Annotated in this window: 43 protein-coding genes and 2 pseudogenes (1 of these 45 running past the window's edge); 25 read left to right on the top strand and 20 right to left on the bottom strand. The window is 71.4% G+C overall.

Features of this window, described 5'->3' with window-relative positions; genetic code table 11:
* Positions 1 to 433: 433 nt before the first annotated feature.
* Both ADK57_RS07090 and ptsP read left to right on the top strand, forming a co-directional pair.
* Complete coding sequence (locus ADK57_RS07090; RefSeq protein ID WP_053748494.1) at positions 434 to 883, top strand: PTS sugar transporter subunit IIA; 450 nt, start codon at positions 434 to 436, stop codon at positions 881 to 883.
* A gap of 79 nt (positions 884 to 962) precedes the next feature.
* Complete coding sequence (gene ptsP / locus ADK57_RS07095) at positions 963 to 2,633, top strand: phosphoenolpyruvate--protein phosphotransferase (protein WP_053748495.1); 1,671 nt, start codon at positions 963 to 965, stop codon at positions 2,631 to 2,633.
* 67 nt (positions 2,634 to 2,700) lie between these two features.
* On the opposite strand, the gene ADK57_RS07100 is transcribed toward ptsP, so the two are convergent.
* From ADK57_RS07100 to ADK57_RS07110, 3 genes are all read right to left on the bottom strand, one after another.
* Positions 2,701 to 3,594, bottom strand: coding sequence for a hypothetical protein (locus ADK57_RS07100; RefSeq protein WP_053748496.1), 894 nt, complete (start codon positions 3,592 to 3,594; stop codon positions 2,701 to 2,703).
* Positions 3,595 to 3,702: 108 nt separating this feature from the next.
* Positions 3,703 to 3,945, bottom strand: a complete 243-nt coding sequence (locus tag ADK57_RS07105) for a hypothetical protein (RefSeq protein WP_053748497.1) — start codon at positions 3,943 to 3,945, stop codon at positions 3,703 to 3,705.
* Between the two features lie 115 nt (positions 3,946 to 4,060).
* Positions 4,061 to 6,028, bottom strand: coding sequence for an acetoacetate--CoA ligase (locus ADK57_RS07110; protein ID WP_053748498.1), 1,968 nt, complete (start codon positions 6,026 to 6,028; stop codon positions 4,061 to 4,063).
* Between the two features lie 212 nt (positions 6,029 to 6,240).
* Between ADK57_RS07110 and ADK57_RS07115 the strand changes: the two genes are divergently transcribed.
* On the top strand, positions 6,241 to 8,607 hold the full coding sequence (locus ADK57_RS07115) for a glycoside hydrolase family 31 protein (protein WP_053748499.1): 2,367 nt from the start codon (positions 6,241 to 6,243) through the stop codon (positions 8,605 to 8,607).
* A gap of 2 nt (positions 8,608 to 8,609) precedes the next feature.
* On the opposite strand, the gene ADK57_RS07120 is transcribed toward ADK57_RS07115, so the two are convergent.
* Entirely contained in the window at positions 8,610 to 9,146 is a 537-nt protein-coding gene (locus ADK57_RS07120; RefSeq protein WP_053748500.1) for an NUDIX domain-containing protein, read from the bottom strand.
* 68 nt (positions 9,147 to 9,214) lie between these two features.
* Positions 9,215 to 10,024, bottom strand: coding sequence for a M15 family metallopeptidase (locus ADK57_RS07125; protein WP_053748501.1), 810 nt, complete (start codon positions 10,022 to 10,024; stop codon positions 9,215 to 9,217).
* A 192-nt stretch (positions 10,025 to 10,216) separates the two neighbouring features.
* Here ADK57_RS07125 and ADK57_RS07130 point away from each other — a divergent pair, with 192 nt between their 5' ends.
* The 5 genes from ADK57_RS07130 (at position 10,217) to glpK (ending at position 16,475) form a co-directional block, all read left to right on the top strand.
* A complete protein-coding gene (locus ADK57_RS07130) occupies positions 10,217 to 10,642 on the top strand; it encodes a Zn-ribbon domain-containing OB-fold protein (RefSeq protein WP_053748502.1) in 426 nt (141 codons plus the stop codon).
* Complete coding sequence (locus ADK57_RS07135) at positions 10,639 to 11,829, top strand: lipid-transfer protein (RefSeq protein WP_053748690.1); 1,191 nt, start codon at positions 10,639 to 10,641, stop codon at positions 11,827 to 11,829. The genes ADK57_RS07130 and ADK57_RS07135 overlap by 4 nt, the downstream gene beginning before the upstream one ends.
* A gap of 147 nt (positions 11,830 to 11,976) precedes the next feature.
* Positions 11,977 to 13,602, top strand: coding sequence for a GGDEF domain-containing protein (locus tag ADK57_RS07140; RefSeq protein ID WP_053748503.1), 1,626 nt, complete (start codon positions 11,977 to 11,979; stop codon positions 13,600 to 13,602).
* 549 nt (positions 13,603 to 14,151) lie between these two features.
* On the top strand, positions 14,152 to 14,901 hold the full coding sequence (locus ADK57_RS07145; protein ID WP_053748504.1) for an MIP/aquaporin family protein: 750 nt from the start codon (positions 14,152 to 14,154) through the stop codon (positions 14,899 to 14,901).
* Between the two features lie 53 nt (positions 14,902 to 14,954).
* Positions 14,955 to 16,475, top strand: coding sequence for a glycerol kinase GlpK (glpK, locus tag ADK57_RS07150; RefSeq protein WP_053748505.1), 1,521 nt, complete (start codon positions 14,955 to 14,957; stop codon positions 16,473 to 16,475).
* Positions 16,476 to 16,578: 103 nt separating this feature from the next.
* On the opposite strand, the gene ADK57_RS07155 is transcribed toward glpK, so the two are convergent.
* A complete protein-coding gene (locus ADK57_RS07155; RefSeq protein WP_053748506.1) occupies positions 16,579 to 17,184 on the bottom strand; it encodes a GTP-binding protein in 606 nt (201 codons plus the stop codon).
* Positions 17,165 to 20,806: a hydantoinase B/oxoprolinase family protein gene (locus ADK57_RS07160; protein ID WP_053748507.1), complete on the bottom strand. Its 3,642-nt coding sequence runs from the start codon at positions 20,804 to 20,806 to the stop codon at positions 17,165 to 17,167. Before ADK57_RS07160 ends, ADK57_RS07155 begins: the two co-directional genes overlap by 20 nt.
* Before the next feature lie 270 nt (positions 20,807 to 21,076).
* Here ADK57_RS07160 and ADK57_RS07165 point away from each other — a divergent pair.
* Positions 21,077 to 21,706: pseudogene (locus ADK57_RS07165) on the top strand (3-hydroxyacyl-CoA dehydrogenase NAD-binding domain-containing protein); the annotation flags it as partial.
* A gap of 29 nt (positions 21,707 to 21,735) precedes the next feature.
* Positions 21,736 to 22,199 (top strand): annotated as a pseudogene (locus ADK57_RS47035) (thioesterase family protein).
* On the opposite strand, the gene ADK57_RS07175 reads toward ADK57_RS47035, so the two are convergent.
* The 3 genes from ADK57_RS07175 to ADK57_RS07185 are packed head-to-tail and all read right to left on the bottom strand — an operon-like array spanning position 22,186 to position 25,877.
* Positions 22,186 to 22,581 carry a DUF742 domain-containing protein gene (locus ADK57_RS07175; protein ID WP_053748509.1) on the bottom strand — a complete coding sequence of 132 codons (396 nt, stop codon included), beginning with the start codon at positions 22,579 to 22,581 and terminating at the stop codon, positions 22,186 to 22,188. The pseudogene ADK57_RS47035 and the gene ADK57_RS07175 overlap by 14 nt on opposite strands.
* A gap of 9 nt (positions 22,582 to 22,590) precedes the next feature.
* Positions 22,591 to 23,028: a roadblock/LC7 domain-containing protein gene (locus tag ADK57_RS07180; protein WP_053748510.1), complete on the bottom strand. Its 438-nt coding sequence runs from the start codon at positions 23,026 to 23,028 to the stop codon at positions 22,591 to 22,593.
* Positions 23,025 to 25,877, bottom strand: coding sequence for a nitrate- and nitrite sensing domain-containing protein (locus tag ADK57_RS07185; protein ID WP_053748511.1), 2,853 nt, complete (start codon positions 25,875 to 25,877; stop codon positions 23,025 to 23,027). The genes ADK57_RS07180 and ADK57_RS07185 overlap by 4 nt, the downstream gene beginning before the upstream one ends.
* Before the next feature lie 420 nt (positions 25,878 to 26,297).
* Between ADK57_RS07185 and ADK57_RS07190 the strand changes: the two genes are divergently transcribed.
* A complete protein-coding gene (locus ADK57_RS07190; protein ID WP_053748691.1) occupies positions 26,298 to 26,870 on the top strand; it encodes a hypothetical protein in 573 nt (190 codons plus the stop codon).
* Between the two features lie 54 nt (positions 26,871 to 26,924).
* On the opposite strand, the gene ADK57_RS07195 is transcribed toward ADK57_RS07190, so the two are convergent.
* On the bottom strand, positions 26,925 to 28,109 hold the full coding sequence (locus tag ADK57_RS07195; RefSeq protein WP_199830496.1) for an NAD(P)/FAD-dependent oxidoreductase: 1,185 nt from the start codon (positions 28,107 to 28,109) through the stop codon (positions 26,925 to 26,927).
* On the bottom strand, positions 28,106 to 28,429 hold the full coding sequence (locus ADK57_RS07200; RefSeq protein WP_053748512.1) for a bifunctional 3-phenylpropionate/cinnamic acid dioxygenase ferredoxin subunit: 324 nt from the start codon (positions 28,427 to 28,429) through the stop codon (positions 28,106 to 28,108). Before ADK57_RS07200 ends, ADK57_RS07195 begins: the two co-directional genes overlap by 4 nt.
* A gap of 359 nt (positions 28,430 to 28,788) precedes the next feature.
* On the opposite strand from ADK57_RS07200, the gene ADK57_RS07205 reads away from it, so the two are divergent.
* From ADK57_RS07205 to ADK57_RS07245, 9 genes are all read left to right on the top strand, one after another.
* Complete coding sequence (locus tag ADK57_RS07205; protein ID WP_199830497.1) at positions 28,789 to 29,616, top strand: IclR family transcriptional regulator; 828 nt, start codon at positions 28,789 to 28,791, stop codon at positions 29,614 to 29,616.
* A gap of 212 nt (positions 29,617 to 29,828) precedes the next feature.
* Positions 29,829 to 30,914, top strand: coding sequence for an S-(hydroxymethyl)mycothiol dehydrogenase (locus tag ADK57_RS07210; RefSeq protein ID WP_053748513.1), 1,086 nt, complete (start codon positions 29,829 to 29,831; stop codon positions 30,912 to 30,914).
* Positions 30,911 to 31,324, top strand: a complete 414-nt coding sequence (locus tag ADK57_RS07215) for an MBL fold metallo-hydrolase (protein WP_053748514.1) — start codon at positions 30,911 to 30,913, stop codon at positions 31,322 to 31,324. The genes ADK57_RS07210 and ADK57_RS07215 overlap by 4 nt, the downstream gene beginning before the upstream one ends.
* A 145-nt stretch (positions 31,325 to 31,469) precedes the next feature.
* Positions 31,470 to 33,926, top strand: a complete 2,457-nt coding sequence (locus ADK57_RS07220) for a GcvT family protein (protein WP_053748515.1) — start codon at positions 31,470 to 31,472, stop codon at positions 33,924 to 33,926.
* A 44-nt stretch (positions 33,927 to 33,970) separates the two neighbouring features.
* Complete coding sequence (gene solA, locus ADK57_RS07225; RefSeq protein ID WP_053748516.1) at positions 33,971 to 35,125, top strand: N-methyl-L-tryptophan oxidase; 1,155 nt, start codon at positions 33,971 to 33,973, stop codon at positions 35,123 to 35,125.
* An 11-nt stretch (positions 35,126 to 35,136) separates the two neighbouring features.
* On the top strand, positions 35,137 to 36,300 hold the full coding sequence (locus tag ADK57_RS07230; RefSeq protein WP_053748517.1) for an aromatic ring-hydroxylating oxygenase subunit alpha: 1,164 nt from the start codon (positions 35,137 to 35,139) through the stop codon (positions 36,298 to 36,300).
* On the top strand, positions 36,293 to 37,759 hold the full coding sequence (locus tag ADK57_RS07235) for an aldehyde dehydrogenase family protein (RefSeq protein ID WP_053748518.1): 1,467 nt from the start codon (positions 36,293 to 36,295) through the stop codon (positions 37,757 to 37,759). The genes ADK57_RS07230 and ADK57_RS07235 overlap by 8 nt, the downstream gene beginning before the upstream one ends.
* Before the next feature lie 105 nt (positions 37,760 to 37,864).
* Positions 37,865 to 39,427 (top strand): APC family permease, encoded by a 1,563-nt coding sequence (locus ADK57_RS07240; RefSeq protein ID WP_053748519.1) that lies wholly within the window; start codon positions 37,865 to 37,867, stop codon positions 39,425 to 39,427.
* 16 nt (positions 39,428 to 39,443) lie between these two features.
* Positions 39,444 to 40,994 (top strand): GMC family oxidoreductase, encoded by a 1,551-nt coding sequence (locus ADK57_RS07245; protein WP_053748520.1) that lies wholly within the window; start codon positions 39,444 to 39,446, stop codon positions 40,992 to 40,994.
* 67 nt (positions 40,995 to 41,061) lie between these two features.
* Here the strand turns inward: ADK57_RS07245 and ADK57_RS07250 are convergent, their stop codons facing one another.
* The 4 genes from ADK57_RS07250 to ADK57_RS07265 form a co-directional block, all read right to left on the bottom strand.
* The gene (locus tag ADK57_RS07250; protein ID WP_053748521.1) at positions 41,062 to 45,684 is read right to left on the bottom strand and encodes a hypothetical protein; all 4,623 of its coding nucleotides are present in this window, start codon (positions 45,682 to 45,684) and stop codon (positions 41,062 to 41,064) included.
* A gap of 34 nt (positions 45,685 to 45,718) precedes the next feature.
* The gene (locus ADK57_RS07255; protein ID WP_053748522.1) at positions 45,719 to 46,609 is read right to left on the bottom strand and encodes a hypothetical protein; all 891 of its coding nucleotides are present in this window, start codon (positions 46,607 to 46,609) and stop codon (positions 45,719 to 45,721) included.
* Positions 46,610 to 46,712: 103 nt separating this feature from the next.
* Positions 46,713 to 48,239 carry a hypothetical protein gene (locus ADK57_RS07260; RefSeq protein ID WP_053748523.1) on the bottom strand — a complete coding sequence of 509 codons (1,527 nt, stop codon included), beginning with the start codon at positions 48,237 to 48,239 and terminating at the stop codon, positions 46,713 to 46,715.
* Between the two features lie 79 nt (positions 48,240 to 48,318).
* Entirely contained in the window at positions 48,319 to 49,026 is a 708-nt protein-coding gene (locus ADK57_RS07265) for a GntR family transcriptional regulator (RefSeq protein ID WP_053748524.1), read from the bottom strand.
* 170 nt (positions 49,027 to 49,196) lie between these two features.
* Here ADK57_RS07265 and ADK57_RS07270 point away from each other — a divergent pair, with 170 nt between their 5' ends.
* The 5 genes from ADK57_RS07270 to ADK57_RS07290 are packed head-to-tail and all read left to right on the top strand — an operon-like array spanning position 49,197 to position 53,611.
* Entirely contained in the window at positions 49,197 to 50,498 is a 1,302-nt protein-coding gene (locus ADK57_RS07270) for an MFS transporter (protein ID WP_053748525.1), read from the top strand.
* A 20-nt stretch (positions 50,499 to 50,518) separates the two neighbouring features.
* Positions 50,519 to 51,340, top strand: a complete 822-nt coding sequence (locus ADK57_RS07275) for a putative hydro-lyase (RefSeq protein WP_053748694.1) — start codon at positions 50,519 to 50,521, stop codon at positions 51,338 to 51,340.
* 20 nt (positions 51,341 to 51,360) lie between these two features.
* Positions 51,361 to 52,119, top strand: a complete 759-nt coding sequence (locus ADK57_RS07280; protein WP_053748526.1) for a LamB/YcsF family protein — start codon at positions 51,361 to 51,363, stop codon at positions 52,117 to 52,119.
* Positions 52,116 to 52,745, top strand: coding sequence for a 5-oxoprolinase subunit PxpB (gene pxpB, locus ADK57_RS07285; RefSeq protein WP_053748527.1), 630 nt, complete (start codon positions 52,116 to 52,118; stop codon positions 52,743 to 52,745). The genes ADK57_RS07280 and pxpB overlap by 4 nt, the downstream gene beginning before the upstream one ends.
* The gene (locus ADK57_RS07290) at positions 52,742 to 53,611 is read left to right on the top strand and encodes a biotin-dependent carboxyltransferase family protein (RefSeq protein ID WP_053748528.1); all 870 of its coding nucleotides are present in this window, start codon (positions 52,742 to 52,744) and stop codon (positions 53,609 to 53,611) included. Before pxpB ends, ADK57_RS07290 begins: the two co-directional genes overlap by 4 nt.
* 4 nt (positions 53,612 to 53,615) lie before the next feature.
* Here ADK57_RS07290 and ADK57_RS07295 read toward each other — a convergent pair whose 3' ends face one another.
* From ADK57_RS07295 to ADK57_RS07310, 4 genes are all read right to left on the bottom strand, one after another.
* Positions 53,616 to 54,476, bottom strand: a complete 861-nt coding sequence (locus tag ADK57_RS07295) for an SGNH/GDSL hydrolase family protein (protein WP_053748529.1) — start codon at positions 54,474 to 54,476, stop codon at positions 53,616 to 53,618.
* Positions 54,473 to 55,636 (bottom strand): glycosyltransferase, encoded by a 1,164-nt coding sequence (locus tag ADK57_RS07300; protein WP_053748530.1) that lies wholly within the window; start codon positions 55,634 to 55,636, stop codon positions 54,473 to 54,475. Before ADK57_RS07300 ends, ADK57_RS07295 begins: the two co-directional genes overlap by 4 nt.
* Positions 55,633 to 56,766, bottom strand: coding sequence for a glycosyltransferase family 4 protein (locus tag ADK57_RS07305; protein WP_053748531.1), 1,134 nt, complete (start codon positions 56,764 to 56,766; stop codon positions 55,633 to 55,635). Before ADK57_RS07305 ends, ADK57_RS07300 begins: the two co-directional genes overlap by 4 nt.
* 231 nt (positions 56,767 to 56,997) lie before the next feature.
* Positions 56,998 to 57,671 carry the end of a hypothetical protein gene (locus tag ADK57_RS07310; protein ID WP_053748532.1) on the bottom strand. 745 nt of this gene lie beyond the right edge of the window, so the window shows 674 of its 1,419 coding nt (coding positions 746-1,419); its start codon lies off the right edge, out of view — the gene reads right to left on this strand; it ends in the stop codon at positions 56,998 to 57,000.

Below are 57,671 nucleotides of genomic sequence, written 5' to 3' on the forward strand. Positions count from 1 at the left end.
CAGACGGGGTATCAACATATCTGGCGTTGACTTTTGGCACGCTGTTGAGTTCTCAAGGAACGGACGCTTCCTTCGTACTCACCCTCTCGGGCTTTCCTCTGGGCGCTTCCCTTCGGTGTTCCAAACTCTATCAGTGTTTTTCCGGCCCTCTGACCACCGTCCTGCAGGCATGCAGAAGGTGACCCCGAGATAGGATCTGACAAGTTGGGTGCTGCCAGGCAAGGACGCCGTGCGTCGCTCAGCCCCAAGCAGGAGTACGACTGTACACGGGGCCGCGAGACGGGTGCAAATCGATTGAGGTTGTGGTCTAGACCACTTATGCGTAAGCTCCCTGCAGAACCGTTACTACATGTGACATACCCTGCTGAAACAGTGCGCCGTCCGGGACAGGCAGCGACGGCCCATAAGAATCTCCACCCCTGGGAGGCTTCCCATGACCACCGTGACGTCCCCGCTTGCCGGACGCGCCATCGGACTGGCAGCAGTGCCCGATCCGGTCTTCTCCGGGGCCATGGTCGGCCCGGGCACGGCCATCGACCCCGTGCGTGAGCCTTCCGAGGCTGTCGCGCCCGTGGACGGAGTCATCGTCTCGCTGCATCCGCACGCCTTTGTCGTCGTCGACGAGACGGGACACGGTGTACTCACCCACCTCGGCATCGACACCGTGCAACTCAACGGCCAAGGCTTCGAGCTGCTCGTGAACAAGGGCGACACCGTCACACGCGGTCAGAGCGTGGTGCGCTGGGACCCGGCCGCTGTCGAGGCCGCCGGCAAGTCTCCGGTCTGCCCGGTCGTGGCACTGGAGGCCACCGCCGAGGCACTCGGCGAGCTCCGTGAGGACGGCGACGTGAAGTCGGGCGACAGTCTCTTCGTCTGGAAGTGACGTCGGCGCCGTCGTACGACGGCAAGTAGGGACAACCACCGCGGCGGCGGGACCCGCCGCACTATCGGAGACGGGTGAGATGGAGACAACCCTGCGAGGCGTCGGCGTGAGCCATGGTGTGGCGATCGGCGAGGTTCGGCACATGGGAACGGCGGTGCTGGAACCGCCTGCCAAGCAGATCCCGGTGGAGGACGCGGAGCGCGAACAGGGGCGCGCCCGCAAGGCCGTGGAGGCTGTGGCGGCCGACCTGATGGCACGCGGCAATCTGGCCGGAGGCGAAGCCCAGGCGGTACTTGAGGCGCAGGCCATGATGGCCCAAGACCCCGAACTGATGGCGGACGTGGAGCGACGCATCGCCGTCGGGAGCACGGCCGAGCGTGCGGTGTACGACGCCTTCGCCGCGTACCGGGCCCTGCTCGCCGGGGCCGGCGAGTACCTGGCCGGTCGGGTGGCCGACCTCGATGACGTGCGGAACCGTATCGTCGCCCGCTTGCTCGGGGTGCCGATGCCCGGTGTCCCGGACAGCGACGAGCCGTATGTCCTAATTGCTCGGGACCTTGCGCCGGCCGACACCGCTCTTCTGGACCCGACCCTGGTCCTCGGTTTCGTCACCGAGGAGGGCGGGCCGACCAGCCACAGCGCGATTCTGGCTCGTGCGCTCGGGGTGCCTGCCGTGGTGGCACTGCCCGGCGCGGGTGAACTGGCCGAGGGCACGGTGATCGCCGTGGACGGGAGCACCGGCGAGATCTTCGTGAACCCCACAGATGAGAGGAAGACGCGGCTGACGGCCGAGGCCGCCGAACGCAAGGCCGCGCTGGCCGCTTCGACGGGGCCGGGTGTCACCTCCGACGGTCACAAGGTGCCGCTGCTGGCCAATGTCGGTGGTCCGGCCGACGTGCCGGCGGCCGTCGAGGCCGGGGCCGAGGGTGTCGGTCTGTTCCGTACCGAGTTCCTGTTCCTCGACGACAGCAAGAACGCTCCGTCGGAGGAGAAGCAGGTCGACGCCTACCGACAGGTTCTCGAGGCGTTCCCCGAGGGTCGTGTCGTGGTGCGTGTGCTGGACGCGGGCGCGGACAAGCCGCTGGACTTCCTCACACCCGCCGACGAGCCGAACCCGGCGTTGGGCGTGCGGGGTCTGCGGACGCTGCTCGACCACCCTCAGGTGCTGCGCACACAGCTGACCGCGCTGGCCAAGGCTGCCGAGGGGCTGCCGGTCTACCTCGAGGTCATGGCTCCGATGGTGGCGGACCGTGCCGATGCGAAGGCCTTCGCCGACGCATGCCGTGAGGCGGGGTTGCAGGCGAAGTTCGGGGCGATGGTGGAGATTCCGTCGGCCGCGCTGCGGGCGCGCTCGATTCTGCAGGAGGTCGAGTTCCTGTCCCTGGGGACCAACGACCTCGCGCAGTACACCTTCGCCGCGGACCGTCAGGTGGGTGCGGTGTCCCGTCTGCAGGATCCGTGGCAGCCCGCGCTGCTCGACCTGGTCGCGCTGTCCGCAGAGGCGGCGAAGGCCGAGGGCAAGAGCTGTGGTGTCTGCGGCGAGGCCGCGTCCGACCCGCTGCTCGCATGTGTGCTGACCGGTCTCGGTGTCACCTCTCTCTCCATGGGTGCTGCGTCGATCCCTTATGTCCGGGGGACCCTGGCGAAGTACACGCTGGCGCAGTGTGAGCGGGCGGCGGCGGCCGCTCGTGCTGCGGACAGTGCCGAGGAGGCGCGCAGCGCGGCTCAGGCGGTGCTGTCCGGCGAATAGTGGCCGGACCCGCCGACTGTCGGCCGGGAGGGGCGCTCCACCTGCGGGTGGGGCGCCCCTCACGCGTTCAGTGGTGGTGTCCCGGCGTCTGCCCCGCGTCGCCGAGGTCGGGCGGCGCGCAATAGTCGACGTCCGATTCCGGGGAGATGAGGTCTCCGGAAGCGATGTCGGTGCAGTAGGCGTCGAAGACCTCTCCCGCGGTGAGGGGTTCGAGGCCATCTCCGCGCATGCGCCAGCCGTAGATGCGGTCCGGGGTACCGGGAGCGCTGGTGCGCATGACGAGACCGCCGGGACTCTGGGTGGCGAGGCCGAGGGCCAGGACGGTGGTGAATTCGAGGGCTTCGGCCTCGTCGAGGTGGGTGGCTCCGTCGGTGTCTTCCTCTGTGCGGAGCACGGACAGGAGCGTTTCCGGAGTTCCCGTGACGCTGCAGACGAGGTGTCGGTCTCCCCGCTGGGCTGTCTCCAGGATGCGGACAAGGAGGTGGGAGGCTCGGACGAAGGCCGCGCGGCCGATGTCCTCGCCGCAGGAGGCACAGGCACCGAGGCGGGCCAGCAGGGTGCTCGCGTACTCCCACGTGGCCTGCCGGACGGCTTCGTCCACCAGGGCCGGTACCAGGTCGGCCAAGGGCTGGCCGTCGTAGGGGATGGTCGGGCCCGTTGTCGCAAGTTCCGCTGTGAAGCGTGTGCGGCTCGACTGGATGTCCGGGTCGAGCCCCGCGTCCGTGCAGTACTCGGCGTACTCCTGTGGGTCGAAGAGGGCGACCGTGGTGTGGCTGCCCTGGGCGGCCCGGGTTTTGAGGAGGTCTTCGACCTGTCGTAGATAGGCTGTGTGATCGTCGAAGGTGAAGCTTCGGTAGCGCCGCATGGCGCGGAAGTCGTGCTCGTCGGTCAGCAGTCCGATGGTGCCGGCGATTTCGCGGCGCAGGACGCGTCGCATGGTCTGGTGGTCGGTGTGCGCCATGGTTCCCCCTGTGTGCAGTCGATCAATGCTCACTCACAGTAATCGGCGGCACTGACAACGGCCTCCGGGCTCGGCCGTCACGGACGAGCCGGCGCTGGGCCAGGCAGGTCACAGCGATGGTGGTGCCGGAGGCGGTCCAGCCGATCGGACCCGCGGCGATGGCCACGGTGACGGCGAGTGTCCGAGGGTGACGGAGAGTTCCCAGGAGATCCTGGCGTGCAGCATCTCGGCCAGGGTGAAGGCGGCGGAGAGCGGGACGAGAAGCTTGCGGGCTGCCGCCGTGATGGTGCCGAAGCTGGCCAGGGGGACCTGGAGGGCGACCACCATCACCTTGTTGAGGACGAGCAGCACGGGTGCGAGCCCGTGTGGTGCGTCGAGGACGCGGTGTGGCCGGCCTCGGACTTCGCCGTCGTACTGGTGAGTCCGAGGCCACCTACGGGGGTTGGCCGGCCCTCCGGGGCTGCGGTCAGGCGCGTTTGCGGGCCAGGGCCTCGTAGAAGTGGAGCAGGTCGAGGTTGTCGATGGAGCCCGGGTTGACGGCCTTCTCCAAGGGGGTGCCCTGGAGCAGGCGCTTCACGGGCACCTCGATGCGCTTACCGGTGAGGGTGTGCGGGATGCCGGGCACCTCGATGACCTCGTCGGGGATGTGGCGGGGAGAGAGTTGTTCGCGGATGACCTGCTTGATGCGGTTCAGGAGGGCTTCGTCCAGGACGGCTCCCGGGATCAGATGCACGAAGAGGGGCATCCAGTAGCCGCCGTCGGGCTGTTCGATGCCGATGACGAGCGATTCCTTGATCTCGGGGAGGCGTTCGACGGCTTCGTAGATGTCGGCCGAACCCATGCGTACGCCCTGGCGGTTGAGCGTCGAGTCGGAGCGGCCGTGGATGACGACCGAGCCGCGCGAGGTGACGGTGATCCAGTCTCCGTGGCGCCACACTCCGGGGTAGGTGTCGAAGTAGCTGTCGTGGTAGCGGCTGCCGTCCGGGTCGTTCCAGAAGTGGATCGGCATGGACGGCATGGGGTTGGTGACGACGAGCTCGCCGACCTCGTCGACCAGGGGCTTTCCGCTCGGGTCCCAGGACTGCAGGTCGGTGCCCAGCCCGGGGGCCTGGAGCTCGCCGATGTACACGGGGAGGGTCGGTACGGCTCCCGCGAAACAGGAGCAGACGTCCGTACCGCCGCTGACTGAGGCGATCCACAGGTCATCGCGGACCTCGTCGTGGAGCCAGCGGAATCCGTCGGGCGGCAGGGGCGAGCCGGTGGTGGCGACGCATCGCACCTTGGAGAGGTCGTGGTCACGGCCGGGGCGCACGCCGGCCTTGCGGCAGGCCATGACGTACGCGGCCGAGGTGCCGTAGAGCGTGGCTTGGGTGCGTTCGGCGACCCGCCACTGGGCGCCTGTGTCGGGATAGCCCGGGCTGCCGTCGTAGAGCACGATCGTGGTGCCCGTGAGGAGGCCGGAGACGAGGAAGTTCCACATCATCCAGCCGGTGGACGTGTACCAGAAGAAGCGGTCCTCGGGGCCCAGGTCGCAGTGCAGGCCGAGCTGCTTGAGGTGTTCCACGAGGATGCCGCCCTGGGACTGGACGATGGCCTTGGGCAGGCCGGTCGTGCCCGAGGAGTAGAGCACCCACAGGGGGTGGTCGAAGGGCACCTGCTCGAAGACGGGGTCCGTGTCGGCGGACGTCAGGTCCGACCACTCCAGCGCGCCTTCGGGAGCCCGGGTGCCGAGGAGAGGGATGTGGACGACGGCGCGCAGGGTGGGCAGTTCGCCCCGCAGTTCGGCGACCGTGTCGCGGCGGTCGTGTTCCTTGCCGCCGTAGCGGTAGCCGTCGACGGTGAACAGGACCACCGGTTCCACCTGCTGGAAGCGGTCAAGGACGCTGCGGGCGCCGAAGTCGGGAGCACAGGACGTCCAGACCCCACCCACGGCGGCCGTGGCCAGGAGGGCGACGACGGCCTGCGGGATGTTGGGGAGGTAGCCGCTGACGCGGTCTCCGGGGCGTACGCCGAGGGCGCGCAGCTCGGCGGCCAGGGAGCCGACCTGGCGGCGCAGCTCGGACCAGGTGACCGGGCGCGGGTCGTGGGTCTCGTCGACGTGGAGAAGGGCCGGTTCGTCCGCGCGGGTCTCGGCGGCGCGCAGGGCGTGCTGGGCGTAGTTCAGGGTCGCCCCGGCGAACCACTGGGCACCGGGCATCGAGCGGTCGCCGAGCACGCGCGCGCAGGGGGTCGAGAAGCGTACGTCGAACCACTCCGTGACGGCTTTCCAGAACGTGTCCAGTTCGTCGACCGACCAGCGGTGCAGTGCGGGGTAGCCGCCGTCGGAAGGGGCACCGTGGTGCTCGGCTGCCCAGGCCTGGAATCTGGTGACCTGTGCCTGGGCGATGCGTTCCGGATCGGGCTGCCAGAGCGGCTGGGGGTTCACGGTCGACATGGGGCGGCTCCCGGACTGTGCGCGTCGTGTGCGTCCTCCGCGCACGGGCTGGGTGTGCGCGTGACGCGGCTGACATGGACGATGCCATGTGATCAACTCCTGCACCAGGGCGTGCCCCACATAGTCCGTGTCGTGAAGATGTGGTCCCAGCACGGGTGAACGGCAGTTGAACGACACGCAATCGTGGGCCAGTCAGTGGCAGGCTGAGCAGCATGGACGGTCGTGACCTGGTGCGTTCGGTGAAGGCGATCGGTTCGGCGGGGGCGGCCCAAGGGTTGCGTACCGTACGGGCCGCATGGCGCAGGAGGCGTACCGACGCCTCCGGGCTGCCGCCGCGGGGGGCCGAGCGGGCACGAGTGCCCGGGCCGGTGCGGGACGCGGAGCCCGGGCCCGGGGGTGGTGTCGTCCGGTTCAACCGCTCCGCACTGCGGATCACCGTCGCCTTGAACGGGGCTGTGTTCTGGGGTTGGGACGGGGTCGGTCCTGAGCCGTCGTACGGGCTCGCGAACCCCTGCCCCGAGCCGGACCCGCGGGCGGTGCTGGAGCCGGACAAGGACGGCGGCTGGCGGGTCGTGGCCGAGCGGGTGACGGTCATCGTCTCGCGGCACGGGGCGGTCGAGGTACGTACGCCCGGAGGGGTGACGCTGCGCCGGGATCTGCCGCCCCGGTGGTGGGAGCCGGTCGGCGGCGGCCCGGCGCGGTGGATGCAGCGCTCGGAGGTGACCGCCGACGCGCGGTTCTTCGGGCTCGGTGGGCGCGCTTGCGGACCCCGGCTGCGCGACGGGACGTACCGGCTGTGGAACACCGATCCCGGCCACCCCTTCGGCCCCGGCGACGACCCGCTGTACGTCACGATGCCGGTGCAGCTGGTCGTGGCCGACGCGGCCACGCATCTGGCGTTCCACGACACCTCGTGGGACGGCACGGTCACCCTTCGGGAGGGCGAGGAGGGCGCCGGGTCCGGACACGACCGGGCAGGCACGTGCGAGCTGAGGATGGATGGCGGGCCGCTGCGCTGCTGGGTGATGGTGGGGACCCCCGCGCGCGTGCTGCTCGCCTGGGCCTCGCTCACCGGGGCACCGGCGCTGCCGCCGGCTTGGGCGCTCGGTCACCATCACGCGCGGTGGGGCTTCGGCAGTGAGCAGGAGGTGCGGCGGATAGTTTCGGGCTACCAGGAGCGGGGGCTGCCCCTCGATGTGGTCCACCTGGACATCGATCACTACGACGCACACCAGGTGTTCACCGTCGATCAGGATCGCTTCCCCAAGTTGCCGGTGCTGGCCGAGGAGTTGCGGCGGGACGGGATCCGGCTGGTGTCGATCGTCGACCCCGCGGTCAAGGCCGAACCGGGCAACGCCGTGTTCGACGCCGGGGTGGACGGGAATGCGTTCGTGCGGGACGCGGCCGGCCGGCTCGTGCGCGGCGTCGTGTGGCCCGGAGAAACCGTCCATCCAGACTTCACGCACGCGCGCGTGCGTGAGTGGTGGGGGCGCCTCTACGCGGAGCGACTCGCACAGGGATTCTCGGGCTTCTGGCACGACATGAACGAACCCACCTCGTTCGCCGCCTTCGGGGAGTCGACGCTGCCGCGGTCGGCCAGGCACTCGCTGGAGGGACGGGGCGGGGACCATCGCGAGGCGCACAACGTGTACGCGCTGTGCATGGCCCGGGCGGCGTACGAGGGACTGCGCGAGCTGGCTCCTCAGGAGCGCCCTTTCATCTTCTCGCGCTCCGGCTGGGCGGGGATGCAACGCTACGGCGGGACATGGTCCGGCGACGTCGCCACGGGCTGGCCGGGGCTGCGGGCGTCGCTGTCCCTGGTCATGGGGCTGGGGCTGTGCGGGGTGCCGTATTCGGGGCCGGATGTGGGCGGCTACGACGGAAGTCCGTCGCCCGAGCTGTTTCTGCGGTGGTTCCAACTGGGCGCGTATCTGCCGCTCTTCCGCACGCACGCGAGCCTTCGGGCCGGGCGCAGGGAGCCCTGGGAGTTCGGTGCCGACGTACTGGAGCACGCGCGCGTGGCGCTCGTCGAACGCCGACGACTGCTGCCGTACTTCGTGACACTGGCGCACCTGGCCCGGCGTACCGGGGCGCCCTATGTGCGGCCGCTGTGGTGGTCGGCGCCCGAGGACCGCGCGCTGCGTGACTGCGAGGACGCGTTTCTGCTGGGCGACTGCCTGCTGGTGGCGCCGGTGCTCGATCCGGGCGCGGACCGGCGTGCGGTGCAGTTGCCCCGGGGGCGCTGGTACGACACGGCGACGGGGCAGGCCTACGAGGGGCCGGCTCAGGTCCTCGTGGACGCTCCCCTGTCACGGATCCCGGTACTCGTGCGGGCGGGCGCCGTCATCCCGGTGCGCGGTGACGACGGCGGTCTGGAACTGGAGGTCTGGGCGCCAGCCCGGGGACGCGTCGGGGGCGGGCTGGTGGTGCCGGACGCGGGCGACGGCTGGGACGAGCCTGAGATCGAGCGCTACGTCGCCCGCTGGGAGGGCTCGCGAGTGGTCGTCGAGCGGGAGGGTGAGGGCGGCGTGAGCGAGCCGCCTCACCCGGTGCGCATACGGGGACTGGAGACGGACTGAGGTCAGACGTACCGGCCCTCGAACCAGGCCCGCGCAGCCAGCGTGTGCAGGGGGAAGGCGAGCTCCTCGGGCCTGCGCAGGAGGTGCCAGCCCTCCGTCTCGTCCGTGGCCGCGGAGGTCGGGAGGCCGTCGACCGGGCGCTCCGGCAGGACCCCGAACAGCAGGAGGTGCCCGTCGGGGGAGCTCAGCGCGTCGACGAGCCGTACGTCGCGGCTCGCCGCGTCGATGCCGGTTTCCTCCTTGAGCTCACGGACGAGGGCCTGCCGCCAGTCCTCGCGGTCGTCGATGTAGCCGCCGGGCAACGCGATGCCTCCGCGCGCGGGAGCGATGGTTCGCGTGATGACCACCAGGGCGGTGCCCTGCGTGTCGTACACGGGCTGGAGGGCCACCGCGACGGGGAGCGGATTGCGGTAGGCGACGGTGGTACAGGCCGGACAGGTGCGGGGCCAGCCGGAGACGCCCTCTCCGTAGGGAGCTCCACAGGTCGAACAGTGGGAGCCGGGCGCGGAGTTGGGTATGGAGTGCTGAGTTTCGGACACGCGGCGGACTGTATCCGATCAGCGGAAGGGCGTCTTCCGGAGGTGCCCCGGTAGCTGTGGGCCGGGGCTCAGTGGCTGTTGGTCAGCGACTTCGCGGACACCGGGAAGTCGAAGTAGGTGTCCGGGTAGGCCTCGGGCTTGTAGGTGTAGTGCCACCACTCCTCGGCGAGGTTCACGAAGCCGAGGTCCTCCAGGGTGCTCTTGAGGAGCAGCCGGTTGGCCCGCTGCTCTCCCTCGATGCGCGGGTCGAGGGTGTGCGAGAGGGTGTCGAAGCAGTCGAACCCGGTGCCCATGTCGACGGAGTTGTCCGGGAAGCGTTCGCTCTTGGGGGCGTAACAGGGCACCAGGGGCTCTCCCGGGACGTACGGCCTGGTCGGTTTCGCAGGGAGCTTCACGATCGTGAGGTCCATGGTCGAGCCGCGGCTGTGGCCGGATTTCTCGGCGATGTAACCGTCCTCGAACAGACGGGTCTTGTCGACGTCCGGGTAGAACTCGCCCTTCATGGCCTGGTCGTCGAGGTCCTTCGCCCAGCGCACGAAGTGGTTCACGGCTCGCTGCGGCCGGTAGCAGTCGTACACCTTGAGGGTGTAGCCCCGGCTCAGGAGGCTCACCTGGGCCCGGTGGAGCGCTTCGGCGGCGGGGCGGGTGAGGATGCAGATCGGTTGCCGGTAGCCGTCGATGCGCTCGCCGACGAAGTTGTGCGGGGTGAAGTAGCGCATCTCCTGGAGGATCGTCGGGTCCACGGTTCTCAGTGCCACGAAGTCCTCCGGCGCCTTGGGGTCGGTGCTCGCCCGGGCGGTGGCGGAGGTGGCGGTCACGGCCAGCAAGGCGGCGAACACGGCGACCAGCCTGCGTACTGCGCTCGTATGACGTGTCATGTCTCCTGCATCTATCAGGAGTGTGTTCCACCGGGGAAGCGGTCGGATGCAGTTCACCTCGAAAGCAGCACCGTGACCACGGGTCTGCCCATGAGACGCCGGGCCTGCCCATGAGACGCCACCCGTGGCACACTTCTGACGTTCCGTCAGATTCGGTGTCGGGGAGGGGCCTTGTCGCGTACGCCTACACCTGTGGTCGCCGGGTGGTTCACCGGCGACGGGGACGACTTCAGACTGCTGGGAACCCGCTGCCGCGCCTGCGCTTCGGTCTTCTTCCCCCGTGAGGAGACCCACTGCCGCAATCCCGGGTGCCACGGCGGCGATCTGGAGGTGGTCCCGCTGTCCCGACGCGGGCGCGTCTGGTCGTACACCGACAGCCGGTACCGGCCTCCGTCACCCTATGTGACCGATCCGGAACTTCCGTGGGAGCCGTGCGCGTTGATCGCTGTGGAGCTGGAGGCAGAGCGGATGGTGGTACTGGGACAGGCAGTCCCCGGGGTCACCGTCGCCGATCTGGCGGTGGGCATGGAGGTGGAGGTCGTGCCCGGCGTGCTCCATGAGGACGCGGAGACGATCTGGACGACCTGGCAGTGGCGGCCGACGGAGGTGACGGCGTGACAGGTGAGGTGGCGGTGCTCGGCGCCGGCATGCACCCGTGGGGGAAGTGGGGACGCGGTTTCGTCTCGTACGGAGTTGTGGCGGCCCGCGCGGCGCTTGCCGATGCCGGTCTGGACTGGCGGGAGGTCGGCTCGATCGTCGGCGCGGACACCGTACGTGGCGGCTATCCGGGGTATGTGGCCGGGGCGACGTTCGCGAAGGCACTGGGCTGGCAGGGGGCGCGGGTCACGAGCGTGTACGCCGCGTGCGCGTCGGGTGCGCAGGCCGTCAACACCGCGCGCGGGCAGATACTTTCAGGCCTCGCGGATGTCGTGCTCGTGGTCGGCGCCGACGCCGCGCCGAAGGGGTTCTTCCGTCCCGCGGGCGGAGACCGGCCCGATGATCCGGACTGGTTGCGCTTCCGGGTGCTCGGAGCGACCAACCCCACCTACTTCGGGCTGTACGCCCGTCGGCGGATGGCTGTGCACGGGGACACGACGGAGGACTTCGCACAGGTCAAGGTGAAGAACTCCGCCCTGGGCGCGCTGAATCCCTACGCCCGCTATCGCAAGCGGGTCACCGCCGAGGAGGTCGCCGCCTCCGCCGTGGTCGCCGATCCGCTGCGGCTGCTCGACATCTGCGCGACCTCGGACGGCGGATCGGCCCTGGTGCTGTCCAGCATGGAGTTCGCGCGCCGGCACGGAGTGGCGGATCCGGTGCGCATCCGGGCCGTGTCCACCGTGACACCGCGATACCCCAGCACCGTGCTGGACCTGCCGGACATCGCGACGGACTCCGCGGTGGCGGCCGGGCCCGCCGCCGAGACCTTCCGGGCGTCCATCGCACGGGCGGCCTACGAGGAGGCCGGCATCGGGCCCGAGGATCTCTCCGTCGCGGAGGTGTACGACCTGTCCACCGCCCTGGAGTTGCAGTGGTACGAGGACCTGGGCCTGTGCGGGGAGGGCGAGGGGGCGAAGCTGCTGCGGGAAGGCGCGACGACCCTGGGCGGGCGCATACCGGTCAACACGAGCGGTGGGCTAGCTTCCTTCGGGGAGGCGGTGCCGGCGCAGGCGATCGCCCAGGTCTGCGAAGTGACCTGGCAGTTGAGAGGTACTGCGGGTGACCGGCAGGTCGCGAACGCGCGCGTGGGGGCCACGGCGAACCAGGGGCTGTTCGGGCACGGGTCGGCGGTGATCGCGGTGCGGTGAGGGACGAGCGGCCGGAGTCCGGGCGGGGCGCGGAGTGGACCAGAGACCGCAAGGGCTTTCCCGTACGCTGCGTGACCGTCCGGGAATCCTGCGTGAACGTCGCATGAACTGGGCCTGGGCCTGCGTCGGCAGCGACATCATGCTCCCGTGCACTCCTGGACGGATACTCTCCGCTTCGCCTTCCAGCCGGTGGTCAATCTGACGACCGGCGGAGTCGCAGGGCTGGAGATACTCGCCCGCCCGGAGACCGGGGACATCCTGGCCGAGGCCCGTCGTGACCCCGAACTCGACGGTCGGCTTGCGGTGTTGGCGGTCCGCTCGGCGGCTCGCAGGGAGACTCTGCTGCCGCTGCACGTCAACGTGTTCGCGGGCACGCTTGCCGACCTCGGCGGGCTCACCCCGCTGCACGACGCCGTGCGCCGGGCAGGGCGGCTGCCGTGGGAGGTGACGATCGACGTCGGCCCGCCGTACACCCACGTACCGCAGCAAGCCCTGTTGGAGGCGCTGGACGGACTGCGGGAGCAGGGGTTCCGGATCAGTGCGGACGGCGTCGGCGACGGGGACGTGCCGCTGCGGCTCCTCGCCGACATCGCGCCCGACCTGGTGAAACTCGACGCCTCACTCCTTGCCCGGCCGGCGGCGGTGCGGGCGATGCGGACCCTGTGCGACGAGCTCGGTGCGCTGCTGTGCGTCGAAGGCGTGGAGACCGAACTGCAGTGCGCCGCCGCGCTGTCGGCCGGCGCACAGCTCGCGCAGGGCCAGTTGCTCGCGCCGCCGTCCAGACTGCCGGCCGCGGACGTATACGTTCCGCCCCGCTCCCCCGGCGTCGTCGAGGCACCGCGTTCGGGGCCGACGGTGCGGGAGTTCGTACGACCCGCCGCACTGCTGCCCGCCACCGCGTCGGCGAGCCAGGTGCGGGCGCTGCTGACCGGCACGCCGGACGTGTCCGGGGTACTGCTCGTGGACCGGAACGGCGTACCCGTGCGGTCGGTGCACCGGTCCCGCTTCCTGCTGTCCATGTCGGGGCGCTACGGGCATGCCCTGTACGCCGATCGGCCCGCGGCCAAGCTCGGCGACCTGCCCAGGACGGTGGGCGTCGACGCCACCGCGTGGGAGGTCCTGGACGTGGTGGCCGTCGGTGACCGGGACCGTACGTCGGACGACGTGGCTGTCGTCGACCGGTACGGCCGGTGCGTGGGCGTCGTACGGCTCGCGGACCTCGTACGAGCCCTGGCGGAGAACCGGGTCGAGGAGGCGGCCGGGCTCAACCCGCTGACCCGGCTGCCCGGTTCGGATGCGATCACCGGTGAGGTGGACCGGCGGATCGCGAACGGGCGGACGTTCGCCCTGAGCTGGCTGGACGTGGACCACTTCAAGCAGGTCAACGACGGGGCCGGGTTCGCGGCCGGCGACGAGCTGATCCGGTCCGTGGGGCGGGCACTTCTGCACGCGGTGTCCGGCAGTGCGCGGGTGGGTCACATCGGCGGGGACGACTTCCTGGTGCTCGCGGATCCGGAGGGGCTGGAACCGCTCGCCGCCTCAGTGCTGGACGTCCCCTGGTCGGCGGGCGGGCGTCCCGTCACCCTGTCCCTGGCCACGGTGCTGTGCGTGCCGGGCAGTGTGACCGATCATCGGGAAGCGGCGGCCTGTCTTGCACCGCTCAAACAGGCCGCGAAGTCGCTGAGCGGGGCGAGTTGGGTGCTGGGCCGCGCCGGGCTGCCGGGGCACGAGATCCGTCGGGGATCGGGAGCGGAGACTGTGCGGGCGGGATAGTCGGGGTGGAGACCGGGCGAGCCGTCGGCACAGTCAGATGGCGCCGGCGGTGGAACGAGGCTGAGCGCCACCCGCAACCGTCCCTGAGGCCCCGAGGGAGCCCCGGCCGTCATTCCCCACCTCGGGCGGACATCGAGGGGTGACAACGCCGCCTGCGGCCGTCCTCACAGGGTGATGCCGGAATCCTGGCGTCCCCTTCAACTCCGAGCGCAGAAGACCGCCGGAGCGTTCACACCCCCGCCGTCAAGGCTGGGCCACAGGCCCCTCAACCGTTGCCGTCGGCGACCTTGACGCTCCCTGGACGCCGGTGAACACTTCCGGTGTCAGTCGACATCGCCGTACATTCTCGGCGTATTCAGGCACTGCGCCGCGCGGGCCCACCTGAGCCGAGGCCCGTACCCCCATGGGCGATTCGGCTGCGACGGCACGCTCGTCGCGGACACCGGGCGGGGCGCGGGACTCTCCCTGCCCTCGGCTGTTCGCCAAGGGAACCGCACCCTGCACGGAGGACCGGGGCCGATCGTCCCGGGCCAGGGCCTAGGAGCCGCCATGAGCAACGGAGACATTTTCGTCGGCGAAGTCATCGGCACCGCCATCCTGATCCTGTTCGGCGCCGGCGTCTGCGCCGCCGTCACCCTGAGATATTCCAAGGCGAGGGCCTCGGGATGGATCGTGATCGCGTTCGGCTGGGGATTCGGGGTGCTGGCGGGCGCGTACACCGCCGCTCCCCTCTCCGGCGGGCACCTCAACCCGGCCGTCACGCTCGGCATCGCCGTCGACACCGGTGAGTGGGGCAAGGTCTGGGTCTATCTGCTGGGCCAGATGGTCGGCGCCATGCTCGGCGCCGTCCTGTGCTATCTCACCTACTTCGCCCAGTTCCAGGCCAATGTCCGGGAGACGGGCACCACGGAGGGCACGGCGGAGGATCCGCTGCCGACGCTGGGCGTCTTCTCCACCATCCCGGAGATCCGGAACCCGGTCGCCAACCTGATCACCGAGATCATCGCGACGGTCGCTCTCGTCCTGCCGATCCTCGCCTTCGGGCTGACCACAGGGCTGGGTGAGTCCGGGACCCTCGTGCTGATCGTCTCGCTGCTGGTCGTCGGCATCGGTCTCTCCCTCGGCGGGCCCACCGGTTATGCCATCAACCCGGCGCGCGACCTCGGCCCACGCATCGTGCACACCTTCCTGCCGATCCCGAACAAGGGCACCTCGGACTGGGGTTACGCCTGGATCCCGGTCGTCGGCCCGCTGATCGGCGGAGCGCTCGCGGGTCTCCTCTACAACGCAGCCTTCTGAGCAGCTTCCCAGCAGCTTCGAGCAGCATTCTGAACCCAGCCCAAGGGGTAGCCATGACGGACAACGCCGCCAAGTACGTCGCCGCAATCGACCAGGGCACCACCTCCAGCCGCTGCATCGTCTTCGACCACAACGGCGCGATCGTCGCCGTCGACCAGCGCGAACACCGCCAGATCTTCCCCAAGCCGGGCTGGGTGGAGCACGACGCCACCGAGATCTGGTCCAAGGTGCAGGCCGTGGTCGCCGGGGCGATCGCCAAGGCCGGTCTGCGCGCGGACCAGCTCAGCGCGCTCGGGATCACCAACCAGCGCGAGACGACAGTCCTGTGGGACCGCGCGACCGGCAAGCCCGTGCACAACGCCATCGTGTGGCAGGACACGCGGACCGCCGCGCTGTGCAACCAACTGGGTGGCCCGGACGGGCAGGACCGTTTCCGCGAGCAGACCGGGCTGCCGCTGGCCAGCTACTTCTCCGGGCCCAAGGCGGCCTGGCTGCTCGACAACGTGCCCGGCCTCAGGGCGCGCGCCGAGCGCGGCGAGATCGCCTTCGGCACCATCGACTCCTGGCTGATCTGGAACCTCACCGGCGGCACGGACGGCGGGCGGCACGTCACCGACGTGACCAACGCCGGGCGGACCATGCTGATGAACCTTGAGACCCTCCAGTGGGACGCCTCCATCCTGTCCGCCATGAACGTGCCCGAGGCCGTCCTGCCCGAGATCAGGTCGTCCGCCGAGGTGTACGGCACGGCGGTCGGCCAACTCGCGGGCGTGCCGGTCGCCTCGGCGCTGGGCGACCAGCAGGCGGCGGTGTTCGGGCAGGCCTGCTACGACGTGGGCACGGCGAAGAACACGTACGGCACGGGCAGCTTCCTGCTCCTCAACACCGGCAACCGGCCCGTGCCTTCGAAGAACGGCCTGCTGACGACGATGGGCTACAAGATCGGCAGTGAAGCGCCGGTGTACTGCCTGGAGGGGTCAATCGCCATAACGGGCGCACTTGTTCAGTGGTTCCGGGACCAGCTCGGCATCATCCGTACCGCCGACGAGATCGAGTCCCTGGCGGCGAGCGTCGAGGACAACGGCGGCGCGTACATCGTGCCCGCGTTCTCCGGTCTGTACGCGCCGTACTGGCGTTCCGACGCGCGCGGTGTCGTCACCGGGCTCACCCGGTACGTCACCAAGGCGCATCTCGCGCGCGCGGTGCTGGAGGCGACCAGCTGGCAGACGCGGGAGGTCGTGGACGCCATGTTCCAGGACTCGGGGGTGCAGATCACCACTCTGAAGGTGGACGGCGGCATGACGAAGAACAACCTCCTCATGCAGCACCAGGCGGACGTGCTGGACGTGCCGGTGATCCGGCCCAAGGTGTCCGAGACCACGTGTCTGGGCGCCGCGTACGCGGCCGGCCTCGCCACGGGTGTGTGGAACGACCTGGACGAGCTCAAGACGCACTGGCAGAAGGACGTCGAATGGACGCCCGCCATGGAGGCACCGGTGCGCGATCGTGAGTACCACAACTGGCGCAAGGCCGTGGAGAAGAGCTTCGGCTGGCTGGAGGACGGCGAGAACTGATCCCCACGCGCGCGTGGACGACAACCAGGTCCACGCGCACGTGCGTTGCGCCCACGGACAGCGGCCCGTACCCCGGTCGGCGGGGGTACGGGCCGCGCCCCTGTCACGTGGTGACGGTCTGGCGGCGCTCCGCCGCCTGCGTCATCGCGTGCCGGACCACGTCGACGAGGACCTGTTTGACGGACTCCCGGTCGCGGGCGTCGCACAGGACCAGGGGTACGCCGTCGTCGAGGTCGAGGGCCTGGCGTACGTCCTGGGCCGGATAACGAGCCGCTCCCTCGAAGCAGTTGATGCCGACGACGAAGGGGATGGAGCGCCGCTCGAAGTAGTCGACGGCGGCGAAGCAGTCCTCCAGACGGCGGGTGTCGGCGAGGACGACGGCACCGAGGGCGCCCTCGGAGAGCTCGTCCCACATGAACCAGAACCGCTCCTGGCCGGGTGTGCCGAAGAGGTACAGCACCAGGTCCTCGCGCAGGGTGATGCGGCCGAAGTCCATGGCCACGGTGGTGGTGTGCTTGCCCGCCACGCCACTCGTGTCGTCGACCGGGCGTCCTGCCTCGGTGAGCAGTTCCTCGGTGCGCAGCGGCCTGATCTCGCTGACCGCGCCGACGAGGGTGGTCTTGCCCACGCCGAATCCGCCGGCCACCAGGATCTTGAACGTGACGGGCTCGACCGGGGGGTTGCCGCGCTCAGAACGCCCGAAGATCATCGATCTCTTCTCCTGCTTGATGGGGGTCGGGCGACGGAGGGCCGTAGCCTCCGCCACCGGGGGTTTCGATGACGAGTACGTCGCCGGGGCCGACGTCGGCCGCGTCGCTTCCGGCGAGTTCGGTGACCGTACCGTCGGCGCGTTCCACGCGGTTGGCGCCCAGCTCGCCGGGTTCGCCGCCCGCCATACCGTACGGCGGAACCCTGCGGTGCTGCGACAGCGTGGAGACGGTCATCGGCTCGTGGAACCGGATGCGGCGCACCGCTCCGTCCCCGCCGTGCCACCGGCCGGCGCCGCCGCTGCCGCGTCGTACGGCGAACTCGTCCAGTTGCACGGGCAGTCGCCACTCCAGGACCTCGGGGTCGGTGAGCCGCGAGTTGGTCATGTGGGTCTGGACGACGGGCGCGCCGGGGAAACCGTCGCCCGCGCCGGATCCGGAGGCGACGGTCTCGTAGTACTGGTGGCGGTCGTTGCCGAAGGTGACGTTGTTCATGGTTCCGGAACCCTCGGCCTGCACGCCCAGCGCCGCGTAGAGGGCGCCGGTGATGGCCTGGGAGGTCTCGACGTTGCCGGCGACGACCGCTGCCGGTGGCTCGGGGGCGAGCATCGAGCCCGGCGGTACGACGATGTCGAGGGGGCGCAGACAGCCGTCGTTGAGCGGGATGTCGTCGGCGACCAGGGTGCGGAAGACGTACAGGACGGCCGCGTTGACGACCGCGTAGGGCGCGTTGAAGTTGGTGCTCAGCTGCGGTGACGTGCCGGTGAAGTCGACGGTGGCGGAGCGGTTTTCGCGGTCGACGCGCACGCTGACGCGGATGACGGCGCCGGAGTCGGTCTCGTAGGCGTACTCGCCGTCGTCGAGGGCGTCGACGACCCGGCGGACGGCCTCCTCGGCGTTGTCCTGGACGTGCTTCATGTACGCCTGTACGACGTCCAGGCCGAAGTTCTCGATCATGCGGGCGACTTCGTCGACGCCCTTCTGGTTGGCGGCGATCTGGGCGCGGAGGTCGGCGAGGTTGGTCTTCGGGTTGCGGGAGGGGTAGGGCGCCTCGGTGAGCAGGCGCCGGGTCTCCTCCTCGCGGAAGCGGCCGTTCTCGGCGAGCAGCCAGTTGTCGAACAGGATGCCTTCCTCGTCGATGGTGCGGCTGTTCGCGGGCATCGAGCCGGGGGCGATGCCGCCGATCTCGGCGTGGTGGCCGCGGGAGGCGACGTGGAAGAGGATCTCCGGGTCACTCTCCGTGTCCGTCGGGTGCTTGGTGTCGAACACCGGGGTGATGACCGTGACGTCGGGCAGGTGGGTGCCGCCGTGGTACGGGTCGTTGACCGCGTACGTGTCCCCCGGCCGCATCCCCGAGCCGCGCCGCCGGATGACCTCCTTGACGCTCGTGCCCATCGAGCCCAGGTGGACGGGGATGTGCGGGGCGTTGGCCACCAGGTTTCCGTCCGGGTCGAAGAGCGCGCAGGAGAAGTCCAGCCGCTCCTTGATGTTGACGGACTGGGCGGTGGACTCCAGGCGGGCGCCCATCTGTTCGGCGATGGACATGAAGAGGTTGTTGAAGACCTCAAGCAGAACCGGGTCGGCTTTCGTGTCGAGATCGGAACTCTGCGTAACCGCCGCGCGTTCCATGACCAGATGCCCGTCGTGGGTCGTCGCGGCCCGCCAGCCGTCGTCGACGACGGTCGTCGAGCTGGCCTCGGTGATGATCGCGGGGCCGGTGACGGTTTCGCCGGGGGGCAGTTCCTCGCGGCGGTGGAGGGGTACGTCGCGCCATGCGCCGCCGGTGTGGAGGCGGACGGTCTCGGGTGCGGCGGTGTGGCCCTGGTAGGTGGCCAGGGCGGAGAGATCGGGGGGTGCGGTGATGCCGGTGGCTTCGACGGAGAGGGCTTCGACGACGATCGGGCGGTCGAGGGTGAAGGAGTACGTGGCGCGATGACGTTCTTCGAAGGCGTGCCTCATCGTGTCGGGCTCGGTGAGCTCGACGGTGAGGGGGGTGTCGGTGCCGTCGTAGCGGAGTTGGGCGCGCCGGGTGATCTGGATGCGGCTCTCCTGGACGTCCTCGGCGAGGAGTTCGGCGCGGGCGGCACTCTCCAGGTCGTCGGCGGTCTTCAGGACGCCGGGCATGGAGGCGGGCTCCAGGGGTGCCTCCACGGACTGTTCGCGCATGGCCGTGGTGTCGGCGAGGCCGATACCGAGGGCGGAGAGGACACCGGCCATGGGCGGCACGAGCACGGTGCGGATGCCGAGCGAGTCGGCGACCATGCAGGCGTGCTGTCCGCCGGCACCACCGAAGGTGGTGAGGGCGTAGCGGGTGACGTCGTGGCCCTTCTGGACGGAGATCCGCTTCACCGCGTTGGCGATGTTGGCGACGGCGATCTGCAGGTAGCCCTCGGCGACCTGCTCGGGAGTGCGGTCGTCGCCGGTCCGCTCGCGGATCTCGCGCGCCAGTGCGGCGAAGCGGTTCCGGACGAGCGTGTCGTCGAGGGGCTGGTCGCCGTTCGGGCCGAACACCTTGGGGAAGTGGGCGGGTTGGATACGGCCGAGCATGACGTTGGCATCCGTGACGGCGAGCGGTCCGCCGCCCCGGTAGCAGGCGGGGCCCGGGTCCGCGCCCGCCGAGTCCGGCCCTACGCGGTAGCGGGAGCCGTCGAAGTGGAGCACCGATCCGCCGCCGGCCGCGACGGTGTGGATGTCCAGCATGGGTGCGCGCAGCCGCACGCCGGCGATCCGGGTGGTGAAGACGCGTTCGTACTCGCCCGTGAAGTGCGAGACGTCGGTGGAGGTGCCGCCCATGTCGAAGCCGATGACGCGGTCGAAGCCGGCGAGTTGCGACATACGGGCCATGCCGACGATGCCGCCGGCCGGGCCGGACAGGATGGCGTCCTTGCCGCGGAACTGCCCCGCTTCGGCGAGGCCACCGTTGGACTGCATGAACATCAGCCGCACGCCTTCGAGTTCACCGGCGACCTGCTGGACGTAGCGGCGCAGCACGGGCGAGAGATAGGCGTCGACGACCGCGGTGTCCCCGCGCGGGACCAGCTTCATCAGCGGGCTGACCTCGCTGGAGAGCGAGATCTGCGGGAAGCCGGTGCGGGCGGCCAGTTCCCCGACGGCCTGTTCGTGGGCGGGGTGGAGGTGGCTGTGCAGGCAGACCACGGCGACGGCCTGGATCCCGTCGTCGTAGGCCTGCCGGAGAGGGCCGGTGAGGGCGTCCAGGTCGGGTGCGCGCAGCACGGTGCCGTCGGCGGCGATCCGTTCGTCGACCTCGACGACCCGCTCGTACAGCAGCTCGGGGAGTTCGATGCGGCGGGCGAAGATGTGGGGGCGGTTCTGGTAGGCGATGCGCAGGGCGTCGCGGAATCCGCGGGTGATGATCAGCAGGGTCCGTTCGCCCTTGCGTTCCAGGAGGGCGTTGGTGGCGACGGTCGTTCCCATGCGGACGGCCTCGACGGGCTCCTGGGACCCGGCGAGCAGTTGGCGGACGCCGGCGACCGCCGCGTCGGAGTACCGGGCAGGGTTGTCCGACAGCAGTTTGTGGGTGAGCAGACGGCCGTCCGGGCGACGCGCGACGATGTCGGTGAAGGTGCCGCCTCGGTCGACCCAGAACTGCCAGCCCGTCGTCACATCCGTCTCCCCGATCGCACTGCTCGGCACCGTGTCTGCAGGCTGGTGGGGGACCTGCTGCAGATGGTCGTCGACGATGGTTCAGATCATATCGGGCGGGCTGGGTCAGTGCCTGGTCCGCACCCGGTGGCGGAGCGCCCCGGGCAAGGCTTGGTGTCCCCTTCAGCACGAAGACGTGATTGTCCACATGCCGCGATGGTTGCGCGGATGGTGAGAATATGGAGGCGGTTGTCAAGCAGGTCCCGTCGGGAGCCGAGGAAGAGATGGGTTACGCCCGCCGGCGTCGTCATCGCCTCCTCCACCTCCGGCTATCCGATGACCGACATGCAGACCGAGGCGGTCACGCCCGGCCGACTGGTCGTCGGCCACCCGTTCAACCCGACGTATCTGATCCCGCTCGTCGAGGTCGTCGGCGGGGAACGGACAGACCCGGAGACGGTGCGGTGGGCGTCCCGTTTCTACGAGGTGGCGGGCAAGTCCGTCATCACCATGGACCGCGAGGTCCCCGGCTTCATCGCGAACCGGCTCCAGGAAGCCTTGTGGCGGGAGGCCCTGCACATGGTCGCGACTGGTGAGGCGACGGTCCGCGACATCGACCTGTCCATCACCGAGGGCCCTGGCCTGCGCTGGGCGGTCATGGGCCCGATGCTCACCTTCGCGCTCGCGGGCGGCGAGGGCGGCATGGCCCACATGCTCGACCACTTCGGGCCGTCCCTGAAGTCCCCGTGGACCAGGCTGGAGGCCCCGGAACTGGACAGGGCGCTCCACGACGCCGTGGTCGCCGGCTGCGACGACGCCGCGGACGGCCGTACGATCGCCGATCTGGTCGCCGAACGCGACCGGGGCGTCATAGCGGTCCTGCGCTCCACCGGGCGCCTGCCCAGGGGCGGTGCCCAGTGAGCCTGCCCGGACTGCCGGGCACGCCGGGTCTGTCGGGCCTGCCGCTGTTCCGCGAGACCGTGCGCCCGGAGTGGATCGACTACAACGGGCACATGAGCGAGGCGTTCTACGTCCTGGTCTTCGGTTACGCGACGGACGCGCTGATGGAGGGTACGGGGATGGGCCCCGCGTGCCGCGAGAGCACCGGCTGCTCCATGTACACGGTCGAGTCCCACATCCGCTCCTGCGGGACGTATCGGAGGGCGCACGGCTCGCCGTACGCACGCGCGTGCTCGGCGCGGCCGGGAAGAAGGCGTGCTTCACGCATGAGATGTACGTCGTCACGGGGCCGGAAGCGGACGACCGCCCGGTGGCCACCACCGAGTTGCTCGCCCTTCACGTAGACCGGCGGGCGGGCCGTGCGACCCCCCTCCCCGATGCGGTCCGTGAGCGCCTCACGGCGCTGACGGAACCACCCCCCTCATGGGCCGGGCGCTCGATCACAGCGCCCTGAGGCCGTTGATCACGTCCCTCAGAATGCTCTCGTCCGGGAGTTCGGCAGGGGGCACGGGCCGGTTGACGTGGACGAACTCCCCCGCCACCAGGTCGCCCACGAGCACGCGCACCACGCCGATGGGCAGGTCGAGTTCGGCGGCGAGTTCGGCGACCGACTGCGGGGTGTCACGGCACAGGTCGACGATGTCCACGTGCTCCGGGGACAGCGTGTGGTCGCCTTCCGGGTCGTCCGCCTGGGATTCCGTGACGACCACCGCGATGAGGTCGAGGCGGTGCTGTCCCTGACTGGTGGTGCGGCCGCGCGTCATGGCGTACGGACGGACGACCGGTCCGGCGTCGTCGTCGAACCAGTGGCTTCTTCCCTGACCGTCTGTGCTCATGTCATCTCACTACCCGCCCTGAGGCAGATCGGTGCGCGGAGCGGCACCCAGATGCACACCGACCCGCTTCACCAGGAGCGTCATCTCGTACGCGACCAGGCCCACGTCCGAATCCGCGTCCGAGAGCACGGCGAGGCAGCTGCCGTCGCCTGCGGCCGTGACGAACAGGAAGGCGTCGTCGAGTTCGACGACCGTCTGCCGGACGTTGCCCGCCTCGAAGTGGCGGCCCACGCCCTTGGCAAGGCTGTGGAACCCCGAGGCGACGGCGGCCAGGTGCTCGCTGTCCTCTCGGGTCAGGTCTCTGGACACGCCCGTCGGCAGGCCGTCGCCGGAGAGCACGAGGGCCTTGCGGATGCTCGCGACGCGCTCCACCAGGTCGTCGAGGAGCCAGTTGAGCTCGCCGTTCTGGTTACCCGCGGTGTTGCCGGTCGCCTTCGGTGCGGTCATCGACCGTCCCCCTTCGTTCCTTGTGGTGCTGTGCCGCTGTGGGCGTCGTCGCCCGCGGCGTTCTCCTCGCGGCCGCGCTGCCAGCCGCGCTGGAGCGAGGCCATACGGCTGCGTACCTCGTCGGCGTCCCGATCGGCCGGCTCCGCCGTGTCGTCGGGGCGCCGCCCGGGGCTCTGCTTCAGCTGCGGGGCCAGGTTGGCCTGGCGTACGCGGCGGGGCAACGGGGCCGTGCCGGAGCCGGAGTCGGACGCCTGGGGCGCGGTGTCGGGGCGTCCGGCGGACAGGTCCGGGCCGCTGGACGTGATCTCTGCGCGCCGGGTACGCCTGGGGAGGGCGGGGGCGTCGGGCCGTTCGGCGGTCGGGGACTCGGTGCGCTGGTCGTCGAGGCGGTCGGCCACGCCGGTGCCCCGGCGCAGCGGGTTCGCGCCACGGCGGCGGGTGGGCAGCGGGGCCGGTCCCAGTGGTGCGGCCGGCTGGGGGCGCGACCGGCTCGGGCCCGCAGGGGACTCCTCGTCCCCCTCCTCGCGCCGCCCTCGCTGCTCGGTGACCGGGCGTCCGTGGGAGCTGACCAGCTTGGGGGTCCGGTGGCGGGGCAGCGGGACCGGGGCGTCGAGGTCGTCGTCGGCCTGGCCCGCGTCGCCCGGCTCGGAAGCCTGGTTCTGCTGCTCGCCGTGCCGGGAGGGCGTCTCGTCGTCCGTACGGGTGAGGGAGCGGCGCGGGCGGAACAGTCCGCCGCGTTCGCTGTCCTCGTCGTCCAGGGCGCCCGGGAAGTCGTCGAGGGCGTCCAGGTCGACGGGAGCCTCCAGTTCGACCGGGCCGTCCAGGAGCGCGGCCGGAAGGCCCGGCAGCTGCCCCGACGCCTGGGAGAGCGGGGCGCGGCGGGCCTCCTCCAGCTCGGCCTCCTTGGAGGGCCGGGGCCGGTCGAGGCGGAAGCCGATGCCGTTGGTGTCCGGGACGTCGTCCGTCAGCAGGGTGTCGGGGATGAAGACGACGGCCGTGGTGCCGCCGTAGGGGGACGGCTGGAGGGAGACCCGGACGTGCTGCCGCTGGGCGAGCCGGCTGACCACGAACAGGCCCAGCCGGTCGGTGTCGGACAGCTCGAACTCCGGCGTCTCGGCGAGCCGGAGGTTGGCGTCCAGGAGCGCGTCGGCGGCCATGCCGAGGCCACGGTCGTGGATCTCCAGGGTGAAACCGTTGGCGACGCGTTCGCCGACGACCTGGACGGCGGTGTGCGGCGGGGAGAACACCGTGGCGTTCTCCAGGAGTTCGGCGACGAGGTGCGTGAGGTCCGCGACCGCCGGGCCGGTGACCGCGACCCGGGGCAGCCGGCGGACCTCGATGCGCTCGTAGTCCTCGACCTCGGCGACGGCGGCGCGTACGACGTCCATGAGCTGAACGGGTTTGCGCCACTGCCGGGAGGGGGCGGCGCCGGAGAGGATCACCAGGCCCTCGGCGTGCCGGCGCATACGGGTGGTCAGGTGGTCGAGGCGGAAGAGGTCGGCGAGTTCGTCGGTGTCCTCGGTCCGCCGCTCCATGGCGTCGAGCAGGGTGAGTTGCTTGTGCAGGAGGACCTGGCTGCGGCGGGCGAGGTTCACGAAGACCTCGGAGACGCCGGCCCGGAGCTCGGCCTGTTTGACGGCGGCCTCGACGGCGGCGCGTTGCAGGGTGTTGAGGGCCTGGCCGACATCGCCGATCTCGTTCTTGTCGTACTCCAGGCGCGGGACCTCGGTCTCCACGTCGATCTGTTCGCCCACCGAGAGGCGGCGCATCACGCTGGGCAGCCGGACGCCGGACGCCTCGTGGGCCTCCAGGCGCAGTTGTCGCAGGTCGCGGATGAGGCCACGGCCGACGCGCACGGACAGGACGAGGGAGAAGAGCAGGGCGGCGAGGCCGAGGAGGCCGGCGACGGCAGCCTTGACGATGACGGCCATGGCGTCGGGGCGGACGCGGTCCTGATAGCGGTCGCCGGCCTGGTCGTTGAGCGTGGCGAGCTCGTCGAGGGCACTGCCCGCGGCGGCGTCCCAGCTCTTGGCGCTCACCGCGCCGGGGGGCGGGCCGGGGTCGGAGGCGATGACGGCCTGTTCCGCCGACCGCAGCGGGGCGGTGGTGGCGTTCTTCCAGAAGCGTTCGTAGCGTTCTCGCTCCGTCGCGGGCAGCACCGGCAGGCTGATGTCGTACATCAGGGTGCGCTGGGCGGCGAGGTCGGCGATGTCGCGGATCTCCTCGCGGGAGAGTTTCCCGACCACCAGGGCGGAGCCCAGCAGGGCGTCCTCACGGGAGAGCAGTTCGCGGGCTCGGGTGATGTTCACCAGGACCCGGGCCTGCTTGTCCAGCTCCACGCTGTCGACGCCGTCGGTGGAAGCCAGCAGGGCGTAGCAGGGGTCGACGAGACGGTTGTAGAGGTCGAGGGCCTGCGTCCGGTTGACCGTGCCCTCCTCGACGCTGCGGCGCAGGGAGTCGATGCCGTCCAACGCGTCCAGGACGGTGGTGAGGTGTTCGTCGTCGTCCGCGTCCAGTGCGTCGCGGGCGTCGGGGTCCTTGGCGTTCTCGCGGATCTTGGCGATGGCGTCGTCGGTGGCGCCGCGTGTGCTGCGCAGCGCGGACAGCGCGTCGGAGGCCCGGGGATCGGCGAGGTAGACGAGGGTCTGCCGGCGTTCCTGCTGGAGGACCCGGACGGTGTCCTCGGTGGGGTAGCCGATCTTCTCGACGACGGAGGACACGTGGAACAGCTGGGCGACTTCCCGGCCCGTGAGTACCGTGGCGAAGCCCCAGATCGCGATCAGGGACACCAGCGGCACGAGGAGCAGCGCCACGATCTTCCGGCGGATCGACTTCCCGCGAAAGCGCATGGCCTCCCCCAGTTCGACCCCCCACCGGCAGGGGTACAGATGTGCGTCAACAAACGTGCGCGAGCCTACTACTGACGCAGAGGTAACTCGAAGACCGGTCCGGAAGCTGAACTTCCGCACCGAGGGCGAGACATGGGGAGTTGTCCGCTCATTGGAGGAGATCGACTCCTGTCTTTCCTCGGCGGCCGTCGGTGAGGGCGTGATCGATCCGTCTGCCCAGTTGGCCGGAATTTTGCGTTCGTTGGGAATCTTGAAGGGGATTCGTTCGTCGTTATCCATGGGAGTTGGGGGCGGAATCGGCCACAGGAGCTGCAACCCGCACCCGGGCGGCGTAAATCAGCGCAAGCCGGGCAGCCACTGGGAAGCCGGGTCTTCGGACACGGAGCGAGCAGTCTGCCGGCGGTGGGGAGTGACACGGTGATGGGCACGGCGGAGCGACAAGAGACGCTGCCGGACAGCGGGTCGGCGCGTTCGACGGCGCAGCGGGACCCCGAGGCGCTGGATCACGACATTCCGACGGACGGGGGCGGGGCAGCGGCGCACAAGGGCGCGACCGACCCCGTCCGGCGCGTGGAGCGCGGTGCGGCACGAGCGCAGCCCGAGTACCGGCCGTTGTGGATCGAGGAGCCTGCGCAGCGGCGCCGGTTGCCCGATCCGGTGCGGACGTCGGCGGTGCGGGCGGTGCTGATCATCGCCGTGACGCTGATCCAGGCGATGGTGGCCTTCCTGTGCACCATGGCCGGTTCCTGGCTGGCGTTCCCGATGGTGCTCAGCAGCGTCGCCAGCACGGTGGTGGCCACCTGGGGCGCCCTCGACGTCTGGGTGACCCGCCAGGTGTGGAACCAGCGTCATGGCGTGGTGTCCACGCCCAGCAGCACCGCGCGTGCGCTGCGACGCGAGCGGCGCAGGGCACGGCGACAGACACGGGCCGCCGAGCGGGCCCAGGAGCGCATACGCCGGCAAGGCGGCGCGGGGCAGCTGTCGCACTCCTGAGGAACTTCCGGGCCGGCCCGGAAGAACGGCTTGCGGCGTCCGGGCCGGCGGCGTTCAGAGTGCGGCCGGCTGCGGCCTGCTCCCTCCGCGTACGAGTTCCCGTCGCGCCCGCATGAAGGGGCGTGGCCGGTCCACGGAGAGCACCGCGGTCGTACGGCCGTCCCGCTCGTACAGGGCGAGGAAGCCGCCCTCGGCCGGTGCGTCGTCGGCGAGTTCGCCCTCGGCGATGCGGACGCTGTCCCCGTCCTGCCGACGGCCGGCGAACTGGATGCGGGCGCCGTACTGGTCCGACCAGAAGTACGGCAGTGAGCCCGCGGTCTCCCGGGTGCGCCCGGCGAGCAGATTGGCCACGGCGACCCGGGGCTGCTCCGTCGCGGACGTCCAGTGTTCGGCGCGGGTGCCGCCGACACGGGCGACATCGCCGACGGCGACCACCTGCGGCAGGGCCGTCACACAGCCGTCGTCGCACAGCACGCCGTCGTGCAGGGCGAGCGTAGAGCCCGCCAGCCAGGCGGTGTTGGGGGTGGCGCCGATGCCGACGATCACCGTGTCGGCGGGCAGGACACGGCCGTCGGAGAGTGCGACGCCGGTGACGGCGGCCGTGCCGCGCAGTCCGGCCACCCCGGTGCCCGTGACCAGGTCCACCCCGCCACGCCGGTGCAGCGCTGCGCACACGGCGGCCATCTCGGGGCCGAGTTGGGGCACGAGCGGAAGCGGCGCGGCCTCGACGACGGTGACGGTGTGGCCGAGGGCGGCGCAGGAGGACGCGGTCTCGGCGCCGACGAAGCCGCCGCCGATGACGACGACCTGACGGGGTCCGCCGCCGAGCTCGTCGCGCAGGGCACGGGCGTCGTCGAGGGTGCGCAGGGTGTGCACCCCGGTGAGGCGGGAGCCCGGGAGACGGCGGGCCGAGGCGCCGGTGGCGATGACGACACCGTCGGTGGACACCGTACGGCCGTCGTCGAGGAGCACGGTCCGGCCGCGGGCGTCGAGGCCGCGGGCCCGTTTGCCGAGCAGCCACTCGGCGTCGAGTTCGGCGGCCTCCTCGGCGTCCGTGAGAGCCAGCTGGTCCTCAGCGGCGCGGCCGGTGAGGAAGTCCTTGGAGAGGGGAGGCCGGTCGTACGGGCGGTGGGTTTCGTCGCCGACGATCACCAGGCGTCCGTCGAAGCCCTGGGAGCGCAGTTCCCGGGCCGCGTACAGACCGGAGAGGGAGGCGCCGACGACGGTCACGGTCCTCATGCGGCGGTACCCTCCTCCGCGGCGACGTGGACGTGGATCATCCCGTCGTCGACGCTGACCCGGTGGGTGCGGACGGGTCGCCTGGCCGGGAGGCAGGTCGGCTGTCCGGAGCGGAGATCGAATGAAGCCGCGTGCAGTGGGCATTCGACCAGACAGCCCTCCAGCCAGCCCTCGGAGAGGGACGCGTCCTGATGGGTGCAGGTGTCGTCGATGGCGTACAGCTCGCCGTCCTCGGTGCGGAACACGGCGATGGGCGGTGTCGTCTCGACGCGGACGGACTCGCCGTCGGGGAGGTCTTCGAAGCGGCAGACGGGAATCACGGGCCCCCCTCTCGGTCCGGGACGCTCGGTCCGGACCTGTGTGGTCCAGTTTGATCAGTGAGTGCGGACCGTCGTTGGCCCGGCAGCAAGGGAGTGCGGAAGCGAGGAGTTCAGTCAGCGCCGGACCTTGCCGAACCTTCGTGTCGAACCTTCGTCGAACCTTCATCGGTCCGAACCGGTCCGCACTGATCCGTACTGTTCGGCCCCCTTACGGGCGCCGGACGCTTCGGTAACATGATGTTTCACATGGCGCACGAGCAAGCGCTATGCGCAACAGAATCCGGGCGGGACGACCGTCACGTCAAGGGGTTCCCGCAGATGCGGCCCGAACCGGGCCCACAGGTGGTGAGAGTTGAGCCATGACCCGCACGCAGAAGCAGCCCGACCGCAGCGAGGAGAAGGCCGCGACCCCGGAGAAGAACGGCAGAGGGGCGGCCAGCGCCGTCCAGTCGGTGGACCGTGCCGTGAGCGTGCTGGAGATCCTGGCCCGACATGGTGAGGCGGGCGTCACCGAGATCGCCGACGAGCTGGAGGTGCACAAGTCCACCGCGTTCCGGCTGCTCGGCGTCCTGGAGAACCGCGGGCTGGTGGCCCAGGCCAAGGACCGCGGCAAGTACTACCTGGGAGCCGGCGTACTACGCCTGGCGGGGGCGGCGGCAGTACGGCTGGACATCTCGCAGGAAGGCGTCCCGGTCTGCCGGGAACTCGCCGACGAGCTGGGCGAGACGGTGAACATCGCGGTCCTGGACGACGATGCGGCGGTCAACATCATGCAGGCCCGCGGCACCGCATCCGTGACGGCGCAGAACTGGCTGGGCAGACGCACCCCGCTGCACGCCACCTCCAGCGGCAAGGTGCTGCTCGCGCACATGCCGCCCACCCTGCGCGAGGGCCTGCTCGCGCGTTCCCTGCCGCGCTTCACGGAGCGGACCATCACCGGCGCCTCCGTACTGCGGGGCGAGCTGGAGGCCGTGGTGGAGCAGGGCTACGGCATCACCATCGAGGAACTGGAGCTGGGCCTGGCCGCCGCGGCTGCCCCGATCCGGTCGCACGACGGCAAGGTCATCGCCGCCATCAGCGTCTCGGGCCCGGTGTACCGCCTCAACAGCGACCGACTGCCGGAGCTGGCCAAGCGCACGGTGGCGGCCGGGGCCGAGCTGTCCCGCCGGATGGGATACGGCTTCTGACCGATCCCCGAACAGACACGCAAGAGCACGAACGCGGCGCGGGACCGGGAATCTCCTGGTCTCGCGCCGCCGTGTGTCCGGCAGGTTTCGCCCCACAGATTCCTTTTGCCAAGGGTTAACTCGCACCTCTTGACGACCGCTCGATGGCGTTCTCAATATGTTCCTCAACGCGCAACCCATCGCGCATTGCGCAACAGCAGAGGAGCTTGGTCGTGCCACACGAGGTCCGTGCCGTAGTCGCTGTGAAAAAGGGCGCACCCGTCGAGGTGCAGACCATCGTCGTTCCCGACCCGGGTCCCGGAGAGGTGCTCGTCGCCGTGCAGGCCTGCGGGGTCTGCCACACGGATCTGCACTATCGGGAGGGCGCGATCAACGACGACTTCCCGTTCCTGCTGGGCCATGAGGCAGCCGGCACGATCGAGGCGGTCGGCGAGGGCGTGACCGACCTCGAACCGGGCGACTACGTGGTGCTGGCGTGGCGCGCGCCCTGCGGTTCCTGCCGTTCCTGTCGCCGTGGCCGCCCCTGGTACTGCTTCGACTCCCGCAACGCCACCCAGCCGATGACCCTCCTGGACGGCACCCCGCTGAGCAACGCCCTCGGCATCGGCGCCTTCGCCGAGAAGACCCTGGTCGCGGCGGGACAGGCGGTGAAGATCGACCCGGCCGCCCGTCCCGAGGCAGCGGGCCTCATCGGCTGCGGCGTGATGGCGGGGTACGGCGCCGCGGTCAACACCGGCCAGGTCGGCCGCGGCGACTCGGTCGCCGTCATCGGCTGCGGCGGCGTCGGCAACGCGGCCATCGCGGGCGCCTGCCTGAACGGTGCCATGAAGGTCATCGCCGTCGACATCGACGACAAGAAGCTCGACCAGGCGGAGAAGTTCGGCGCCACGCACACCGTCAACTCCCGCGGCACGGACCCGGTCGAGGCGGTCCGCGCCCTCACCGACGGCCACGGTGTGGACATCGCGATCGACGCGGTGGGCCGCCCGGAGACCTTCAAGCAGGCCTTCTACATGCGCGACCACGCCGGCCTGCTGGTCCAGGTCGGCGTCCCCTCCCCCGAGATGACGGTCGAGCTCCCGCTGATCGACGTGTTCTCGCGCGGCGGCGCCATCAAGTCGTCCTGGTACGGCGACTGCCTGCCGAGCCGCGACTTCCCGTTCCTGATCGACCAGTACCTGTACGGGCTGCTGGACCTGAACGCCTTCGTCACCGAGACCATCGCGCTCGACCAGGTCGAGGATGCCTTCGCCAAGATGCACCGCGGTGAGGTGCTGCGCTCGGTGGTCGTCCTATGAACGGCTCGGTACGTCCTGTGAAGGGCTCGGTACGGGTAGACCGGGTCGTCACGAAGGGCACCTTCAGCCTCGACGGCGAGACCTTCGACGCCGGCCGCAAACCGGACGGCGAGCTGACCGACGGCCGGATCCTCACCGTCGCCGGCATCGAGGTCCAGGTCGTCCACAACCCTGCTCACACCTGGGGCAGTTGCTCGCTGTACGCCCCGTTCCTGAACGCCGTGTTCACCGGCGACACCCTCTTCCACGGCGGCCCCGGCGCCACCGGCCGCTCCTACTCGGACCGTCCCACCATCGAGGCGTCCATCCGCAACCGGCTGCTCACCCTGCCCGGCGACACGGTCGTCCACACCGGGCACGGCCAGGACACGACGATCGCCGCCGAGCGGCCCAACGTGCCCACCGTCTGAGCGCTCCCTCAGGCTCGTTCGCTCCCCCTCAGGCTCCTTCGTCCCCCTCAAGCTCGTTCGCTCCCCTTCAAGCTCGTTCGGCTCCCCCTCAAGCTCGTTCGCTCCCCCTCAAGCGCGTTCACCCCCGTCCCCGGCAAGGAGGGGCATGTCCAGCACGCCCGAAAACCACTCTCACTCCCCACGCGTGGTCATCGTCGGCGCCGGCATCGTCGGCTGCTCCCTCGCCGACGAACTGACCGCCCGCGGCTGGACCGACGTCACCGTCCTGGAACAGGGCCCGCTGCCCGCCCCCGGCGGCTCCACCTCGCACGCGCCCGGCCTCGTCTTCCAGACCAGTCCGTCCAAGACGCTCGCCGGGTTCGCCAAGTACACGGTCGAGAAGTTCCTCTCCCTCGACGTGGACGGCGTCCCCTGCTTCAACCAGGTCGGCGGCCTGGAGCTCGCCACCACCCCGGAGCGCCTCGCCGAACTGCACCGCAGGGCCGGTTACGCCGCCGCCTGGGGCATCCGCGGCGAGATCGTCGACACCGCCCGCTGCAAGCAACTCTGGCCGCTCCTCGACGAGTCCGTGGTGCTCGGCGGCTTCCACACCCCCGACGACGGGCTCGCCCGCGCCCTGCTCGCGTCCCGCGCCCAGATGGAACGGGCCACCGGGAGAGGCGCCCGCTTCCTGGAACGCCACACGGTCACCGGGATCGAGAAGGAAGCAGGCCGGGTCGCTGCCGTCGTCACCGACCAGGGCACCTTCCCCGCCGACCACGTCGTCTCCGCGGCCGGTTTCTGGGGCCCGGTCATCGGCCGCATGGCCGGCATCGACGTCCCCCTGCAGCCGCTCGCCCACCAGTACGCGAAGACCGAGCCGCTCCCCGAGCTGAGCGCGGCGACCGCCGAGGCCTCGAAGCCGATCCTCCGCTTCCAGGACCGCGACCTCTACTTCCGCGAGCACACCGACCGCCTGGGCATCGGCTCCTACGCCCACAAGCCCATGCCGGTCGACCCGTTCGCGATCCTGCCGTACGACGAGGCCCGCGCGCAGAACCTGGACATGCCCTCCTCCTTCCCCTTCACCGAGGAGGACTGGGCCCCGAGCTGGGACGACTGCCGCCGGCTGGTCCCGGCCCTGCGGAACGCCGAGATCGAGGCCGGCTTCAACGGCGTCTTCTCCTTCACCCCGGACGGCATGCCGGTCCTCGGCGAGTCGCGGCAGCTGCGCGGCTTCTGGCTGGCCGAAGCCGTGTGGGTCACCCACTCCGCCGGTGTGGCCAAGGCCGTCGCCGAGTGGATGGTCGACGGGCGGCCCTCCCTCGACCTGCACGAGTGCGACCTCACGCGCTTCGAGGAAGCGCAGCGTTCACCGTCGTACATCCGTGAACGCGGTTCACAGCAGTTCGTCGAGGTGTACGACGTCCTCCACCCGCTCCAGCCGATGGAGCAGCCACGCCCCCTGCGCGTCAGCCCCTTCCACGCCCGGCAGCAGCAGCTCGGCGCGTTCTTCCTGGAGGGCGGCGGCTGGGAACGCCCGCACTGGTACGAGGCGAACGCCCCGCTCGTCGACGCGCTCGACCCGCTCCCCGAGCGCGACGCCTGGTCGGCCCGCTACTGGTCTCCCATCGCCGCCGCCGAGGCCAGGGCGACCCGCGAAAAAGTCGCCCTCTACGACATGACTCCCCTGCGGCGCCTCGAAGTCACCGGCCCCGGAGCCCTCGACTTCCTGAACCGCATGACCACCAACAACCTCCGCAAGAAGCCCGGCGCGGTCACCTACACGCTCCTCCTCGACGAGACCGGCGGCGTCCGCTCCGACCTCACCGTCGCCCGTCTCGCCCCCGACCGCTTCCAGGTCGGCGCCAACTCCCCCGCCGACCTCGACTGGCTCGCCCGCCACGCCCCCGACGACGTCCACATCAAGGACATCACCTCCGGTACCTGCTGCATCGGCGTCTGGGGCCCCCTCGCCCGCGACCTCGTCCAACCGCTGACCCGCGACGACTTCTCGCACGAGGCGTTCGGCTACTTCCGTGCGAAGGAGACGTACCTCGGGCACGTCCCGGTGACGGCCATGCGCCTGTCGTACGTCGGCGAGCTCGGCTGGGAGCTGTACACCACCGCCGACCTGGGCCTGCGCCTGTGGGACACGCTGTGGGAGGCCGGTCGGGAGCTCGGCGTGGTCGCGGCCGGCCGCTCGGCCTTCAACTCCCTGCGCCTGGAGAAGGGCTACCGGGCCTGGGGCACCGACATGACCGACGAGCACACCCCGTACGAGGCGGGCGTCGGCTTCGCGGTCCGCACGGACAAGGAGTTCGTGGGGCGCGAGGCGCTCACCGACGCGCCCCTCACCCGCAAGCTCATGCCCCTCCTCCTCGACGACCCCGCCGACGTGGTCCTCGGCAAGGAACCGGTCTACGTCGACGGCGTCCCCGCCGGCTACGTGACGAGCGCCGCGTACGGCTACACGCTCGGCCGCTGTGTCGCGTACGCCTGGCTGCCGGCCAGCCTGACCACCGGTGCCGGCGTGCACATCGAGTACTTCGGCGAGAAGGTCCCCGCGACCGTGGCCGAAGAGCCCCTCTTCGACCCGAAGATGACCCGCATCCGCCGTTGAGAATCCCCGGGCCAGAAGCCCGGAGACGCCCCAGGAGGCCCTCCGTGTCCCCCACCTACGACGTGATCGTCATCGGTCTCGGCGGTATGGGCAGCGCCGCCGCCCACCACCTGTCCGCGCGCGGCGCCCGCGTACTGGGCCTGGAGAAATTCGGCCCCGTGCACAACCGCGGCTCCAGCCACGGCGGTTCGCGGATCACCCGGCAGTCGTACTTCGAGGACCCGGCGTACGTCCCGCTGCTGCTGCGCGCCTACGAGCTGTATGAGGACCTGGAGCGGGCCACCGGCCGCGAGATCGCGATCCTCCCCGGCGGCGTGATGGTCGGCCGCCCCGACTCCCGGACCGTCTCCGGCTCGCTGCTCTCCGCCCAACAGTGGGGCCTGCCGCACGAGATGCTGGACGCGAAGGAGATCCGCCGCCGCTTCCCGACGCTCGCACCGGGGGACGACGAGGTCGCCCTGTTCGAGAAGAAGGCCGGTCTCCTGCGGCCCGAGAACACCGTCGCCGCGCACCTCCAGCTCGCCACCCGGCAGGGCGCCGACCTGCACTTCGAAGAGCCGATGACACGCTGGGAGCCGTACCGGGACGGCGTTCGCGTCCATACGGCGGAGAACACCTACACGGCCGCCCAGCTGGTGATCTGCCCGGGCGCGTGGGCGCCGCAGCTGCTCACCGACATCGGGGTGCCGTTCACCATCGAGCGGCAGGTCATGTACTGGTTCCAGCCGACCGGCGGTGTCCGGCCCTTCGTCCCCGAGAACCACCCGGTCTACATCTGGGAGGACGCGGCCGGCGTCCAGGTCTACGGCTTCCCGTCCATCGACGGCCCCGACCTCGGTGCCAAGGTCGCCTTCTTCCGCAAGGGCGAGGTCACCACCCCGGAGACCATCGACCGGACGGTCCACGAGGACGAGATCAAGGCGATGGCCGCCCACATGGCCGGCTGCATCCCCGACCTCCCCGGAACCTTCCTCAAGGCCGCCACCTGCATGTACTCCACCACCCCGGACGAGCACTTCGTCATCGCCCGGCACCCAGCGCACCCGGAGTCGGTGACCGTGGCCTGCGGGTTCTCCGGGCACGGCTTCAAGTTCGTGCCCGTCGTCGGCGAGATCCTCGCCGACCTGGCCCTGACCGGCACCACCGAGCACCCCATCGGCCTGTTCGACCCCGCCCGCCTCGCCGCCGCGCCCGCCTGAGGAGCCCGCCCGTGACGACGACCCCCGCCCCCGAGAGCCCGCTCTCCGAGGCCCACCGGATCTCCCCCAGCCTGATCGCCACCCTCCCCGGGGGCTACTACACCGACCCGGAGATCTTCCGGCAGGAGCAGGAGCACCTGTTCGAGTCGATGTGGTTCTGCGCCGTCCGCAGCGCCGACCTGGCCAACCCGGGCGCTTTCCGCACCGTCCAGATCGGCCGCGAGAACGTGCTCGTCACGCGGGGCCGCAAGGGCGAGCTGCGTGCCTTCCTCAACATCTGCCGCCATCGCGGTGCCCGGCTGTGCATGGAGGAGTCCGGCGAGGTCCGGCGCAACCTCCAGTGTCCGTACCACGCATGGACGTACGACCTCGACGGCAAGTTGATCGCCGCACCCAACTTGATCAAGATGCCGGACGTCGACCGGGTCGAGTACGGACTGGTCAAGGTGTCGCTGCGGGAGTGGCTCGGCTACGCGTGGGTGTGCCTCGCCGACGAACCGCCCTCCTTCGAGGAGACGGTCATGCACGCCGCCGTGGAACGGCTCGGCGACGTGGCCGCCATCGACCACTACGGCACCGAGAACCTCGCGCTCGGCAAGCGGATCGTCTACGACGTGAAGGCGAACTGGAAGCTGATCGTCGAGAACTTCATGGAGTGCTACCACTGCGCGACGATCCACCCCGAGCTCACGGATGTGCTCCCGGAGTTCGCCGACGGCTACGCGGCCCAGTACTACGTGGGCCATGGCGCCGAGTTCGGCCAGGAGGTCAAGGGCTTCACGGTCGACGGCAGCGAGGGCTTCGCCAAGCTGCCCTCGGTCTCCGAGGACCAGGACCGCCGCTACTACGCCATCACCGTGAAGCCGACGGTGTTCATCAACCTGGTACCGGACCATGTGATCCTGCACCGCATGTTCCCGATGAGCGAGGACCGCACGGTCGTCGAGTGCGACTGGCTGTACGCGCCGGAGGTGGTGGAGTCCGGGGCGGACCTGTCGAAGTCGGTGGAGCTCTTCCACCGGGTCAACGAGCAGGACTTCGAGGCCTGTGAACGGACGCAGCCGGCAATGGCGTCGCGTGCCTACCGCAGGGGTGGTGTGCTGGTCCCCAACGAGCACCACATCGGGATCTTCCACGAGTGGCTCTTGGAGAAGCTGGGAGGCGGCCATGCCTGACCTGTTCATTGACGGCGCGTGGCGGAGTGCGGTCGACGAGCGCACCCGCGAGATCCGCTGCCCCGCCGACGGTTCCCTGGTGGGGGTCGTGGACGAGGCGGGCGGCAAGGACACGGTGGAGGCGATCGCCGCCGCCCGCCGGGCCTTCGACGAGGGGCCGTGGCCGCGCACGTCCCCGAACGAGCGCGGTGACCTGCTGCTGCGGGTCGCCGATCTCCTGATCCGGGACAAGGACGCGCTCGCCCGCGCCGAGTCCCTGGACACCGGGAAGCGGCTCGTCGAGAGCGAGTACGACATCGACGACATCGCCAACTGCTTCCGCTACTTCGGGCGGCTGGTCGCGAGCGAGACCGGCCGGGTCGTCGACACGGGTACGGAGGGCGTCGACAGCCGGGTGGTGTACGAGCCGGTCGGCGTCTGCGCGCTGATCACGCCGTGGAACTACCCGCTGCTGCAGACGGCCTGGAAGGTCGCCCCGGCCCTCGCGGCCGGCAACACCTTCGTGCTGAAGCCGAGTGAACTGACCCCGCACACCGCGATCCACCTCATGCGGCTCCTGGCGGAGGCCGGGCTGCCCGCCGGGGTCGGCAACCTGGTCCTGGGCGCCGGTCCGGAGGCCGGTGCCCCGCTCGGCGACCATCCGGACGTCGACCTCGTCTCCTTCACCGGCGGCCTGCAGACCGGTCGCCGCCTGATGGTGGCCGCGGCCGGGACCGTGAAGAAGGTCGCGCTGGAACTCGGCGGCAAGAATCCCAACATCGTCTTCGCCGACGCGGGCTTCGAGGCGGCCGTGGACATGGCGCTGACGGCCGTGTTCCTGCACTCCGGGCAGGTCTGCTCGTCTGGGGCACGGCTGCTGGTCGAGGACTCCCTGCACGACCGGTTCGTGGACGAGGTGGTACGCCGGGCCTCGGAGATCAGGCTCGGGGGCCCGTTCGACGAACAGGCCCAGACCGGGCCGCTGATCTCGGCGGCACACCGCTCGAAGGTCGAGGCGTACGTCGCCAAGGGCCTGGAGGAGGGGGCGGTACTGCGCTGCGGGGGCGCGCGGCCGTCCGGGCCGGGCTTCGACGACGGCTTCTACTACCCGCCGACCGTGCTGGACGAGTGCACCGCGGGGATGTCGGTCGTCCAGGAGGAGTCCTTCGGGCCGGTCCTCACCGTCGAGCGCTTCACCAGCGAGGACGAGGCGGTGCGCGTCGCGAACGACACCATCTACGGCCTCGCCGGCGCCGTCTGGACGAGCGACGAGGCCAAGGCGGCCCGGGTCGCCGGGCGGCTGCGGCTCGGTACGGTCTGGATCAACGACTACCACCCCTACGTACCGCAGGCGGAGTGGGGCGGATTCAAGCAGTCCGGCTTCGGCCGCGAACTCGGACCGTCGGGCCTCGCCGAATATCGCGAGACGAAGCACATCTGGCGCAACACGGCCCCGACACCGCAGGGTTGGTTCGACTGACCCATGCGTAACATCCCGCACACGCCCCCCACGTACAACCCCCCTCATTGAACCCGGCACCCGCGCCGAGCCGCTCCCCTCCTCCGGCCCACCAGGAGTCCGCTCATGACAACCACCGAGCAACCATCCTCCGGACAACAGGACGACGCCGAACTCGCCGAGTTCGGATACAAACCCGAACTCAAGCGCACCCTTGGCAACTTCCACACCTTCGCCGCAGGAATCAGCTACATCTCGATCCTCACCGGCACCTTCCAGCTGTTCTACTTCGGCTACGGCAGCGGCGGCCCCGCCTACTGGTGGTCGTGGCCGATGGTCTTCGTCGGCCAGTTCATGGTCGCCCTGTGCTTCGCGGAACTGGCCGCCCGCTATCCCGTCGCGGGCTCCGTCTACAACTGGTCGAAGAAGATAGGCAATCCGCACCTGGGCTGGCTCGCGGGCTGGATGATGCTGATCGCCTCGATCGTGTCGATCTCGGCCGTGGCGCTCGCCTATCAACTGACGCTGCCGCAGATCTCGTCCGCCTTCCAGTTCGTCGGCGACGGCACCGGCAAGTACGACGTGGCGACGAACGCGGTCGTGCTCGCGACGGTGCTGATCCTGTTCACGACCCTGGTGAACGCCTTCGGCGTGAAGCTGATGGCCACCATCAACAGCGCGGGCGTGCTCATCGAGCTGATCGCCACCGTCGTCCTCATCGTGCTGTTCGCCGTCCACATCACGCGAGGACCGCAGGTGGTGACCGACACGGCGGGCACCGGGGCCGGGCACCAGGCGGGCTACATGGGCGCGTTCCTGGTGGCCTCGCTGGCGTCCGCGTACGTCATGTACGGCTTCGACACGGCCGCCTCGCTCGGCGAGGAGTCCCTCGACCCGTCTCGCAACGCGCCGCGTGCCATCATCCGCGCCATCGTCGCCTCGTTCGTCCTGGGCGGCCTGATTCTGCTGCTCGCGCTGATGAGCGTCTCCAGCCTGAAGGGCGACAAGCTGTCCACGGACGGCCTGCAGTACATCGTCCTCGACGTGCTCGGGTCGACGGCCGGCAAGGCGATGCTGTGGTGCGTGCTGATCGCGGTCACCGTGTGCGCGCTGGCCGTCCACACGGCGGCGATCCGGCTGACGTTCGCGATGGCCCGTGACAACAACCTGCCCGCGTCCTCCCGGCTGGCCAAGGTCAGCCCGCGCTTCCAGACCCCGGTGCTCCCCGCGGTGATCATCGGCGTGCTCGCCGTGGCGATCCTCGTCGTCAACATCCGCCAGCCGCAGATCTTCACCGTCGTCACCAGCATCGGCATCATCATGATCTACCTCGCCTACCTCGGCGTCACCGCGCCGATGCTGGTGGCCCGGTTGCGCGGCAAGTGGCAGCCCGCGGGAGACGGCAAGTTCTCGCTGGGCCGCTGGGGACTGCTCGTCAACATCGTCGCCGTGGTGTGGGGCACGGCCATGACGATCAACCTGATCTGGCCGAGGGCCGAGGTCTACAACGCGGCCGCTCCGTTCCACTGGTACCTGCGCTGGGGCGCGGTGCTGTTCGTCGCGGTCATCATGGGCGGCGGCTTCGCCTACTACTGGTTCGTCCAGCGGCACCGCACCGGCGTGCTCGCCGAGCACCAGCTGCAGCCCGCGGCCACCACGACTCCCCTCGCCGCCCCGGCGGCCGACTGAAGGAGGTCAACCACTCATGAGCACCGATGAGTTCGACTACGTCGTGGTCGGCGGTGGCACTGCGGGCAACGTGGTGGCGGCGCGCCTGTCCGAGGACCCCTCCGTCACGGTGTGCGTCCTGGAGGCGGGTCCGAGCGACGTCGGCGACGACGACGTCCTCAAACTCGAGCGCTGGATGGGCCTGTTGGAGTCCGGCTACGACTGGGACTACCCGGTCGAGCCGCAGTCGAGCGGCAACAGCTTCATGCGGCACGCCCGCGCGAAGGTGCTGGGCGGCTGTTCGTCCCACAACTCCTGCATCGCCTTCTGGGCCCCGGCGGAGGACCTCGACGACTGGGCCGCCGGGGGCTGTACGGGCTGGAGCGCCGCCGACCTCTTCCCGCTGTACCGGCGGCTGGAGAACAACGACGCTCCCGGCGACCACCACGGCCGTACCGGCCCGGTGAAGCTGCGCACGCTGAAGAGCGACGACCCGTGCGGCACGGCCCTGCTGGAGGCGTGCACGCAGGCGGGCATCCCGACGACGCCCTTCAACACGGGCTCGACGGTGGTCCGGGGCGCCAACTGGTTCCAGATCAACTCCGACGAGAACAACATCCGCCAGTCGTCCTCGGTCGCCTACCTCCACCCGGTCATGGGCAAGCGGCCGAACCTGGAGGTGCGCACGGGGGTGCGGGCCAAGAAGCTCGTGCTCGACGGCCGGCGCTGCGTGGGCGCCGAGTACCTGGACCCGGACCTGATCCACACCCGGACGGTACGGGCCCGCCGCGAGGTGATCGTCTCGTGCGGGGCGATAGACACCCCGAAGCTGCTGATGCTGTCCGGCATCGGACCGGCCCGGCACCTGCGCGAGGCCGGCGTCGAGGTCGTCGTCGACTCGGCGGGCGTCGGCGAAAACCTCCAGGACCACCCCGAGGGCGTCATCATGTGGGAGGCCAGGCAGCCGATGACCACCTCGTCCAGTCAGTGGTGGGAGGCGGGCATCTTCTACGACACCGAGGAGGGTCTGGACCGTCCCGACCTGATGTTCCACTACGGGTCGGTGCCGTTCGACATGAACACGGCGCGCTGGGGCTATCCGACGTCCGAGAACGCGTTCTGTCTCACGCCGAACGTGACGCGGGCGAGGTCGCGGGGCACCGTGAGGCTCCGTACCCGCGACTACCGGGACAAGCCCATGGTCGACCCGCGGTACTTCACTCACGAGCACGACGTGCGGGTGATGACGTACGGCCTCAAGCTCGCCCGTCGTATCGCCTCGCAGCCCGCGCTGAGCGGCTGGGCGGGCGCGGAACTGGCCCCGGGCCCGGACGTGCAGACCGACGAGGAACTCCTCGACTACATCCACAAGACCCACAACACCGTCTACCACCCGTCCTGCACCGTGAAGATGGGCGCGGACGACGACCCCTCGGCCCCGCTCGACGCGCGGCTGCGGGTCAAGGGGGTCGAGGGGCTCAGGGTCGCCGACGGGTCCGTCATGCCGGATCTCGTCACCGTCAACCCGTGCATCACGACGATGATGATCGGCGAGAAGTGCGCGGACCTGCTGAAGGAGGATGCGTAGACGCCCAGGGGCGCGGGGAACTGCGCGACCAGCCACGAACGGCCCGCAGTTCCCCACTACCGTAGATCTACGGTGCACTCGGCGCCGGGCGCTTGAACATCCGCGTCGCGGTGATCTCGCTGTGCCCGGCCTCCCCGGCGGGAGCCTCACGCGGCAGCCCCGGCCGGAGGTGTTCCTCCACGCTGATGTACTTCAGCCCGGCCCGCAGGTCGGCGTCGTTGCGCAGCCGGATGACCAGCGGGAACTCGGCGAGTGCCGTCGTGTCGAACAGGCCGGTGGTGTACAGGAGTTGGACGCCCAGCGCGTCCGACACAGCACGCTGGAGCTCCAGGAGATACGTGGCGTTGGCCCGCCCGATCGGGTTGTCGAGGAACAGGGTGCCGGCGTGCCGGTGCTTGTCACGCCCCCGGTCATTGGAGCGAAGAGCGGCCATCGTGCAGTACAGGGCGATGGCGGCCGTCAGCAGCTGACCACCGGAGAACACGTCGCCCATCTGCCCGACGGGCACGCGCTCGGCGCGCAGTACGGCGTCCGGCTTGAGGATCTCGACGGCGACGCCCTTGGGCTGGAGCGCCGCGCCGACCCCGCGCAGCAGCAGCGACATTCCGTCGCGCCGCAGGTCGGAGTTCTTCTTTACGGCGGCCCGGGTCGCCTCGTCGATGACCTCGCCGAGCCGCTCGGTGAGGATGGCCTGGTCGGGCTCCTCGAAGCGGATGCGCAGGAACTCCTGCCCCGACCACTCGCCGAGCCCTTCGGGCAGCCGGGACAGCCGCTGGGCGGACCGCAGGGTCGCGAGCGCCGACTCGACGAGCCCGCGCAGCCGGTCCACGATCGAGTCCCGGTTCCGCTCCAGCTGCTCCAACTCGTCGGTGAGGACGCGGAGTCGGGGCGCGAAGGCGTCGGCCCACTTCTGGGCGTGCTCGGGCAGCGCGGAGGCGGGCAGTTCGCGGATCTGCTGCCGGGCGGGGGTGCGGACCTGCTCGTAGCGGGTGGAGTTGGCGTGCCGGACGAGGATGTCGCTCGCCTCGCGTACGGCGGCCTCGGCGGCCGACAGGTCGGCGGCGCAGCCGCGCAGGGACCGGCGGGCCTCGCCGGCGGACTGCCGGGCCTCCTCCGGGCTGCCGGGGTAGGCCTCGGTCTCCTCCTGCTCCTCCTCGGTGGCGTGCTCGCGCAGCAGGTCGCGGAGCATGGCGGCGATCTCGTCGAAGCCGCCGGCCGCGTCCTCGGCGGCGCGGTGCGCGTCGAGGAGTTCGCCGTGCGCCTCCCGGGCCTGGCTCAACGCGTCGGTGCGGGAGGCGAGTTCGGCGGTGGCCGTCCTCAGCAGTGCCTGTGCGTGCTCGGCGTCGCGCGGCTGCAGCTCCTCCGGCAGTTCGGTGTGCGCCGCGCCGTCCTCGGGTGCGTGCCGCTCGGCCTCGCCGCGCAGGCGCCCGAGCTGCTCGCTCGCGCTGGACATCCGGGTCTCCAGGAGCTGCACCAGCTCCTCGGCCCGCGCGACGGCGGCCTGCCGGGACGGCCCGTCGGAGCCGTCGGGCGACTGGAGCAGCTGTTCCGCGCGCGTGCGGACCTTGTTGCTCAGCCGGTCCAGATCCGCGCGCGCCGCGCTCTCGTCGCTCTCCGCCCGGGCCTGCTCGGCCCGCAGGTCGGCGCCCACGCCGACCTTCTCGTAGAGCTGGGAAGCGGCCCGATAGGCCTCACGGAAGGCGGGCAGGGACGCCGTCGGATCCGCCGCTTCGCTCTCCGGTACGTCGTCGGGGGCGCCCGCGATCTCGGAGCGCTCGGCGCGCAGCGCGCGGGCGGTGCGGCGGGCGTCGTCGGCGGCACGCTGGGCGGCACGCCGGTCCTCGTCGGCGGCGCGGGCACGCTCCAGGCAGGTCTGGGCCCGGGCCTCCGACTCGGCGGCTTCGTCGGCGAGTTCGCGCAGCTTGACCTGCCAGCCGGCTCGCTCGCGCAGCCGGAAGGCGAGCCCGGCGAGGGCGTCGGCGGCGCGCCGCGCCTTCTGCGCCGCCTCCTGCCGCTCGTCCCGGACCTGGACGGCCTCGGCGGCGGCTTCGTCGGCCTCGGCCCGGACGGTCCGTGCCTCGTCGAGTTCGGCCTCGGACTCCTCTGTGAACACGCGCGTGTCATGGGCAGCCTGGGCCAGCTCGACGAGCCGCCCGGCCGGGCAGCCGGTGCGCCAGGAGGAGAGCCGCGCCGAGAGCTCCCGGTCCTTGCCGAGCCGGGCCGCGAGCGCCCGGATCTCCTCGTCCCGCTCGGTCGCCCGCGCGCGCAGTGCCTGCCGCTCCTCGTCGGCGGCGTGCTCGTCGTGCATGGCCGGGTTCGGCGGTACGAGGAACACGTCACCGCTGTCCGTGTCGGGCGCCGGCGTCGGTGCGAGCAGGGCTGCGGCCGTACCGACCGCCACCGCGGACCGCGGCAGCAGCGCGGCGTCGCTCAGCGCCTCGCGGGCACGCGCGTGCGTGTCGGGGTCGGTGATGATCACGCCGTCGACCAGTTCCGGCCGGGCGGCCAGCACGCGCGCATGGTCGGCTGGGTCGACGGCCTGAGCGAGGTAGCGCCAGCCGGGCAGCGCCGGGATGCCGTGCTCGCCGAGGAACTCCACGGTCGCCAGCACGTCCGGGCCGGGCGGCAGCAGTCCGCCGTCACCGAGGGCGCCGAGGATGCGGGAGTCGTCGGCGGCGGCCGTCCGCAGTTCGAAGAGCTGCCGCTCGGCGGAGGAGACGGCGTCGTCGAGCAGTTCGCGCAGTTCGTCGGCGAAGCGGTCCAGGTCCTCGGGAGTGAGGGCCTGCCGGTTGCCGTCGTCCGTGTCCTGCCGGGGCTGCGGAATCACGGAGGAGCGCGCGTCGCCGCCGGTCAGGCTCAGCAGTTCGGCCAGCCGCTCCTCGGCCGCCAGGGCCTCGGCGAGACGGCGCTCGGCCTCGTGGGACCGCTCGGCCGCGGTGGCCGCGTCCTCCGCCCGCGCCGCGGTCAGCTCCGCCCGGGACTCGGCCGCGGCCGCTTCACGCGCGTGCTCGGTGGCCCGGCTCGACGCCTCCCGTGCGGTGTCCCAGGCGGCGACCGCCGCCTTCTCGGCGTCGCTGGCGGCGAGGGCCGCGCGCGCGGGGTCGGCGTCGGGAGCGGTGTCGTCGAGCCAGCCCGCGCGCACCGCCTCGGCGGTCTCCTGTTCGACCTCGGTCAGCCGCTGGCGAAGATGCCCGACCTCGCTGCGGGCGCGCTGCGCCTCGGTGGCGGCGGAGGTGGAGTCCCGGTACGAGGAGTCGCTGACCTCCTGGAGGGCGGCGGACCGCTCCTCCTCCTCGTTGGCGAGGGTCTCGGCGGCCTCCGCGGCCGCGTGCAGGGCCCGTACGAGATCGACGGCGGCCCTGGCCCGGGCGGCCAGCGCGGGGGCCGCGTCCCGCTCGGCCTCCTGGATCGCGGCGGCCACGCGCGCGACCCGGTCGGCGGCGGCGCGATGGCGCAGCACGGCCTCGGCGGCCTGCCAGGCGGAGTGCAGCGTGCGCGCGTCGGCGAGCTCACGCTTCTGTGCGGCGGCCGACTTCTCGGCGGCGGCGAGCGCCAACGAGGCGTGCCGGTAGGCGAGTTCGGCGGCGATCAGCGCGCTGCGCTCCCGGGCCGCCTCGGAGTGCGTGACGGCGTACGCGGCGGCGGTGACCCGCTGGGCGAGATCGGCGGCCCGGACGCGCTCCCGCGCCCCGCGCGCGGACAGCCGGCGCGCCAGGGTCCTCGTGCGGCGCTCGGCCCCGGTATGGACGTCACGTGCGCGGGAGCGGGTCTCGGCGGCCTCGACGATCCGGCCGAGCAGGTCGACCGACCCGGCGGTGAACTCCCGCTCGGCGATCAGCTCGCCGCGCCGTCCCAGCTTGTTGCCGAAGCCGCTCACCAGGTCGGCGAGGCCGTCGGTGTCACGGGTGTCCGTCACCGCGCGCAGCAGCAGGTCGGTGAAGTCGGAGTCCTTCTTGACCGCGAAGAGGCCGGCCGCCTCGCCCTCGTCGGCGTTCATCTCCCGCTGGTAGCGGAAGAGTTCGGGGTCGAGGCCGAGTTCGCCGAGGTGCTCGATCCACCGGTCGTGGATCTCCTCCCAGTGCACCTCCAGATGCGGGTACGCCTTGCCCGCCTCGGTGATCGCGTCCCGGAAGCCCTTCATGGTCCGCCGACGCCCCTGGGCGCCCGACTGGCCCTCGACGGACGACCGTACGGCGGTGGACTCGGCGACGGGCAGGTTGTCGAGGCTCAGACCGGGCCCGGGCCGGAAGGAGTACCAGGCCTCGGCGAACTTCCGCGGGTCGTTGGAGACCTGCCGCCCGCGCCACTCACTCACCTTGCCGACCACGACGCACTCGCCGGTCAGCACATGCTGCCACTCCAGCGCCACGTGACCGCAGTCGTCCGCGAGCAGGAACTTGCGCAGCACACCGGAGCTCGCACCACCGAGGGTGTTGCGGTGGCCGGGCAGCATCACGGAGAAGATCAGCTTGAGCAGGACGGACTTGCCGCCGCCGTTCTCCAGGAAGAGCACCCCCGCGGGCGCGGGCCGGCGCGGCGGGCCGACGGGCTCCTCCTCGAAGAACTCCGCCTGGGTGGGCGCGGGGTCGGGCACGGGCTCGCCCACACCGCGCAGGTCAAGCACGGTGTCGGCGTAGCGCGCACCGGCGGGCCCGATGGAGTAGAGGCGGACCCGGGACAGCTCGTACATGGCGGACTCTCGTAAGTCTTCGGCAGGTGGGGGGTCAGGACTGTGCGGGCGCGTGGAACGGCAGCCCGGCGTCGGCCACCAGTTCCAGGTCGTCGGTGTCCTCGGGAGGCAGCAGGGTCGGCGTCCCGTCGGTGACGGGAACGACGCCCAGCTCCAGCAACTCGGCCATCGCGGCACTGCCCGCCATGTCCCGCACCTGGAGCTGATAGCGGGCCGTGGTCCGGTACGTACCGCCGCTGTCGTCCCCGGTCCGCTGCAGGAACCCGGAGTCGGTGAGGAAGGCGACGGCCTTGCCGACGATGCCGGTCGTCGAACCGGCGAGCCGGCGCGCGTCCTTGGTGGCACCGGTCGCGCTGCGTCTGACCCAGATCCGCCAGGCGGCCTCCAGACCGGGCGCGTCGGTCGCCGGGTCGGTGTTCTCGCCCTGCTCGTCGGCGCGCTCCTCCAGACGCCGGCACGCCTGCCGTACGAACGCGTCGACGCCGTTGACCGAGACCCGCCCGATGTAGCCGTCGTCGGCGAGATCCTCGGGCCGCGGGAACGCCATGGCGGCGACGGCGAGATGCGCCAGCCCGTGCAGGAACCGGTCCCCGCCGTCGGCGGACGTCCGGCGCGCGTAGTCGCCCATCCGCACGGCGAACACCGAGTCCTCGGCGGCGGTCACGGCCATCCCCGCGCGCGGGGACACCTCCAGCACGACGAGTCCCAGCCCGGCGGCCACGGCGTCGGCGAGCCGAGCGAACGGCGGATCCTCGCGATAGCGCCGCAACAGCTCCGTGTACTCCTGGTCGCGAGCGGGCTGCAGCTTGGGCTGCAACCCGAAGGCGACGAGCCGCGCCGCGTCGGCGGCGTCGGCGGGAGTGACGGCGGCGCTCACCGGCAGGGCAGCGGCCTCCGGCTCACTCCACTCGACGTGCTCAGTCACGACGGCAGCTCCTTGGACTTGAAAACGGAGGGGCGGGCTGCCCGCCCAGGGGCGCGGGGAACTGCGCGGGCAACCACAGCCGGCCCGCAGCCGAAGAACGACATCACGCGGCCTCCGTCCGACCCGCAGCCATCCCCACCGCGTCCAACAAGGCCGTCCCCACGATCAGGTCGGCCCCACCGAACTCCGGATCGTCCAACTCCGTCCCGTCGTCCACGGCGAACAGCAGCTTCTCCTCGCCCTGCCGGTAAGCCGTACCGACCGGCGGGCTGGCCGCATGCACCGCCAACAACGCGACGAGGTAGGGCAGATCAGGATCCTGCCGCCGAGCCTCGGCCAGCAGCCCCGAAAGCCGCCGCGGCGCATCCGCCGGCAGGTCAAGGAGCTCCATCGCCGAAGCCAGCTGCTCCTCGCTGAACCGGCTGTCGTCCGGGGTGGCGATGAGATCCGGCTCCGGCATCTCCGCGCCCAGGTGCTCCCGCTCCATCGGCGGCGTCAGCAATATGTCGACAAGGTCACCCACCCGCACCGACACCGGCGTACGCAACCCGGTCCCGCGCGCGAAGAACGCATCCGTGACCCGGACCGCCTGCTCCAGAGGCAGCGGCAGGACCGGCGCGAGCAGATGGCCGTACAGGTCCGTCCCCGATGTCGTCATCGGTGTGGCGAAGGCCTGCCGGTCCTGCTCGGCGCGGAAGAGCGGCCCGGCCTCCAGCAGCCGGGACTGCAGCTGCGTGTGCCGCCGGATGCAGTCCTTCACGATGTCCACCAGCTCGGCGGCACGCCGCTTCTGCTCCGGGTCCTCGGACTCGTCGCGCGCCTTGCGGATGTTGGTGAGGATCGCGTTCTCGTGGCGGTACCGGTCGGCGACGTGGTCGAGGGCCTCGGCGATCATGTCGGGCACGGTGTTGAGCCAGTCCACCGCCCGGACGTTGCGCCGGGTCGCGTCCAGCGCCCTGCGCAGTGTCTCCGAGTACTGGACGGTGCGGTACCGGGCCTGCTCGGCGGCCAGCTGGGCGTCGGCGAGGCGGCCCCGGCTGATCAGCACCTCCAGCTTGACCTCGGCGGCGATCTGCGCGCTGGTGACATCGGTGTCGAGGGCGCCGACGAGGACGTTGACCGCCTCGTCGGTCGTGCGGAGATAGACCGAGCCGCCGGGGCCGGGAACCTCCTCGATCAGCTTGAAGTCGTAGTCACGGCGCACATACGTGCCGTCCGGCGCGAACGTGCCGTACACGGCCCGGAAGCCGCGGTCCACGCTGCCGACGTTGATCAGGTTCTCCAGGACCCAGCGGGCCACCCGCTCGTGCTCGGCGACGGGTCGCTGCGGGGCCTGGGCGGCGATGCGCGGGATGAGCCGGGCGACGATCTGGTCGTGGTCGGCGCCGGTGTCGAAGTCCATGTTCAGGGTGACCAGGTCGATGGCCGCGAGGGCCACCTCCGCCATGCCGTACACCGAGTACTCGCCCGCGAGGTTGGCCTTGCGCGCGTCGAGGTCGTGCAGCGGCGCGGTGCAGGCGAGCGCGCGCAGCCGCCGCGCCAGTCCCTCGTCGGCGGCCGGGCCCGGTGCGGGGCGCGGCCCCGCGCTGAGCTGGGGCGGAACGCTGTCCGTCGATGCAGGCGAAGTCACGGTGCACAGACTAGGTCCTCGGTCTGACAACGACCCAAACGACGCAGATGCGACGGTCGTCACTCGGGCCCGACGAGCCTCAGCCGATGCCCGCCCCCTCCTCACCGACCCGCCGCCGGTACACCTCGACCACTCGCTCCAGCGAGTCCCCGAGGTACACCGCGAGCAGCTTCTCGGCCTCGCCCTTGTCCCCCGCCTGCAGCGCCTCAAGGATCTGCTGGTTGCGCGTGAGGTACGGCTCGTGCAGCCGGCGCGGGTCGTCCACCAGGTGGAAGGCGAGGCGCAGTTCGGCGAAGACGCTGCGCATCAGTTCGCTGGTGCGGTCGCTCCCCGCGAGCGCGACCAGCTCCCGGTGGAAGTGGATATTGGCCGTACCCAGTACTTTCCAGTCACCTTCGCGCGCCGACCGCTGCCCTTCCGCCACGGCCTCGGCAAGGCCGTCCAGAGCGTACGGCGGCTCACCGAGACCCCGTACGACAGCGCACTCGACGAGGCCGCGGGTGCGGTAGATGTCCTCGACGTCCTCGACGGTCAGGACCCGGACGAAGACCCCCCGGTTCAACTCGTGGACGAGCAGACGCTCATGCGTGAGCAGCCGGAACGCCTCGCGCAGCGTGTTGCGGGAGACGCCGAGCGCGCCGCCGATGCTGTCCTCCGACAGCCGGGTCCCGGGCGGGAAGAACCCCTCGGCGATACGGCTCCTGAGGATGTCCGAAACCCGTTCGGCCGTGCTGGTGCGGCCCAGGAGGGCGCGGTCGTCGGCCAGTCCCGCCAGCTGCTCTGCCATGCCCGGAATTCAATCGCAGATACAAGAACGAAACAACACGGGTATTGAAGGATCGTTCAACGATCCCCTACCTTGCTACGAACGACGTCGTCCCGCTCGACGACGCCACGGCTTCCGCACGGCACGGCTCACTCCTCACGCACTCTCCGTCCTCCCTCTGCGAGGTGCCCATGAGCACGACCCCTCCACCGCAGGCCCTGAGCGCCGACACACAGCCCGCGACAGACGAACGCCCCGCCGACGACGGGGCGTTGGGCTGGCTGCGGGCCCTCGGACCGCGCGGCCGCCGCGCCTTCGCGGGCGCCTTCGGCGGCTATGCCCTTGACTCCTACGACTACTTCACGCTGCCGCTGAGCATGGTCGCGCTGGCCGCGTACTTCGGCCTGGACAGCGGCCAGACCGGCCTGTTCACCACCGTCACCCTCGTGGTCTCCGCGATCGGCGGCGCCCTGGCGGGCGTGATGGCCGACCGGGTCGGCCGCGTCAAAGCGCTGATGATCACGGTGATCACCTATGCGGTCTTCACGGTCGCCTGCGGTTTCGCGCCCAACTACGAGACCCTGCTGGTCTTCCGCGCCCTCCAGGGACTCGGCTTCGGCGGCGAGTGGGCGGTCGGCGCGATCCTGGTCGCCGAGTACGCGAGCGCCAAGCACCGGGGCCGCACGCTCGGCGCGATCCAGAGCTCCTGGGCCGTCGGCTGGGCGCTCGCCGCGATCATGTACACCCTGGTGTTCTCGTTCTTCGGCGACGACATGGCCTGGCGGATCATGTTCTGGACCGGTGCGCTGCCCGCGCTGCTGGTCATCTGGATGCGGCGTCGGGTGCAGGACGCACCGCAGGCGATCGCCGTACGGGAGCAGAGCACCGAGAAGGGCTCGTTCGCGGCGATCTTCAAGCCCGGTCTGCTGCGCACCACGGCCTTCGCCGTCCTGCTCTCCACCGGCGTCCAGGGCGGCTACTACACCCTCGCCACCTGGGTGCCGACCTACCTCAAGACGGAGCGCGGCCTCTCCGTCGTAGGCACCGGCGGCTACCTGACGTTCCTGATCTCCGGTGCGTTCCTCGGCTATCTCACCGGCGGCTACCTCACCGACCGGCTGGGCCGCCGTCGCAACATCTGGCTCTTCGCACTGTTGTCGGCCGTGTGCATCCTGGCCTACGCGAACATCCCGGACGGCGCCAACACCCTGCTCCTGGTGCTCGGTTTCCCCCTCGGGTTCTGCATGTCGGCGATCTTCAGCGGCTTCGGGTCCTACCTGAGCGAGCTGTACCCGACGGCGGTGCGCGGCACCGGGCAGGGCTTCACGTACAACACCGGTCGCGCGGTGGGCGCCGTCTTCCCGACCACGGTCGGCTTCCTGGCCGACAGCTGGGGTGTGGGCGGCGCGCTGGTCTTCGGCGCCATCGGCTACGGCCTTGCCGCCCTGGCGCTGCTCGGGCTGCCGGAGACGCGTGGAAAGGAGCTCGCGTGAACCGCACGGAAGACCGCGCCCTGACGGTGACGAACGACCGCCCCCTGACCCTCGTCGACGAGCACGCGCACGCGTGGAGCCCGAAAGACGCCCGGACCCGCTTCCGCGCGGGGCTCGCGGGCCCCACCGCCGGGGTCGCGGCGGGCCACACCCAGGTCAACCTGATCTCGGTGCCCGCCGACTGGGCGTACGACATGCTGCTGTTCTGCCAGCGCAACCCCAAGCCGTGCCCGGTGCTGGATGTCACGGACGCCGGCTCCTGGACCACCGTCCTCGCGGGCGGCGCCGACCTGCGCACCGATCTGCCGCGCTACCGGGTGTGGCAGGACGGCGAACTGGTGGACGAGCCGACCGACGTGCGCAGGCACTGGCGCGGCGACCTGGTGTCGTTCCTGATCGGCTGCAGCTTCACCTTCGAGTGGGCGCTGTCCGGGGCGGGCGTCCCGATCCGCCACGTCGAGCAGGGCCGCAACGTCCCGATGTACGTGACGAGTCGCGAGTGCCGTCCGGCGGGCCGGCTGCACGGCCCGTTGGTGGTGTCCATGCGCCCGGTGCCGCCGGAGCATCTGGCGGCCGCCATCCGCGAGAGCAGTCTGCTCCCGGCGGTGCACGGCAGCCCCGTACACTGCGGCGACCCGTCGGGGCTGGGCATCGACGACCTCGGGAACCCCGACTTCGGCGAGCCGGTGGACGCCGAACCGGACGACATCCCGGTGTTCTGGGCCTGCGGAGTGACCCCGCAGGCCGCGGTGATGGCCTCGCGCCCGCCGTTCGCCATCACCCACGCACCGGGCCAGATGTTTCTCACCGACGCCCGCGACGAGCAGTACCGCGTGGCTTGAGAAGGAGTAGCGAAGGATCCATGACCTCCATCGATCTGAACGCCGACCTCGGCGAGGGCTTCGGCCGCTGGCGGCTGACCGACGACGAGCAGCTGCTGACCGTCGTCACCAGTGCCAACGTGGCGTGCGGCTTCCACGCCGGGGACGCGGCCACCATGCGGCGGGTGTGCGAGCTGGCGGCCGGGCGCGGGGTACGGATCGGCGCCCAGGTCTCCTACCGTGACCTGGCGGGGTTCGGGCGGCGCGCGATGGACGTGCCGCCCGCCGAACTGGCGGCCGAAGTGGCCTACCAGATCGGCGCCCTGGAGGTCTTCGCACGCGCGGCGGGTACGCGCGTGTCGTACGTCAAACCGCACGGCGCGCTCTACAACCGCGTCGTGCACGACGAGGAGCAGGCCGGCGCGGTCGTCGAGGGCGTCCTCCTCGCGGACGCCGCGCTGCCCGTCCTCGGACTGCCCGGCTCACGCCTGCTGGAACTGGCCGGGAAGGCGGGCCTGCCGGCTGTCACGGAGGCGTTCGCGGACCGCGCGTACACCGAGGAGGGCACGCTCGTCGCGCGCCACCGGGACGGCGCCGTGCTCACCGACCCGGAGGCCGTCGTGGAACGCTCGGTCGGCCTGGCCCGGCTCGGCACGGTCACCTCGCACTCCGGGACGAGCATCGAGGTACGCGCGCGTTCCTTGTGCCTGCACGGCGACACGCCCGGCGCGGTGGAGCTGGCCCGCCGGGTCCGGGAGCGCCTGGAGACGTCGGGCGTGCATGTGGAGGCCTTCGCATGAGGGCCCTGCCCGTCGGTGACGACGCCCTGCTCGTCGAGGTGGCCTCGGGCGACGAGGCCCAGGCCCTGCACGCGGAGTTGCTGCGCCGGCGTGCGGAGGGCTCGCTGTCGGTCCGCGAGATCGTCCCCGCGGCCCGCACGGTCCTCCTGGACGGCCTCGCCGACCCGGCCCGCCTGGCGTCCGAACTGACCGCCGCCGAGGTCCCGCCCGCACCCCCGCGCGCCCGTGACGTGGTCGAGCTCCCGGTGCGCTACGACGGCCCCGATCTGGCCGACGTCGCCGCCCTCTGGGGCGTCTCCGAGCCGGAGGTGGCCCGTATCCACGCGAGCACCGAGTTCCGCGTCGCCTTCTGCGGGTTCGCCCCCGGCTTCGGCTACCTCGCCGGCCTGCCACCGCGCTACGACGTCCCGCGCCGGGCCACCCCGCGTACGGCCGTCCCGGCGGGCTCGGTGGGGCTGGCCGGCCCGTACACGGGCGTGTACCCGCGCTCGTCACCGGGCGGCTGGCAGCTGATCGGCACCACGGACGCCGTGCTGTGGGACCACGCGCGCGTGCCGGCCGCGCTGCTGTCGCCGGGCACGCGCGTGCGCTTCATCCCCATGGGTCCGTCGGCGGACGCGGCATGACGGACCGCGCGCTCTCCGTCGTACGCGCCGGAGCACTCACCACCGTCCAGGACCAGGGACGCCCCGGGCACGCCCACCTCGGTGTCCCCCGCTCCGGCGCGCTGGACGGCCCGGCGGCCGCCCTCGCCAACCGGCTGGTGGGCAATCGCCCCGAGGCGGCCGTCCTGGAGACCACGCTCAACGGCTGCGCGGTGCGGCCCCGTTCGACGGTCACCGTGGCGGTCGCCGGCGCACCCTGCCGGGTGACCGTGGACGGACGCCCGGTCGCCTGGGGCGCACCGGTGCGCGTGCCCGCGGGCGCGCTCCTGGACGTCGGAGCGGCCGTCGCGGGAGTACGCGGCTATGTGGCCGTCTCCGGCGGCGTCGCCGTGGAACCGGTGCTCGGCAGCCGTTCCACGGACCTCCTCTCGGGCCTGGGCCCGCCGCCGCTGACGGACGGCGCGGTGCTGCCCCTGGGGAGCCCCGAAGCCCTCCACGCGCGCGTGGACGTCGCCCCCCAGCCGGCGCCCCCGGCCGAACTCGTCCTGAGGGTGACGCCGGGCCCACGCGACGACTGGTTCACGCCGGAGGCCGTACGGGCCTTCACCTCCTGCGGCTACCGGGTGTCGTCCGCGAGCAACCGCATCGGGCTGCGCACGGAGGGGCCCTGCCTGGAGCGGTTCCGGTCCGGCGAACTCCCCAGCGAGGGCATGGTGCTGGGGGCCGTCCAGGTCCCGCCCGACGGCAGGCCGGTGGTCTTCCTCGCCGACCACCCGACCACCGGGGGCTATCCGGTGATCGCGGTCGTCCGCTCGGCCGACCTCCCGGCCGCCGCACAGGCGGTACCGGGCACGCCGGTGCGCTTCGTGGCCGCACGCCGAGGGTGAACTCCTAGGCGGCGTCCGGCTGTTGCTCCGCCATCGACAAGGTCGCGAGCGCCGCGGACACCGCCGCGGAGGCCCGCAGATCGAGTCGGGCGCTCGTCCCGCGCGCGCGGTGCCGCAACTCGTCGGCGGCGAGCGTCAGGAGCTGCGGCAGCAGGTCGGTGCACCGCCGGGCCACCCAGCCGGTGCCGGCGGTGGCGAGCCACCACAGGCTCGCCGACTTGGTGGGCGCCGGGAACTCGGGCTCGGGCGAAGGGGCGGCCCCCGTCGCCAGACCGTGCTCCGCCAGCAGCGCGTGGAAGCGCACGGCCAGCTGCCGATGCCCCCGCTCGCCGGGGTGCAGCCGGTCCGCGCTCCACATCGCGCGGTCCATGAGCCACGCGCCCTCGCTGGCGTGCAGATGCACGACCCCGTACCGCTCGGACAGCGCGTGCACCACGGCGTTGACCGCCCGCTGCCGCCGGGCCAGCGGACGTGCCAGGGCGCCCGGCAGCCCGAGCATCGCCCCGGGGTCCGGCAGACAGGCCGTGAGTAGGACCGCGCCCTGCCGGGTGAGGGCCGAGTACACCGTGTCGAGGCGCGCGGCGACGGCCTGGATGTCGAAGGTGCAGCGCAGGGTGTCGTTGACGCCGATGACGACGGACACGAGGTCCGGCCGCAGGGCCAGCCCCGCGGGCAGTTGTCTCTCCAGCACATCACGCGTCTGCGACCCGCTCACCGCGAGATTGGTGAACTCCACGGACTGCGCGGGCTCTTCACCGAGCCCGTCGGCGAGCAGCGCGGCCCAGCCGCGCCACCCGTCGCCGACGGGATCGCCCACACCTTCGGTCAGCGAGTCGCCGAGAGCCACGAATCGCAGCGGTCTCATGACACGCCCCCGGGCACGACGGGCCGTACGGATGCCACCGCGTCGTGCGCGTCGAGGAACGCGGCGACCGCCGTGTCCCACCCGAAACACTCCGCACGCGCGCGTGCGGCCTCCCGCCGCTCCTCCACGGGCCGTTCGAGGAGCATGCCCACGGCGTCCGCGAAGGCGCCCCCGTGATCCGCGGCGACGGCCCCGGCGGAGCCGATCACCTCCGAAAGCGCGGACGAGGCGCTCGCCACGACGGGCGTGCCGCAGGCCATCGCCTCCAGGGCGGCCAGCCCGAACGTCTCGGCCGGCCCCGGCGCCAGGCACACGTCGGCCGACGCCTGCAGCGCGCCCAGCAACGCACGGTCGGCGACGTGCCCGAGGAACGTCACCGGCAACCCGCGCTCCCGCGCCCGCTGTTCGAGCCGCGGCCGCAGCGGCCCGTCCCCGGCCACCACCAGCACGGCCCGCCGCCCGCGCCGTACCAGCGCCTCCAGGGCGTCCAGCGCGGTGCCGGGCCGCTTCTCCACCGACAGGCGCGAGCACATCACCAGCAGCGCCTCGTCCACGCGCGCGTGGCGGGCCCGCAGCCCGGGATCGCCCAGCGCCGGGTGCCGCTGCACCAGGTCGACGCCGAGCGGCGCCCGTACGACGTTGCGCGCTCCGATGCGCACGAACTCCCGCTCGGCGAACTCGGTGGTGCACACCACGCGCGCGTACGTGTGGGCCGTACGGACGTTGAGGGCGTCCGCGGCACGCCGGGCGGCGCCCTCGGACAGTCCCCAGGTGCGGAGCACGCCGTCGGCGGTCTCGTGGGAGACCATCACGGCCGGGACGCGGGCGCGCCGCGCCCACTTGCCGGTCCACCTGAGGGTCGTACGGTCGGAAACCTCCAGACGGTCGGGGGCCAGCTCCGCCAGGAGCCCGGCCACCCGCCGCCTGTCGGTGAGGACGCGGTAGCCGCCGGTACCGGGCAACAGCGGCCCCGGGAGGGTGATCACCCGGCCCTGCTCGGTCTCCCGGTCGCTCGCACGCTCACCCGGCACGATCAGCACCGGCTCGTGTCCGGCCGCCTTGAAGCCCTTGCCGAGCTCGCGCAGCGCGGTGCGCAGACCGCCGGAGGCCGGCGCCACGAAGTTCGCCAGGCGCACTATCCGCAGGGACTCGCCGCTCATGCCGCCACCACCGTCCTCCGCTCCGCGAGCACGTTCGCGTAGTGCCCGATCAGCTGGTCGCCGACGGCCGCCCAGGTGCGCCCCTCGACGGTCGCCCGCGCGGCGGTGCCGAACGCGGTGCGCAGGCCGGGGTCGGCGGCCAGGGACCACACGGCGTCCCGCACGGCGTCCGGGTCGCGCGGCGGAACCAGCAACCCGGTGCGACCGTGTGCGACCAGGTCCAGCGGGCCGCCGGCGGCGGGCGCGACGACGGGCACGCCGCTCGCCATGGCCTCCTGCACGGTCTGGCAGAAGGTCTCGAACGGGCCGGTGTGCGCGAAGACGTCCAAGGAGGCGAAGATCCGGGCGAGTTCGTCACCGGTGCGGCGGCCCAGGAAGACCGCGCCCGGCAGGGCCTGGTCGAGGCTCGGGCGGCTCGGCCCGTCGCCGACGACCACGACCCGCACGCCGTCCAGGGCGCAGACGCCGGCCAGCAGCTCGACCTGCTTCTCGGGGGCGAGCCGGCCGACGTAGCCGACGATCAGCTCGCCGTTCGGGGCGAGTTCGCGGCGCAGCGCCTCGTCCCGCAGTTCGGGGCGGAAACGGGCGGTGTCCACGCCCCGCGGCCACAGCCGCACCCGGGGCACACCGTGCGCCTCCAGGTCGCGCAGGGCCGGGCTGGACGGGGCGAGGGTGAGGTCGGCGGCCGAGTGGACGGAGCGGATGCGCCGCCAGGCGGCGGCCTCGCCGGCCCCCATGTAGGTGCGGGCGTATCCGGCGAGGTCGGTCTGGTAGACGGCCACGGCGGGGATGCCGAGCCGGGCGGCGGCGGCCATGCCGCGGACGCCGAGGACGAAGGGGCTGGCGAGGTGGACGACGTCGGCACGGTGCTCGACGATCGCCGCGGCCACGCGACGGCTGGGGAGGGCGACGCGGACCTGGGGGTAGCCCGGAAGCGGGAGGGAGGGGACACGGATGACGGGGCACGGCGCCAGGGCATCGGCCCCGGGCCCGGTACCGGCCGCGGTGGCCGGCGCGACGACGAGCGGAGAGTGACCGCGATCTACGAGGTGCCGGGCGGTCTGGAGCGCGCAGTGGGCCACGCCGTTCACATCGGGGGGAAAGGATTCGGTCACGATGACGACACGCATACCGGTGTTCTCGCCGTGCTGGACGTGGCCGCGTCAACGTGGATCTTTCCGGACAGGGAACGTCCTGTGAGCGTTGCGCTGCGCACCCGAGCAGGTCAGACCGTGTCCATGCCCGGCTGACCCGCGGGTCACCCCGAGTTCACTCAGCCGGCGCGCCTGCACCTTGCGAGCCCACCGGGCGGGCTCCCCCGTGCCCGGTTCTCACATGGCGTGCTCCCCCGTCGCCGGTTCTCACATGGCGGCCGCGTCAGGTCCGATCCGGCTGCGTACGGCCGTCTGGACCTCGGCCTCCTCGGCCGGATCGGCGGCGAGCCTGCGCAGTCGCTCGACGACCCGGGCGTCACCGGTCTCGGCGTGCCGGGCGGCGATCTCGCGGGTGGTCTCCTCGCAGTCCCAGAGGCACTCGACGGCGAAGCCGGTGGCGAAGGAGGGGTCGGTGGCGGCGAGGGCGCGGGCGGCCCGGCCGCGTAGGTGGGAGGAGGCGGTCTCGCGGTAGATGTGCCTCAGGACGGGGGCCGCACAGGCGATGCCGAGCCGTCCGGTGCCGTCGACGAGGGTCCACAGGGTCTGTGCGTCGGGGCCTTCGCCCCGGACCGCCTCCCTGAGCGCCGCGAGGACGAGTTCGCTGTCCTGGGAGCCGCCCCGGCAGGAGAGCATGCGCCCGGCGGCGGCGCCGAGGGGGTCGGGTCGGCGGGCCCAGCGGCGCGCGCGGTCGACCGCGGCGATGCTGCGCATGCGTTCGAAGGCGTCCACGGCGGCCTCCACCACGGGGGCCGTGCCGGTGACCACGGCGACCTCGATCAGTTCGAGGGCGTCCGGATCATTGCCGTCGGCGAGATAGCGCAGGGCGGTGCAGCGGGCTCCGTCGGTGCCGTCCTTGGCGGCCCGGAGGATCTCCGGCCGGT

This window comes from Streptomyces sp. MMG1533, assembly GCF_001279775.1.
Taxonomy (GTDB): domain Bacteria; phylum Actinomycetota; class Actinomycetes; order Streptomycetales; family Streptomycetaceae; genus Streptomyces.

Excerpts from the sequence above, each read along its gene's own strand:
- ADK57_RS07145 (WP_053748504.1), top strand. The coding sequence starts at position 14,152 with ATGAGCAACGGAGACATTTTCGTCGGCGAAGTCATCGGCACCGCCATC.
- ADK57_RS07290 (WP_053748528.1), top strand. The coding sequence starts at position 52,742 with ATGACGGACCGCGCGCTCTCCGTCGTACGCGCCGGAGCACTCACCACC.
- ADK57_RS07185 (WP_053748511.1), bottom strand. The coding sequence starts at position 25,877 with ATGCGCTTTCGCGGGAAGTCGATCCGCCGGAAGATCGTGGCGCTGCTC.
- glpK (WP_053748505.1), top strand. The coding sequence starts at position 14,955 with ATGACGGACAACGCCGCCAAGTACGTCGCCGCAATCGACCAGGGCACC.
- ADK57_RS07240 (WP_053748519.1), top strand. The coding sequence starts at position 37,865 with ATGACAACCACCGAGCAACCATCCTCCGGACAACAGGACGACGCCGAA.
- ptsP (WP_053748495.1), top strand. The coding sequence starts at position 963 with ATGGAGACAACCCTGCGAGGCGTCGGCGTGAGCCATGGTGTGGCGATC.
- ADK57_RS07250 (WP_053748521.1), bottom strand. The coding sequence starts at position 45,684 with ATGTACGAGCTGTCCCGGGTCCGCCTCTACTCCATCGGGCCCGCCGGT.
- ADK57_RS07295 (WP_053748529.1), bottom strand. The coding sequence starts at position 54,476 with ATGAGACCGCTGCGATTCGTGGCTCTCGGCGACTCGCTGACCGAAGGT.
- ADK57_RS07280 (WP_053748526.1), top strand. The coding sequence starts at position 51,361 with ATGACCTCCATCGATCTGAACGCCGACCTCGGCGAGGGCTTCGGCCGC.
- ADK57_RS07195 (WP_199830496.1), bottom strand. The coding sequence starts at position 28,109 with ATGAGGACCGTGACCGTCGTCGGCGCCTCCCTCTCCGGTCTGTACGCG.
- ADK57_RS07090 (WP_053748494.1), top strand. The coding sequence starts at position 434 with ATGACCACCGTGACGTCCCCGCTTGCCGGACGCGCCATCGGACTGGCA.
- ADK57_RS07190 (WP_053748691.1), top strand. The coding sequence starts at position 26,298 with ATGGGCACGGCGGAGCGACAAGAGACGCTGCCGGACAGCGGGTCGGCG.
- ADK57_RS07115 (WP_053748499.1), top strand. The coding sequence starts at position 6,241 with ATGGACGGTCGTGACCTGGTGCGTTCGGTGAAGGCGATCGGTTCGGCG.
- ADK57_RS07235 (WP_053748518.1), top strand. The coding sequence starts at position 36,293 with ATGCCTGACCTGTTCATTGACGGCGCGTGGCGGAGTGCGGTCGACGAG.
- ADK57_RS07245 (WP_053748520.1), top strand. The coding sequence starts at position 39,444 with ATGAGCACCGATGAGTTCGACTACGTCGTGGTCGGCGGTGGCACTGCG.
- ADK57_RS07110 (WP_053748498.1), bottom strand. The coding sequence starts at position 6,028 with ATGTCGACCGTGAACCCCCAGCCGCTCTGGCAGCCCGATCCGGAACGC.
- ADK57_RS07270 (WP_053748525.1), top strand. The coding sequence starts at position 49,197 with ATGAGCACGACCCCTCCACCGCAGGCCCTGAGCGCCGACACACAGCCC.
- ADK57_RS07125 (WP_053748501.1), bottom strand. The coding sequence starts at position 10,024 with ATGACACGTCATACGAGCGCAGTACGCAGGCTGGTCGCCGTGTTCGCC.
- ADK57_RS07215 (WP_053748514.1), top strand. The coding sequence starts at position 30,911 with ATGAACGGCTCGGTACGTCCTGTGAAGGGCTCGGTACGGGTAGACCGG.
- ADK57_RS07300 (WP_053748530.1), bottom strand. The coding sequence starts at position 55,636 with ATGAGCGGCGAGTCCCTGCGGATAGTGCGCCTGGCGAACTTCGTGGCG.
- ADK57_RS07180 (WP_053748510.1), bottom strand. The coding sequence starts at position 23,028 with ATGACCGCACCGAAGGCGACCGGCAACACCGCGGGTAACCAGAACGGC.
- ADK57_RS07305 (WP_053748531.1), bottom strand. The coding sequence starts at position 56,766 with ATGCGTGTCGTCATCGTGACCGAATCCTTTCCCCCCGATGTGAACGGC.
- ADK57_RS07100 (WP_053748496.1), bottom strand. The coding sequence starts at position 3,594 with ATGGCGCACACCGACCACCAGACCATGCGACGCGTCCTGCGCCGCGAA.
- ADK57_RS07265 (WP_053748524.1), bottom strand. The coding sequence starts at position 49,026 with ATGGCAGAGCAGCTGGCGGGACTGGCCGACGACCGCGCCCTCCTGGGC.
- ADK57_RS07175 (WP_053748509.1), bottom strand. The coding sequence starts at position 22,581 with ATGAGCACAGACGGTCAGGGAAGAAGCCACTGGTTCGACGACGACGCC.
- ADK57_RS07205 (WP_199830497.1), top strand. The coding sequence starts at position 28,789 with ATGACCCGCACGCAGAAGCAGCCCGACCGCAGCGAGGAGAAGGCCGCG.
- ADK57_RS07155 (WP_053748506.1), bottom strand. The coding sequence starts at position 17,184 with ATGATCTTCGGGCGTTCTGAGCGCGGCAACCCCCCGGTCGAGCCCGTC.
- pxpB (WP_053748527.1), top strand. The coding sequence starts at position 52,116 with ATGAGGGCCCTGCCCGTCGGTGACGACGCCCTGCTCGTCGAGGTGGCC.
- ADK57_RS07220 (WP_053748515.1), top strand. The coding sequence starts at position 31,470 with ATGTCCAGCACGCCCGAAAACCACTCTCACTCCCCACGCGTGGTCATC.